Genomic DNA, 57,671 nt, shown 5'->3' on the forward strand with positions numbered 1-57,671 from the left:
AGGCATAAGATAGAGAAGGACCCCTCACGCCCACGGTATATCATCACAGAACCGGGTGTCGGCTACCGGTTGAAGATTCAATGAGTTTTACGCAGGTCGACCGGGGGCATGTTCAGCCCTGTCGCCCCTTCCGAAAGCTCTGCTTAGGATCTACTGTGCCAGAGTGGCTTCAAGGGTGCGGCCGGTGGATATGTCCGTATCCAGGACCTGAATGACCTGCTTCCTGCCGTTGCTGGCAATCTGGGGCGGCTCTATGGCCCCGGTTGTACCGGGGTCGTTCTTTCGGGGATATAACAGCCTGAATGTGGCCATGCCGTGTCGGTCAAAATATTTTTCGTTATTATAGACAAAGACACGTCCCTGATTGGTCTCAATGGGTTGCGAAAGGTTTACCATTGCGCCAGGAACCCCTCTTACGTTGACTCTGGCACCTTCTACCTTTTCAAATATCTTCAGGCGCTTGATTTCCCAGGGGAAGCCGCCAACCGATGCTGGTGAATCGGATTCGTAAACCAGCCTGACCCCTTCGACCGGCTGGAATTGTATGCCGGCTGCCTCGGCAAGGCTCCCGTCAGCAAAGAAAAGACGAGAAGAAATCAGGGAAAATGTTTCAGGTGCCGGTAGATACTCTGTCTTTTTAACCTGGGGATTCCACCTTTCCACAAAGAATTGCGAATTGTTACCGATCAGCTTCGCATACATGGGAAGATCACCAAGAATTTTATCAATAATGATATATCGAACCCTGTTTCGTTCCAGAACCTTGTGCAGCTCATCTTCATCCTTAGTCAAAAGGAATCTGGCCACTTCCTCCATGCCATAGGTTTCCGTGCCGTAATTGGTTGCAATGGAAGGACGTAGGGCAATGGATTCCACCCACCCCCCATAATCCCAGCGAGCCATTACACCGTAAGCCGGCTTTGTAGACGGACGGTAAGGATCGCCAGGTGAAGGCGTATTGTCTCTCAGCCAGAGCATGGTATCTTCAATATCCCCTTTTATATTGAAGACACCGCCGGTTCTATACAGGTTGCTGAAATATGCGAAGGTAGGAATCTGCAGACAGAGCAGAACTGCCACAGCACCGGAACTTCTCATGACGGCACGTCGGCTGTCTCCGATGGAGTGGCAATAGTAGATGATCATGCCGGCCAATATGGAGACATTTAAAGTCAGATATTCAGCATACCTGTTCCGGCCGATAGTTGAGACCACCATAACCAGCGTCCAAAGGATCAAGAAGCGTTTCCACTTCATCCCATTGAAAGAGGTGCTCGGCAAAAGGAAAAGGGCAAACGGAGCCAGAAGGGAAAGAATACCGAAAGATTTTAACCATTTTGAGATGTGGCTTGAGCGCTGGTATTGGGAGATGCTGTCAATCCATGCATTGCCGCCACCTATCACTTTCAGTCCTTCACCGATGTGTGTACCGAATAAAACAAGCATCAATCCAAAGAAAACCGCTGCGACACATACGTATTTTATAATCTTTTGCCTGTCCAGCTTGTTGCTCCCCGCACATTGGTAAAGCAGAAAGAACGGGACTCCGGCACAGACAAAAAGCGCCACATGGAACCAGGAAACAATATTCCAGCTGAACATTCCCCCTGTTCCCCACATATCAGTAATGCAGATCAAACCCAGGATGGCTGCCGCTGTTAAATACATCAATCCGGCACCCTTCCCCAAATCCTTTAGCCTGTCCACATCACCGCGGTGAAGAAATACCTGCAGGACCAGATCCACACCTATGATAGACAAGGGAAAGAGAGCACCACGCCAAGCCATCAGATAAACTGCGCTCAAGACACCCAAGCCTGACCAGTAACGAAGGTTTTTCCGGTTGTTGCAGGAGACGATGTAGAGCCAGAACGTCACCATCAGAAGTAAAGGTTCAATCATTTCGTTGTCGAAACGACCCAGAATGGTTGCTTCAACATGTTTGGGATGAAGAGCCAGGACCAAGCCGGAACATAAAGCGGCTGCCCTACCCCACCAACCTTTAACGAAAAAGTACATTACAACGGCAGTTACGGCACCGATAAGGGAAGGAGCCAGGGCAACGGCTCTCCCCAGCTGAGTAATGAAACCGGAAAAGTTGTGAAAGGGATAGCTGAAAACAGCAATGAGATACTCCATGGCCGGGGAGGAAATGACACCTGTCCCTTTGGGAAATCCCTGAAAATAGTCGTAAACATGAGTTTGAGGAAAGGAATGAATATAAATGAGGATTTTTCTCAAGCGGATATAACAATCCGGGTCGAAGAGGTAAACCTTCCCCGAAAAAAACACATGGTGCCAGGGGAGTATTCTGGCAACCAATGCCACCAAGAATACAATGAAGGTAAAGACAATGTCGGTACCAGTAAAGGTACCTGAGAAAATCCGTCTTCTCTGTGCATTAAATTCATTAAACATTTTCATATTCTTACCGCCAGACGCAAAAAACCCCTGAGTTCTTGACCTCCAGTGAGAGGTTTTTGAAAGTCAGGGGCCGTATGCGGACACTATATATTAGTTGAAATAGTTTTTAATGGAGCGGGAAACGGGATTCGAACCCGCGACTTCAACCTTGGCAAGGTTGCACTCTACCACTGAGTTATTCCCGCTCAACGAGTTCCAACTTATAGCAAATGCCCCATCGCGAGTCAATACTTTTTTTCTGGTCTTTCGATTTTTTTCCAGGCTGATACTTGAATGGCATTATTATACCCTTGACGATAACTGCTAATCTAGGCGAAAGCTCTTTCTATAACATCATGCTGGTGCAAAAGGAGAAGAAATGCGGGGGATATTCTCGGGTTTGAAATTCAATACCGCCCAATGGAGAATTTCCTGTTGTGGCGCTCCATTTAAAAACAATGGTGGTGCCTGGCCAAGAAAGCAAAGTGCCGCCAGGAGGAGAGCTCCACCATCTTTACGCAGATCGACATTTGCGGCAAGGGAAACGGCATTGTCCCGCTTGCTCAGCTTCGCTCCGTCCGGGCCGGTTACAAGCGGCAGATGGGCGTATGATGGGGTCGAGTAACCAAGAAGCCGTTGGAGATAGATCTGTCTCGGTGTGGAACTCAAAAGATCCGAGCCACGCACTACTTGATTGATGCCAGTTGCCGCATCGTCCACAACAACAGCCAGGTGATAGGCGAAAGGTCCATCGGCACGCCGAATGACAAAATCGCCGCAAGAAGCGGTCAACACCTGGCTGTAACGTCCCATGACCCCGTCTATAAAAGAAAGCACCTCATCATAGACCTTCACCCGGTAAGCACGCTCCACCTTGCCGGGTGCTATTCCTTCTCGGCAGAGGCCGGGATAGACAATGTCATCGGAACCTGGAGCAGGGGCTGACGAAATATTGGCAATTTCCGATCTTGTGCAGCCACACAGGTAGGCAACCCCTTTTTTGATCAAATCTTGCAGCGCAGCATCGTAAATCTCCGTCCTTTTGCTCTGGTAAAGCACTTCTCCATCCCACTGAAAACCGAGAATTTCCAGCGTAGCCAGCATATCATCTGCAATGCCCGGTACGACACGCGGCAGATCGATATCTTCCATACGCAGCAGCCATCGGCCTCCGGCGTGCCTGGCAAAGAGGTAGCTTCCCAATGCGGCAACAAGAGAACCCAGGTGCAACGGCCCCGTGGGCGATGGTGCAAAACGCCCGACAACAGAATCAGAGTTTGATCCGGCTGAGTCCATGGTGGATGACCTTTGTTCAGGCAAGAAACGAACAGCAATAATCGGTAACGGTTTTTACCTTCATCCTGAAACTGGAGCTGGCAGGAACTTCAAAGGATTCCCCGCCTTTTACGGGCTTCCACGAGTCGATACCCGCAATCTGCACTTCCAGGTCACCTGAAAGAATTTCCATTAACTCGGCGCCGGCTGTATTGAATACATATTCTCCCGGCATCATGATGCCCAGGGTTTTTTTGCTGCCCGAAGAAAAGATGATGGTGCGGCTTGTTACACCGCCATCGAAGAATATATTTGCCTCTTTTACAACGGTTACATTACTGAATTCTGACATGCAATACTCCTGTTTATGGGGGATTTCTACCGCGTTTGATACTTAAACGCATAGCACCGGGACTGTCAAGAAATTAAAAAAGGGCGGGAGAAATCCCCCGCCCTTGTCGTTCATCGGTGCAGTATGCTTAAATGTCGAAGTAAAGAGCGAATTCAAGGGGAACAGGACGCATGCGGACAGGGGTAACCTCTGCCTCAGTCTTGTACTCGATCCATTTCTCGATAACGTCAGGTGTGAAGACGTCACCTTTGAGGAGGAACTCGTGATCTTCCTTGAGTGCATTGAGAGCTTCTTCCAGGCTGCCCGGAGCTGAAGGTATATCAGCAAGTTCTTCCGGAGAAAGTCCGTAGATGTCCTTGTCCAGCGGCTGGCCCGGATCGATCTTGTTTTCGATACCGTCGAGACCGGCCATGAGCATGGCGGCGAAGGCAAGGTAGCCATTGCAGGAGGGGTCCGGTGTCCGATATTCGATACGCTTTGCTTTCGGATTGGAAGACAGCATCGGAATCCTGATGGAAGCGGAACGGTTACGGCTGGAGTATGCCATATTAACAGGGGCTTCATAACCGGGGACCAGGCGCTTGTAGGAGTTGGTGGTCGGGTTGGTGAAGGCGCAGAGGGCTTTCGCATGCTTGATGATGCCGCCGATGTAGTAAAGGGCCATTTTGGAGAGCCCACCATAGCCGTCGCCGGCAAACAGGTTTTGGCCGTCTTTCCAGATTGATTGGTGGCAGTGCATCCCGGAACCATTGTCGCCATAGAGCGGCTTCGGCATGAAGGTTACAGTTTTGCCATTTCTGTTGGCTACGTTCTTGATGACGTATTTGAACCACTGGAGCTGATCGGCCATGTCCACCAGCGAAGAGAAACGCATATCAATTTCGGCCTGGCCACCAGTGGCAACCTCGTGGTGCTGGCACTCAACCCTGATGCCGACCTTCTGCAGTTCTATGACCATTTCATTACGGAGGTCGTTCTGGGAATCGTTAGGAGAAACCGGGAAGTAGCCACCCTTGAAGCCGGGCTTGTAGCCGAGATTTGGAAACTCTTCACGGCCAGTATTCCAGGCGCCTTCGACGGAGTCAACAACATAGAAGGACTGGTTAGAGCTTGAATCATAGCGCACATCGTCAAAGATGAAGAATTCAGCTTCAGGTCCGAAAAAGGCAGTATCGCCGATGGCGGTGGACTTCAGATACGCTTCAGCCTTCCGTGCGATGTTACGAGGATCACGGGTGTAGTCTTCCTTGGTGATAGGATCGAAGACGTTGCAGATGAGCGAAAGAGTCGGAATCGCGACAAAGGGGTCCATTTTGGCGGTGGAAGGATCAGGGAGCAGGATCATGTCGGAAGCATGGATCGGTTGCCAGCCGCGGATGGAGGAACCATCAAATCCCTGACCTTCTTCAAAGGTATCTTCACTGAACTCGGTGATGGGAATCGAAATGTGCTGCCAGATTCCCACGAAGTCCATGAACTTAAAATCGACCATTAGTGCGCCATTTTCTTTGGCAAACTCAACCACTTGTTTTGGTGTCATCAACAAATCTCCTTTTCTAACTGTTTATTAATTTTGCACTGGTCTAAAGAGCGTCTTCGCCACGCTCACCAGTCCTGATCCTTACAACCTCTTCCACTGGCGTTACAAAAATTTTGCCGTCACCGATTCTGCCGGTTTTTGCTGCCTGCTCTATGGTATCAATGACCTTGGTGACAATGTCGTCACTGACAATAATCTCGATTTTTATTTTGGGAATAAAGTCAACGACGTATTCAGCGCCGCGATACAGTTCGGTATGGCCTTTCTGGCGACCAAACCCTTTGACTTCAGCTATGGTTATTCCCTGAATGCCGATTTCATTCAATGTTTCCTTGACTTCATCCAGTTTGAAAGGCTTGATGATGGCTTCGACTTTTTTCAATGATCTCACCCCCGAATCGTTTTGCTCAAAAGCGAGCGGATTATATTTGCCTTGTTTTTAAAATGCAAGGCTAATCAATTAAAACAAACGAATCACGATTTTATAGCTGTGGAAATTATAGCAATTTTTCTGCCAACGACCATCTCCAACATTTAGTTAATAAAATAAGTAACTTAGATTTTATGGTAATAAACCACCGATAATTACAGCCCATAAATTAGGCAAAGCCTGCCCCCTGTGCCCAATATATAACCACCATCAATATGATCAGGATCGGCTTGTGGATTCCTCAAGAAGTGCATGCAGTGCTTCCACCCGCGGCATGATAATCCCTTTTTGTCGGGCAGCATCCAGAGGCCTGGCAAAAATTGCCTCAAGCTCAAGTTCTCTGCCTTCTTCCCTGTCAATCTGCATTGATGGCTTATAATGCCCCATTGCGTCTGTGAAATCCAGCATCTCATCAGCATATGCCATCGGGATCGGGTTCGAAAGGCTCTGGCAATTTGCCGCTTGGATCAGTTCAAACATGATGTCCCGAAGCAAACACCGCGTCCTCTGGTTACTGAGAAGGACATTCACCGGCTTCTGCAGCAAGGCACATGTTCCATTGAAGGGAATGTTCCAGATCAGTTTTTCCCATCGTGCCTTTTTCAGGTCAGTAACGGCCTGGCATGGAACGCCTGCCATGCTGAACATTGCGGCGACTGATTCTGCCCTGTCCATATATGGTCGGGCATACTCCCCCAGGATTATTCTTCCCGCTCCCAAATGATGCACTACACCGGGTTCTCCCCGGTTGGAACAGAGAAATGCCACTCCTCCCATAATCCGTTCGCTGCCGAAAATTTCAGCAAGGGCCTCTTCGTTGCCAAGCCCGTTCTGCAAGGTGAGGATGATGCTGTTATCCTTCAAGAGCGGGGTTATAAGCTGCCGGTACGACTGGTTGGCAAAGGTCTTCAGCCCTACCAGCACAAGATCCACCATACCAATCTCTTCACTGCTCCCGTATCCTGCAACTGGGAAAAGCTTGAAATCGCCATTTATGGAAAAAACGCTGAGGCCATTCTTTGGGATGGTTTCAAGATCGCGCCGCAGAAGAAAACATACCTCATGCCCGCCCTTCTGCAGCATTGCTCCATAATACAGACCAAGGGCTCCTGCCCCGACAACGGCAATACGCACTTCCAACCTCCATAAGCTTGTAAATTAACAGGTAACACTGTATATTTACAGCGCTTCCCCCAAAACAGTAGATAAGGAAAGAGCCAGAATGCTGCTCTCCCCATGGAAAAGCCCCGTTTTCACCATATTGCTGCTCGTTGTCTCTGTCAACGCCCATGCCGATTTTTACCGGTTCGAAATGGAAGATGGGGTAGAAGTTTTTACCAATACTCCCACCAGATCGGGTGCGGTGAAGATCATGAAGGAAGATGCGCCCCAAAGGCCGTCTGAAAAGAAAAAGTTTGCCCTGAAAAAAACTCTCCATGAAAACAGGAAATCCTCTACGAATGATCAGGAAAGCCTGCAACTGCAAGTACCGGTAACAGGAAAAATTTCCTCCAACTATGGCTGGCGCCATGACCCCATCGACGGCAATCTCAGACATCACAGCGGTATAGACATAGCCGTAGGCTCAGGAACACCGGTAAAATCAATCGCACCGGGAAAAGTCACCTTCAGCGGCCCCCGTGGCGGGTACGGCAATCTGGTCATCATCGAGCATGACAGCGGTATGACCTCTCTGTACGGGCATAACTCCCTGCTGCTCGTTGTAACAGGCGAGCAGGTCGATGTCCAGACAACGATCGCCTTGTCCGGGTCCACCGGCCGCTCAACCGGTCCACATCTCCATTTTGAGCTATGGAAACACGGTACAAACCTGACTCAGGCCTATGTGGAAGACCGCCAAGGAAGTTTCAAAAACGCCACTATTGCGGCCAACCGCATTCAACATGCCGAGATCAGGCGGTTTGTGGAGAAAAACGGCACCATCGTCTTCACCAATTTGCCCCAATAAATCTTACTCTCAAGTCTTTATCCCCTTGGCTTGGCCTTTCGCGTCGGAGTCGCATTCCATGGATCATCAGGCCATGGATGCCTCGGATAACGCCCCTTCAACTCCTTTTTTACTTCAACATAGGTTGAATTCCAGAAGTTCCTCAGGTCCTGCGTCACCTGGATGGGGCGACGTGCCGGAGAAAGAAGATGCAGAGTGACGGCAATCCTCCCTCCCGCCACCCGGGGTGTATCGGCAAGGCCGAACAATTCCTGCAACTTGACAGCCAGTACGGGCGGCTTGTCCTCCGAGTATTCCAGTGGAATGGATGAACCGCTCGGCACCGTGATGTGCGTCGGCGCCCCCTCCTCCAGCAAACGGAGCTGAGTGTAATCCAGCATATTCTTCAGGGGTGTGTAGATATCCACGGCCTGAAGCTCTGCCATATTTTTAATGCCGCTCAGGTATGGGCCGAGCCATTGGGGCAATGTCCTCAGCAGATTATCCGCTGAAAAATCAGGCAAACCGGATTCGGGAAAGATACCTTCGAGAAATAATATCCTCAAGCGAAACTGCTCGGCACGGCTGGTCCAATTCAGAGCAGTGAGGCCGGCTCCACAGGCTATCCCCCCAAGGAATGCTGCAGTTACCTCTTCCGCCGATGGATTTATCTGCCTCGTTGCCAGAACCAGCGCCCCCAGGCGCTCTTCCTCACGGGCAAGCACCCTCTGCAGCCGATCATCCCAGCTGACTGACCTCAACCATTGGATATCTGCAGCGAACTCCTTTCGTAGCGTTGCCAAATCCAAGGCATTGGCTGAATGAATCTGCCCATCGCCCTTCTCCCCTCCCTCCATGACAACGGCGACAATGTAGGCAGCATTCCTGAGGGAACTCCTGCCGCTCAAGGTTCCGCCGCGTCCATTGGCAAGAAGATAACGGGGGGAATCCGGTTCCCGCTGCTGACCGATGCGATCCGGATACGCCAAGGCCGAGAGAAGACCAACGGCCTGGGCGGTTGCCGGTAATGTCGCCCTTCCAGTGCCGACCAGCTTCTTCAGCTGCCCGGCCATGCGATCGACAGCCGAAAAGCTATGTGAGTCCATGCCATCGGTCCCCTTACTGCAACTCTTTCCCTTACGCCAGTCGACCACAAGCTCAATCCTGTCAAGGATGTCACTGTCACTCACTTGAGTCACATGCGAAGAACTGCCGGAAATAATATCACGCTCAGTGAGCAGAGCGGCCATATCACAGGCCAGCTCTCCATATCCCCTTCTTTCCCCTTCGATAATGAGATGCCCAAGCCGGGGATGAACCGGAAGGAGAGCCATTTTGCGCCCAAGCTTGGTAATCAGGAAATTATGGTCAAGAGCATCAAGTTTTTTCAGGAGTTCGCGCGCCTCAGCCAAGGCTGCAGCCGGCGGCACATCAAGCCACGAAAGGGCAGACGGATCATTCACCCCCCACAGTGCCAGTTCGAGGGCAAGGGACGACAGGTCTGATGAACGTATCTCTGGCGCGGTAAAAGGGATCAGAGTGGACTGGGAATGCTCTGTCCAGAGGCGATAACAGGTTCCGGGGGCTGTGCGTCCGGCCCTTCCGGCCCGCTGGGAGGCTGAAGCCGCCGAAATGCGGGTGGTGACCAGCCGGTTGAGACCTGTGGCGGGATCGAAACGCTGCTGGCGGCATAAGCCGCTGTCAATGACCACCCTCACCCCCTCGATGGTCAAGCTTGTCTCGGCAATGTTGGTGGCCAAGACAATCTTGCGCTGGGGACCCGGCAGTATAGCCTTTTCCTGCCTGGCAAAAGGAAGATCACCGTAAAGGGGATGGATCGCTGCAGCCGTAGAACCATTGAGAAGAGCAGCACAACGTTTGATTTCACCGGCACCGGGCAAAAAAGCGAGTATATCCCCTTCGGTTTCGCCCAATGCTCTTTGGATGGCAGCAGACATGATTTCTGCTGTCCGGCCGACCGGCTCACCCGAAAGGTAACGGAGTTCCACAGGATAGGACCGTCCTTCACTGGTCAAGAGAGGAGCATCGCCAAGAAGCTTTGCAACTGGTGCAGCATCAAGGGTAGCGGACATGACGATCAGTTTCAGGTCGGGGCGCAACCCCAGTTGGGCGTCACGGCAGAGAGCCAGGGCCAGGTCGCTGTGCAGGTTTCGCTCGTGGAACTCGTCAAAAATGATCATTTCGATACCGGTGAGTTGTGGATCAGCCTGCAGCCTTCTGGTGAGAATACCTTCGGTCACGACCTCGATACGTGTCGCGGCTGAGACCTGGCGCTCGAAGCGAATGGTGTAGCCGACGGTATTGCCAACCTCCTCCCCCAGCTGGGCAGCCATCCAACGGGCGGCATTGGTGGCGGCGAGCCGCCTTGGCTCCAGCATGATTATTTTGCGGTCAGGAGGAAGGACCTGTAGCAGGGTTAACGGGATTTTGGTGGTTTTACCAGCCCCGGGAGGAGCCTGGATGACTAAGGCAGGATTATCTTTGATGCTCTTTAGTAATTGTGGAAGGATTTCATCGATGGGCAGCTGTTTCATGTGAGTGAGTGAAAATATGTCCCCAGACCCTGATAATCGATGCCGACCAGCGAATCAACCACCTTCAGGGCAGATCCCAGCTTCTCCTCAGGATAGCTGTTGGTCACGGCGAGGACCTTGAGACCGGCACCGTTGGCAGAGGCTATCCCGGCAGGGGTATCTTCAATGGCAAGACACCGTGAAGGAGTGATGGTCAGGGAAGGAAACTTCTGGGCAAGCCTTTTCACGGCAAGTTCATAGCTTTCGGGATGGGGTTTGCTGGCAGACACCTCATCAGCAGTTACCTTTACATCAAAAGCATCGGTAATGGAAAGCTGCTGAAGGATCGGCGCTATATCCGAAGCGAGAGCACCGCTGCAGAGAGCGACCGGACAGCTACCTTTCAGAGCTTTGATCAGTTCGACAACACCGGGAAAAGGGATAACCCCTGAAGCAATGATCTTGTTAAAGGCAGCGGCCTTTTTCCCGATGAGAGAGCAGAGTTCCTTGACATCTAGCGTCTTGCCGGCGACGGCATAGGCTTCCCGAAAGGCGTCGCGGTCATCGAAACCTATGTAATGGCTGATGTAATCTTCCCAGGAATAGCCCAGCCCCAGAGGTACGAGCACTTCCTGAAAGGCCTTGTAATGCAGTGGCTCTGTATCGACTATGATTCCGTCAAAATCGAAAATAACCGCAGCCAGCATGTTATCCCCCATACACTAGAATTTGCCGAGCAGCACCAGTGAAGCGCCATCAGTGGATGCAGCGGGCGCAATGGTCAGTCTGGAAGCCCCCTTGCCGGCATGATAATTGGTAACGACCCTGCCGCACAACTCACCTATGGCAGCCCCGAGCAAAACATCGCTGGCCCAGTGTTTGTCCTGATAGATGCGGGAAAAACCGACAAAGGCAGCGGCAGAATAGGACAACATTTTGACGCTGAAACTTTCGGAAGTTCTCGCCATGACGGAGGCCATGGCAAAGGAGCTGGCAGTGTGCATGGAAGGCAAGGAATCATAATCAGTATCGAAGGAAAGCGGCTTGAAATCGGCCTTGTCGCCGCTTTTAAATGGACGTCCCCTGCCAAAACCTTCCTTGAGAAGAAAGGTGGCGGCGTCGGCCAGAATTACCGATTCTCCGAGCATTTCTCCAAGGCTCCTGTATTTTTCGGAACCGGCAAGGATTCCACCGCCATAGACGGCAGCAGCCACGCCAAGATGAAGGTATGGATTGCCAACCAGATTGCCGGCGTCGGTCACCCGATCCAGATTTTTTCCCTTCAGCCCCAGAACCTTCGACCTGATATCGTCATCGAAATAATAGGTAAGTCCCACTGCACCAGCTGTGGCCAGTGTACCGAAAAGAGCGTCCCTGTCGAAAGGGGCCCCTGCAACCTGGACGGCTTCTTCTCCCAGACGCCCCAGCTCATCCTTTATTGCAGTCGTGCTGTTAAAGATATTATCTTCAGCCATAACCGGCGAAGAGATCAGTAAAAACATGACAAGGAAGTAAATCAGCCGTTGCACATCAACCCCTATTTGCGGCACCGAATTTTTTTTCTAGGACAATTGCCAGCAGAAGAATTATGCCTGCCCCTATGGCATCGGCCAGCAAATCGCCCCATTCTGCAGTTCTTGTTCGAGTGAAGGATCCCTGGAGGACCTCCAGAAGAGCACCAATCCCGACCGCGACAGATGCTGCCATTGACCAGCGGAGCTTTGCCGATAGCCGGAAGTTGCAGAAAGCCCAGCCGGCGAGAATTGTCAAAAGGGAATAGGCAGCACCATGCTCGAATTTGTCCCAACCCAACAGGTCATCGTCGATAGCCGGTGGATCAGACATGAGCGATAGCCATAAAACAAGAACTCCCCAGACGATAAACAGCAGCCACCTGAGGAGAAATAATCTTGACCTGAACCTTTCCAAGGAACCTCTGTTGTAGAAGTTTTGTCTAATTTTGCCGCCGGCGGAACATGAGGGAGGCCTTGATCTCATTCCAGCGGCCCCTGTCATCATCGGACATTTTATCAAAGTATTCCTGAATGAATACTATGAAAATCGAAGCGAAGAAGGCAGTTACTGCCGAAAGCAAAACTATCAGCGAGCGCTTGGGTTTGCTTTTCTTTGCCGGCACCACTGCATCATCCAGTACCTGAACGGAGGAAGAATCCTTCGCTTCATTGTACTTCGCCACCTCGTACTGCTTCTTCAGCTGCTCGAAAATAGCTTCCTGGGTCTTTAGTTCACGCAGTCTCCGTGCGTATTCAAGCCCCAGGTTCGGCACGTTGCCGACTGCTGGTATGACATCTCCAGCACCATTGCCGGAAAAAGAGCCCATCTGGTTGCGGAGTTTGGCAATGGAAGTCTTAAGCAACTGAACATCCGGGCTTTCATCGGTCTGGAAGGATTTGAGAGAAGCCAGTTGCACCTCCTTGGCGACTATCTCGGCCCTGATTTGTGCAATGCCCTCGATGGTGGCTGCAGCCTGTGAGTCCACCTTCAGCATCTTGTTTTTTTCCTGAAAATCCCTGAGGCTATTTTCTGCCTTGGCCAGATCATCCTTCACCAGATCAAGGCGTTTTTCCAGAAAGACCCGCTCTGACCCTGCCCTGGTCAAGTTCAGCTGCACGCTTCTGTTTCCCAGTTCGGCAACCATGGTATTGGCAAGAGTGGCGGCAAGTACAGCATCCTTGTTGTCTGCACTGATAGTGATAATCCCATCCTTGCCCGCCTGTGTTTTTACAATAGATGTCAGGGCCAGCCTGGTCTCATCGATGCTTTTGCATTCCAGCTTTTTCTGCAGGTCCAGCTTTTTAATGACTGCGTCGGCAACGGAGCGGCTTTTCAGTATGCCCAGATAGAGATCGGAACTCCCGCCAAGGGCACCGCCAGCCAATCCCGCAAGCCCACCCACCTGACCGAGCAGTGCGGAGATACCGCCACCGCCTTCCTTCTGTGGCGGAAGAACGCGGGCTGTAGCCGTGTAAATATTGGGAAGGGTCAGGCTATATGCAACCGACAAAACAACAGCTGTCACACATATCTTGATTATCAGCTTTTTACGCCGGACAATGACCCTGAGAAGATCAAGCAGGTTGATTTCCTCTTCCGACTGGAGTTCGTCCTTATTTGTATCCATCCCTGAATCCTCTATTTCAACCCGATGAAGACAGTGCCTGCAGTGAGGGCAATCTGTGAAATGATGGTCGTAATGTCCTTGATATCCCTGAGCCAGGCCGTGCGCTCAAGTTTCTGGGGCACAACCAGTGTGTCCCCCGGATTCATGGGCTTTGACATGAAGCTGCCGAAGCTCCAGCTTTTGTCGTCTTCATTCCAGCGGATGCCGAACCGTGATTGCTGGCGGCTGTCTACAGAACCGTCAGCTTTTATGATGTACATGTCGTCTTCCTCTGCATCATGGTTCGGCCCGCCAGCTTGCCTGAGATATGCCGAAACCGTATTGCCGGGAAGATGGACAAATGTGGTCGGGTTGTAAACTTGGCCCATGACATTGACGACGCTGGGTACAGGTGGGACTTCGAGTACATCTCCCCCGGACATCTCCAGATTGTAGGGAGTTTGTGGCAGCTCATTCAGGGCTACCAGGTGCACCACCACACGCCCCTCCGCCTTTTTCAGCTTTAACTGCTCAAGGTTCTTCTGCAGTCCTTCCAGGGAAGCCTTGGTTGCCTCCAGCTCTTCTTTCGATGCTGCCAGTGACGCCAATTCACCCTGTTTCTTGACAATGTCCTGCTCGCTACGGGAAATAACTTCTTCCATTCGCTTTTGCTGGCTCTCCTGGACCGATTTCCTGGTGAACTTTGCGCCTTTCAGATAGGCTTCATCCGTAAAGCCCCCAGCCCTCTTAATGACGGAATCGAGCTTTTCCCCTTTGGCTATGGAATAGATGCCCGGAAAGCGGAACTCACCTTTCAAGGTCACGAACCGGTCGTCGGTATCCAGCCATTCAGGAATGGATCTCACGCTGAGGACATCATCCGCCTCTAGCACTAAATTGTGCTCCGGATCGTCTGCCAAGGCGAATTTCAGGTTGACAATCTTCCGCTTCACCTGTGCCCGCCCCCCTTCGACCCTGACCCGGGTCAGCTCGGCGTTCTCAAGATGTGCGTTTCTCTTTGGACTACCGGCAGCAGTAACCAGGTCTCTGACAGTCATTCGCGGATAATAGTCATAGGTGCCGGGATTCAATACCTGCCCATTGATGGCGACGACCGGTTTTTCTTCCATCTCGGAACGGGGAAAGACCTTGATGGAGTCCTGCTCCAGGAGCAGGATGTTCTCTTTTTCTTCTCCTTGCAAAGCCAGGCGCAAGTTTATGGATGATGTCTCTTTGTGGAAATCGGGAGGCACCACTCGAAGGATCTCGATCGATTCCATATAGGAATCCGGCAGAACAGCAGCAAATGAGGGTATCAGATCGGTGATCCTCATTCCTTCCCGGTACTGATACTCCCCGGGGCGCACCACATTCCCCTTGAGAGTAACCACGCGGCGCAGCGCCTTGAACACAGGGAATACCTTGATCATATCCTGGTCGTGCATATGGATGCTATTCAAGTCAAGAACCTGCTGGCCAGGCTTGGCCTCGTAATCCTGCACTACCCTGGCATGGTTTCCCTCAAACCTTTCAACCTGTACCCTGGCAGTGTCTCCGGCGGCGGTGATCCCCCCGGCGAATTGCAGCACCTGGGACAGGCTTGTCTTGCCAAGGAGTTCATAAATGCCAGGGCGTTTTATTTCACCAGCAACGGCAGCTACAGGCCCGATCACCGGCACCAGCAAGGTATCCCCGTTTTCCAGCCGAAGATCCTTGCTGCGGTCTCCGCCAAGAAGCATGTCATACAGATCAACTTCTTGTATCAGCTTGCCCCCCCTTAGCAGACGCACAGTGCGCAGACTGCCGTTTTTCGAGGGGCCACCTGCCTGGGAAAGGGCATTTATTACCGTGGCCAGGGAACTGACGGAATAGGTGCCGGGGGACACGACTTCGCCAACTACGTATACCTGAATGGTCCTGAGTTTACCCAGAGTTACGTTGAGCTCGTAACCCTTGAAATAGCGTGAAACAGCCTTATTGATGACTTCCTTTGCCTGGGCATAGTCGATCCCCCAAACCTTTACAGTACCGATTTTAGGCAGGGTGATTTCACCGTTACGGTCGACAACCACATCGTACTTGCCCTGCAGTGTACCCCACAGATCGATCCGCAGGGAATCGCCAGGACCGATGATATAATCCCCACCCACGGGAAGGTTATCGCTCATGGTCAAAGTGGCAAGGCTGTTTTCGAAGAAATCATAGCCGAACTGCTTCAACTCTCTTTTGAAAGGATCAGCTTCAAGATTATCCTGGAAAGTACTTACTTTTTTGGCAAAAGATTTTTCCAGTTGGGATCCCTGTTCTCCGACAGGAAGCGGGATTGCCTTGACCTCGTTGGAAAAAACAACCTGCTCAGCCGGTTTTTCTTCCGCCTCCTCTGATTCCTGTCGAAGCTGGACGGTTCCCTGAACTTTGACATAATAAATATAATTGTTGATGAGTCCGCGAAGCGTGTATTCCCGAACACTGCCAATCTCGATTTTCTTTTCATAGCGACCCGGCTCAAGGCCATAAAACAGGGTAAACTTGACCGGTGCATCGCCAGGTTTCGCCTGCAAGCCCTTCACGTCCCAGTTGAGTCGAACCAATCCGTCGCCGGGTTCAACCTTGAGAAATACTTTTGGCTTTTTGGCTGCAAGCTCTTTGGCCTTATCTTTATCCTTAAGAAGATTTGCTTTCTCTGCAAGATTCCGCTGGTCACCAAAGGTGTCTTTGTTGAGCAGGCCTCTTTCAGCTTCGCTGGAGGATCCCGTGTTGGAAAATCCTTTGCTGGAGAATCCCGAGGTGGGCTCGTTAAGCTCCCCCAAGGGTGTACCTTTCTTTGTTTCGCCGATAAAAACGCCCTGATCCTCGTTCTGCTTCGCTTCATCCACAGACAGGGCGAACGCCGGCATGGAACAAATCGAAATCAGCAATGCCGCAATAAAACCTAAAATCTTCTTTTTCATCCTCTGATTCCTGAACTAAAAGTAGTAGCGACGCCAAAGCAAAAAAAAACAGCAATCCCCAATGGAGGTTACTGTTCAATAATTGGTGATCCCAAGGGGACTTGAACCCCTGTTACCGACGTGAAAGGCCGGTGTCCTAACCGCTAGACGATGGGACCTGAGAATAAGTGTCTGCTGAATTGTGAATGAAGAACGATTCTCAAAAACATTTATATCCCTCTCACACTTCACTTTTCACGCTTCACTCTTGTTTATCTTTAGATGGCTGGGGTGCAAGGATTCGAACCTTGGATGACGGAGTCAGAGTCCGTTGCCTTACCGCTTGGCGACACCCCAACATGAACGCCTTATATAGCAGATTCAGGTTGCGCCCGTCAACAATTTTCAGCATTTTTAAATTGGTCAGCAGAACAGCGCTATCTGGCTTTCCGGGCGCCAGCTTCAATGGCCTTGATGTTGGCTGGTATGAAGCGATGGTTCCTTTCCGGCAGTACTTCCTTGAGCCCGGCCTCAAGAGCGGAAAGGGATACGGCACCGGATTTTTCCACATAGGCGCCAAGTCCCACCATGTTCACCATTCTTGCATCGCCAAGTTCAATGGCAATGTCATTCATGGGAATTTCAATGATGTTGATATCGGAACGGTGAAAGTCTTCAGTGCTGACCAGGCTGGAATTGACGATGCAGACCCCGCCGGGTTTGACCTTGGCGCCATATTTATCCAGTGACGACTGGTTTAGAACGATCATAAAGGAAGGAGTACCTATGATAGGCGAGCCCACATCGCCGTCGGCGATGACAACGGTACACATGGCTGCACCACCACGCTTTTCTACACCATAGGAAGGGAAGAAAGAAACGTTCCTGCCTTCGATGATGGCAGCATAGGCAAGCAGATTGCCTGCTAGAAGGGCACCCTGTCCGCCAAATCCGGATATGAATACGTCCTGTCGCATGAAGATACTCCCTACAAGTTGGCGGTGTTCTTGTAAACACCCAGCTTGAAATATTCACTCATTTCAGTTCCGACCCGTTCATTGGCTGCAAGAGGATTCATCCCCCAATTGGTCGGGCAGGCGGAAAGAACCTCGACGAATGAGAAACCTTTTCCCTCCACCTGGTATTGGAAGGCCTTCTGTATCTGTTTTTTTGCATCCATCAGGTTCTTTGGGGAGTTAACCGCCACTCTGGCGGAAAAGGCGACCCCCTCCAATTGGGCCAGAAGTTCGGCCATTCTGATGGGGGCGCCATCCTTGGCCTTGTTTCTGCCATAGGGTGAAGTGGAGGTTTTCTGTCCTACAAGTGTCGTCGGAGCCATCTGTCCTCCGGTCATACCGTAGGTGGTATTGTTGACGAAAAAAACGGTGAGATCTTCACCGCGGTTGGCTGCGTGAATAATTTCTGCAGTGCCGATGGCTGCCAGGTCACCATCCCCCTGATAGGTAAAGACAAAGTTTTCCGGCTTGGCCCGCTTTACGCCTGTGGCAACGGCTGAAGCCCGGCCGTGGGGAGCTTCGACCACATCCACATCGAAATATCCGTAGAGAAAAACCGAGCAACCGACAGATGCAACGCCGATGGTCTTGTCCTGTACCGCAAACTTGTCAATCGCTTCGGCAACCAGGCGATGGATGGTCCCATGATGGCAGCCGGAGCAGAAATGGGTCTGTACATCCTTCAGACTTGCCGGTCTTTTGAAAACCTGCTGCATAATAATCCTCGTAAAAAGTTCGAAGTTAGAGGTTCAAGGTTCGGAGTTCGAGGTTTGCCCCTCACCAATCACCAATCACCAATCACCAATCACCGATCAATAATGTTTCTTGATCTGTTCCAGCAGCTCTTCCGGAGTAGGCAGCGACCCTGCACCTGGCGGTCTGCCATAAAAGCTGACTTCTGCATCTTTAGCCACGGAAAGCCTCACATCTTCAACCATCTGGCCGGTATTCAGCTCCATGACCAACACTTTCTTGCAGGTTCTGGTCTGCTCAAGAAGCGCCTTCTCCGGAAACGGGAAAAGGGTTATGGGACGCAACAGCCCCACGTTAAGCCCTTCCGCCCTTGCCATCATGATGGCTGTCTTGGCAATTCTCGCCGTGGAGCCGAATGCCGAAATCAGCAGATTGGCGCCGGCAGTTTCGTATTCCTCCCAGCGAGCCTCCTGTTCCTTCAGCACCTGGTATTTGGCGTGGAGCTTCCAGTTATGGGCCTCCAGCTCACCATCTCCAAGAAAAAGGGATTTGACGACACGCTGCTCTCCGCCCCCTTTGCCTCGCACAGCCCAATCTTTGGCTGGCAAATCCCGCACCGGCCTCTTGTTGGCCACAAGGCCTTCCTTCATCTGACCGATAACGGAGTCGGCAAGTATCATGGCCGGCATCCTGTACTGATCTGCCAGATCAAATGCGAGCATGGTAAGGTCATACATTTCCTGGACCGATGCCGGTGCGAGGACGACGACATGGTAGCCGCCATGACCTCCCCCTTTCACGCTCTGAAAGTAATCGGCCTGGGAAGCATCGATTCCCCCAAGGCCGGGGCCTGAACGGGAAATATTAACGATGACGCCGGGAAGTTCTGAACCTGCCATGTATGATATTCCCTCCTGCTTGAGGGAAATTCCCGGGCTTGATGAGGATGTCATGGCCCTAACCCCGGTAGCCGAGGCGCCAAGGAGCATGTTGATGGAAGCGATTTCGCTCTCTGCCTGGATAAACTCGCCATCCAGCTTTGGCAGTTCACGTGAAAGATATTCAGGAATGTCACTCTGTGGCGTAATGGGATAACCGAAGTAATAGCGGCAGCCGGCCTCTATGGCAGCCATGGCCACTGCTTCGTTTCCTTTCACAAAAAGACGCTTTGTCAAAACTACCTCCGTTGTTAAACACGGGTGAGCAATTTCTGCAGATGAGAAACTGTGTATGAAACAGCTTGAACCGGGACTGGAAAGTCTATGGATTATTTGAAGACGGCAATGGCAACATCGGGACAAATCTCACCACACAGTGCACAGCCTGTGCACTTGTCTGCTGAGGAAATGCGAGCAGGAGTATAGCCCTGATTGTTTATCTTGTCACATAAAGCGAGCAGCTTGTGCGGACATGCTATTGTGCACAGACCGCATCCTTTGCATCGTTGTTCGTCAATCTTTATCATTGCCATGTGAAGTGCTTCCCTTGTCACTCAACGCTATGCTATCAGGAAGGCCAAATTATCAGATATATCTCTGATCAGTCAACGCTTTTTATTTATAAAGACCACCTTTTTTCTTGATTTAGAGAAATAATATAGTTAAATATAAAAACCTTGAATAAATATTCTCTTGTCTTGACAAAGGAGGAAGTAAAATGGCCTCAACCTTATTGGAACTGACAGCAAGCATTGTTTCTTCACATGCATCAGTATCAGAGATGTCCAGTGAAGAACTGCTTGCAGAACTGCAGAAAGTTCACGCAGCACTGCAAAAATTGGAAGCACCGGCAGAAGCAGAATCGGAAAGCAAGGCTCCAGCCATCTCACTGAAAAAAGCATTCCAACCAGATCAAGTCTCCTGCATGATCTGCGGCAAAACCGGCATGAAGACCCTTGCCCGCCATCTGGCCCAGGTACATGACATGAAGCCGGGAGCATACAGAAAACAGTTTGGGATCCCATCCTCCCAGGCGCTTACTGCCAAAAACTTCTCTGAAGCCAGAAGGAAAATGGCTCAGGACCGCGGCCTCGCCGACAACCTGGCCAAGGCTAGAGCCGTAAGAGCTGCCAAGATAAAGGCAAAAGCCGCAACCGAGGAAAAGGCAGCCAAACCGGCAAAAGCTGCCGCCAAAGCCGCTCCCAAAGCAGCCACAAAAAAGAAAACAGCAAAGATATCGGCAAAGGCAAAAAAACCCTGAAAATTGCCCAAGCTCGGAACCCAGGCGTAATCGACGCCGGGGTTCCGACTGAAGCTGCCCAGCAGTAGTTTTTCAACAGTCAGTCACCCCCCATCTTGCCCATATAGATTCTCCCATTTCACCATCGTTCGGACACATTCCCAAACATCCACTTTCAACTGCCATGGTTTTACGTCCTGGCTTGTTGTCACTCGTCAACCATTTATCTAAAACCGGTTGACAAGACCAACCTGCTGTGATAAATCCGATTTACGGAGGGCAGCAGATGAAAATGAACCTGGAAAAATTAGGCGAACGCATCATTGAAGGTGGAGATATTCTTGTTGAAGAGGCATTGGAGCTGGCAAATCTTCGGGGTTCGGCTTTGTACCCGCTGTTTGGTGCAGCAAGCCGCATCAAGGAGCACTTTGTCGGAGACAAGGTCTTCCTCTGCTCCATTGTCAATGCCAAATCGGGCCGATGTCCGGAAAATTGCTCGTTTTGTGCCCAATCGGCCCACCACAAAACCGATGCCCCGGTCTATTCATTGATCGATGAGGAGCGAATGGTGGCCTGCGCCAGGGAAGCGGAAAAAAACGGCTCATCCTGTTACGGCATCATAACCAGCGGCACATCAATCAAGAAAGGGGAAGAGCTGGAACGGATCTGCAATGCCGTGCGACGCATCCGCCGGGAGACAGGCATCACCCCTTCGTGTTCACTGGGTATTATCAATCATGAAACGGCATCTGCCCTTGTGGAAGCCGGCGTGGAAACCTATCATCACAATCTTGAAACCTCCCGCAGCTTTTTCCCCAACGTCTGCACCACCCACGACTATGAAGAAGATGTGAATACCGTACGCGTCGCGAAAAAAGCTGGGCTGAAGGTTTGCTGCGGCGGCATCTTCGGCCTGGGAGAAAGTGTGGCCCAGAGAATCGAGATGGCTTACACCCTTCGGGAACTGGATGTGGACTCGGTTCCCCTTAATTTCCTCAATCCAATCGCAGGAACAAAACTGGAAAATGCAGAGAACATAACCCCCATGGAATGCCTGCAAACCATCGCCCTCTTCCGCCTGATCCTTCCCACAAAGCGGATTTCGATTTGTGGCGGCCGGGAGAAAAACCTGCGCGATCTGCAATCGTGGATATTTTTTGCCGGCGCCAGCGGCACCATGATCGGCAACTACCTGACCACCACCGGCAGGGCCGCCGAAGAAGACTGGCAGATGCTCAAGGACCTGAACCTGTCGGTGGCGAGCTGCTGCGAATAAATGGTCGGTGATTGGTGATTGGTGATTGGTGATTGGTGGTTGGTTAAATCGGAGGCGGTGAATGGCAAACTGTAAGGGGATATTCATTACCGGCACCGATACCGGTGTCGGCAAGACTATTGTCTCGGCTGTGTTAGCACGGCTCTTGGCGAATAAGGGATTGTCTGTCGGGGTCATGAAGCCGGTCACCAGCGGCTGCATAGAGGTCGGAAGTAAACTTCTTTCCGAAGATGCAGAGCTGTTGAAATGGGCTGTGCATACACGTGAAGACGATCCTGACATGACCCCTTATCTGCTCAGGGAACCGCTGGCCCCTTCAGTGGCGGCCGAACTTGACAAGGTCCGCATCGACTTTTCCATAATCAAGGCTGCTTACGAGCGGCTGGCAGCAAAGCATGACTTTGTCATCGTCGAAGGTGCAGGCGGACTGATGGTCCCCCTGGCCGGCGGGCTGTTGACTGCCGACCTGATCAATCACCTGAATCTTCCAGTCGCAGTCGTCGCCCGTCCCAATCTCGGCACCGTCAACCACACCCTGCTCACCACTTTTACCGCAAGACAGATGGGCATTCCTGTCAAGGGGATCATCGTCAACAATTATCCTTCAGCTCCGGACAAGGCCGAAGAATACGCGCCGCACATGCTGGGCTCCCTTTCCGGGGCAGCGCTGCTGGGGGTTTTCCCGCACAGCCCAAGGCTGGATCAGCATACCCTTGTGGAAGAGATTGTTTCGATCCTTGAGCAGGACCCGGCAACGGCGTTGATGCTGCGTGAATTAGGGGCTGGCGCAGCATCATCAACAAAGGAGAGCACAAGGTGAATAAATACGATACACAAACCCTTCAGGAATATGATCGCCGCTATGTCTGGCACCCCTTCACCCAGATGAAGGAGTGGGAGGAGGACGAGCCGATTGTCATTGAACGGGGTGAGGGATCATTCCTTATAGATACAGACGGCACCCGCTATCTGGACGGGGTTGCCGCAATCTGGACCAATGTTCACGGCCACTGCAAGAAAGAGATTAATGAGGCGATCAAGGCCCAGGTTGACAGGCTTGAGCACTCAACACTGCTGGGCCTGGCTGGCGAACAGCCCGCCCTGCTCGCCAAGCGGCTGGTGGATATTGCCCCGCCCGGCCTTTGCAAGGTTTTTTACTCCGACAATGGCTCAACCGCTGTGGAAATTGCCGTAAAAATGGCCTTCCAGTACCAGCAGCACAAAGGGCACACCGGCAAGACAAAATTCATCTCCTTCACCAACGCCTACCACGGTGACACAGTTGGAGCCATGAGCGTCGGCGGCATCGACATCTACCACGATGTCTATTCCCCACTTCTCTTTCCCACCATCAAGGCACCGGCGCCTTACTGCTACCGCTGCCCCATGGAAACCTCGGATAGCTCCAGCTGCGGAAAGGTATGTCTCAAGGAGCTGGAACGGTTGATGGCTGATCACGCCCACGAACTGGCGGCACTGGTTATCGAGCCCCGAGTGCAGGGTGCCGGTGGAATGATCACTCAGCCGGAAGGTTTCGTCCGGACGGTACGCGAGCTGTGCAACAAATATGATGTACTCATGATCGCCGACGAGGTGGCAGTGGGTTTCGGCCGGACCGGCGCCATGTTCGCCTGTGAGAAGGAAGGAGTTACTCCTGACCTTATGGCCTTATCCAAGGGAATTACCGCAGGTTATCTCCCCCTGGCAGCAACCCTAACCACCCAGCAGGTTTACAATGCCTTTCTCGGTGAATACCGTGAGCTGAAAACCTTTTTCCATGGCCACACATTTACCGGTAATCCAATTGCCTGTGCAGCCGCACTGGCTAGTCTGGACTTAATTGAGAAAGAACAGCTGCTGGCCAATCTGCAACCCAAGATCGAGTATCTGAAAGACCGGCTGAATTCTCTAAAATCGTTGGTTCACGTGGGTGATGTGCGTCAGGAAGGGCTCATCGGCGGCATTGAGCTGGTGAGAAACAGGGCAACAAAGGAAAGCTACCATTGGGAGGAGCGGATTGGGGTCCTGGTATGCAGAGCGGCGAGAAAGCACGGAATTTTCCTGCGACCCCTGGGGAATATCATCGTCGTCTTCCCTCCCCTGTCCATCTCGCTGGCAGAACTCAAGCAGCTCATGGACGGTATCGAAGCATCTATCCGTGAGGTTACGGAATAAGAGACAAAAAAAGGGGCCATTTAACCGGCCCCCTCAACAAAACTGCAATCCCTCCTGCAAGTCCTCAGAAAGTACCGCGAAGAAATTCAGCCATAACGACAATGGGCGTCTGCCCTTTTGAATTGGTTTCCTTGATGTCAGGCATGATGGTCGGCATGGCGAACTTCACCTTACCGTCTTCCACCTCCATCAGGGAGCGGGTCCCTTTGAAAACACCGTAACCGGCACCTAAAAGAGCTCCTGCCGCAGCACCATATGCCAGACGGTCCACATGGTCTGCCGGCCTTCTTGTAAAGGCAAGCATGGCGCCACCAACCAATGTGCCCGCCAGACCACCATAGATTGAATTGACGAAAATTTCCTTGAAAGGATTCCTCTCCACGGGGTTTTGGTCATCCGCAGCAAAGGAGGGAGCTGTAAAAGTTGTAAGAAAGACTGCTGCCAGTAAAAGGGTATATTTCCTCAGTCTGTTCATTTTCGCTCCTGGGATTCGTTCCAAACAGCCACATGGCAGCAATATCCGGACCAAATTTGGTAAATAAGCCATATTGGGCTAAGAGGACATCTCGGAGTTACTCTGGTTTGGGCTTCAATGAAAGGCTGGGCTTGATTCACTCTTGAATAAGCCTGACATGCTACAGTATTACCCGATGGAGCTTTATGTTTATGTGACTGGGGGCACCGGAAATGAAAGTAAGCCTTTTGGAGGAGGGATTGTTGCAAATTTGCTACAGTTTCTTCAATTTATGCCTCACCAGTTCCAGCTCGTCTTCGCGGCTGATGACCCTGCCATCCAGACGTGCCTTCAGCACAAGGTCGAGAAGATCCTTATAAAGAGGGCCCGGCGGCACTTGCAGGCGTTTAAGGTCATGACCGGTTACGAAGCAGCGAACATTCTGCAGCTGGGTAAAATAGAGGGACAGCCATTTTTTGACTTCTTCACTGCCGGTTTTTGCCATCAAATAGAGCAGGACTTCCACAGGAAGATCTTTCAGCAGAAAGTAGACCTCACTCTTTTCAATGGCTCCGGTCCTGGCAATTTTTTTCTCGATTGTGGCAAGCGCCTCCTCACCCTGCCTGCGCGTCTCGAACAGCTTCTCCCGGTAATGTTCGCTGACCGCCAGCCTGGTGCATGCTCCCCACAACTGATCATGGGTCAGGGATTCACACAAGACAAGAAAATAAACGGCCCAACGCTCGTAGGCCCGGTTAAGGAACAACAGGTCGAACCAGGAAATGATCCTGCGTGCTTCTTCCAGCATGTTTCTCGTCCCGGTAGTCAATTCCAGCTCCGGATGGATGAACCGGAGAAGGCCGAAAGAGGCCATCCGCTCGATGGCTTTCAATGGCTCATTCTCACGCAGGATATAAACCAGCTCGGTCAGAAGCCTTTTACCGCCCAGCTTTTCAAGAAAATCCATCTTGACCGCGTTCTTGATGAGGTTCTCCGTATGCTTGGCAATGGTAAAATCAAGACGCTGCTCGAAACGGATGGCGCGGAAGACACGGGTCGGATCTTCAACGAAGGACAGATTATGCAGAACCCGGATCAGATGATCCTGCAGGTCCCGTTGGGCTCCGAAAAAATCGAGCATCACCCCGAATTCTGATTCATTGAGCCTGATGGCCAGAGTATTGATGGTGAAATCACGGCGATAGAGATCCATTTTCAGTGAAGAGCGCTCGACGGTGGGAAGTGCTCCGGGTGAAACATAATATTCCAGGCGGGTACTGGCCACATCTATCTTGAAGCCGTCGGGAAAGACAATCACCGCCGTACCGAATTTATCATGGCTCTTGACCCGGCAACCGTACTGGCCGGCAAAGGTCTCGGCAAAGAGTATCCCGTCTCCTTCCACCGTCACATCCATATCCAGATTGGGTACGTTCATCAGCAGGTCCCTGACAAATCCCCCCACCGCAAAAACGGGCACGTCAAGGGAGTCCCCCACCCGGCCAAGCTCATGAAGAATCTGCTGAATCCGCGGCGCCAGGTTTTTGCCCATCAGCCCCCTGACCTCCTTGCTCTTCATGGGCACGGCATTACGTGCAAGATCATAAAGCCCTTCGCCGTTGTGCATGTAGCGAAGAATGTCGGTGCGCGTCACTACCCCTGCAAGCCGGCCCTTGTCCAGGACAGGGACCATGCGCCGGTCGCGCCCGATCATGTAGTCCTGGATTTCCTTTATGCTGGTATCGGGTGCAGCGTTCATAAATTCGGAATGCATGTAATCGGTGACAGGAACCTGACCAAGGTTGTGGTAGAGGGATTTTTCCACAATTCTTCTGGATATGATGCCGGCCAACCGCTTGTCCTTGATAACCGGCAAGGCATTGACGTTGTAGCGGGTCAACATGTCCCGGGCCTCTTCCATGGTTGCCGTGGCATCGATGGTTTTCACCGGTGAAGACATGATATCTCCGGCAACCCTTTTCGGATTGACCCTTGCCCGCAGGACCGTTTCAAGCTTCTCCAGGACCTGTATCACTGTCAGGCCCTTAATGGCTGCCGAAGCGGCAGAAGAATGACCGCCGCCGCCGAATTCATGAAGGATATCGCTGACATTCACCTCGGGAATCCTGCTTCTGGCAACGATATAAACCCGACTCGCCATGCCGACAACTACAAAAAGAGCCTCCAGGTTTTCCATATCCCGCATCATATGGGCAAGAACGGCAATATCCCCGATGTAGTAATCGACCGAAGCCTGGGCGATGGAGATCTCCACTCCGTGAAGCTCAGTGGTTTTAAGGGATTTCAGCAGGTCGTTCAAAAGAGAAACCTGTTCGGCAGTAAGTTCCTGGGTTATGAAGTCGGCAACTGTATTGAGACTGGCCCCATGCTCCAGCAGCCAGGCTGCAGCATGAAAATCTTCGGTTGTGGTCGAGGGAAAGATGAGGCTGCCGGTGTCTTCGTAGATGCCAAGCATCATCAGCGTCGCTTCGGTAGCGTTTACATTTATCCCCTTCTCCCGCAAAAGGGAGGTAAGGATGGTGGTAGAAGATCCGCTGGCGCGGATCACACCGCCGGTTGGGGAGATGTCGCCCGATGATTCGGGGTGGTGATCGTAGATGTGGATTTCCAAACCCGGCCGGTTAAGGATTTCCGAGAATCTTCCGATGCGTGAGGAGTGCTGACAATCGACGAGGATGAGGCGGGTGATGCTACCCAGGTCAAGATCCTTCAGCCTGGTGAAATTGAGGGCATAGCCGGTGGATTTGAGGAAAAAGTCGCGCATGCTTTTTTCCTGGGCTCCGGAAAAAACCATCAGCGCGTCCGGGTAGAGCTTTTTTGCCGCAACCATTGCCCCAAGGCAATCGAAGTCGGCATTCACATGGGTGGTAATGACATCCATCACTGTACCGTCAGTGCCGCATAGGCCACAACCTGGCGGTTGTCTCCCGTAACATCGCCGCTGGTGGCGTACTGCACCAGCCTGGCCTTTGTCGCTCCGAGGCCCTTGGCCGCGACAAGCATGACCGTGGCAGGAACCACACCGCACATGGTAATATCCTTCTGTGCACAGACCAGCAACAACCCTTCAGCATCAAGCGCAAGCACCATGTTAATGGCTTGTTCATCCTTCTGCTTTGCGCTGGCCGCAGTCTCATAATGGGTCATGTCGCTGCTTGCCACGATCAGAACCTCATCGCCATAGTCCCTGATGGCAGAGGCAATGCCCGAGCCCAGCAGGAGGCAGCTCTTGAAGTCGCGGAACCCCAGGCAAACAGGGACAATGCTGACGTCCGGCCTGAGAAACTGGAGAAAAGGGAGTTGAACCTCCAGGGAATGTTCAAAGATATGGGCTTTTTGATCTGCTTCAACGATAGAGGAGTGTTTTTTGATGAGGGTAGCAAGGGAGCTGTTTACCGGTGCAGTTCCCAGGGGGGTCTGCCAGCTTCCCTCGGGAAAGATGGCGGCACGGGCGCCAATTCCATGATGGTTGGGGCCAAGTATGACGACCGTCGATGGAACAGCCACCTCGCCGAACAGTTTGCCGGCAACGGCACCTGAATACATATATCCCGCATGGGGAGATATGACCCCAAGGGCCCTCTCTTTGAACGGTGCAGGGGCAATCATTGCCTTTAGCTGGGTTCGCAGTTTATCCGGATCATCGGTGTAGAATTGACCTGCCACTGCCGGCTGACGAATCATGGCGCCTCCCGTTAGCTATTAACAGACGCAGCAAGAGAATATTACCACAACTGCCGCACACCACCAGCACAGCCTGCTATTGGTCTGGCTGTTCCGGGTCATCAAGGGGCAGATCCTGCTGGGCTGAAAAGGCATCTGTCGGAGCCAGTTCCTGGATCTCCTTCAACGACGGCAGGCTGGACAGGTCTTTCAGGTTGAACAGTTCGAGAAATTCCCTGGAGGTGCCATAGATCAGCGGTTTGCCTGGAATTTCCTTTTTGCCGAGGATCTTCAGGAGCTTTTTTTCCAGCAAGCTCTTAACCACCCCCCCTGAATCGACACCGCGCAGATATTCTATCTCGGCACGGGTTATGGGTTGGCGGTAGGCGATGATGGCAAGGGTTTCCAGGGCCGACTGGCTGAACTTCGTGGTTTTGCTGCGGGTTAGCCGGCGAAGATAATCCGCATTCTCCGGTCGACTGCGAAACTGGTATCCACCGGCCACCTCTGCCAGAACAATACCCCTTGCGGAATCCCGGTACTCTTCGACCAATAATTCCAGCGCTTCGCGTATCTCCGGCCGTTCGTGCTCTTCGAGGACTCCGCAGAGCCTGTCCAGGGAGACCGGCTGCTCAGAGACGAATATGAGGCTCTCGATAACTGATTTAAGATTCGCCGACATGGGCATTCCCTTCTTCGACTTCCTCAGGCTCATCAGCGCCATCGGCCACTGCTGGCATGATCCAGATGGTACCCTTTTCTTTGACCTGAGTGATCCTGATCATCTTCAGTTTGCACAGCTCCAGAACGGCAAGAAAAGTGATGACAAGTGCATCCCGGGTAACATCGCCGATAAAAAGAGCCTCAAAGGTTATGGCTTCCTCCCCCTCCAGCAGGGCTAGAACCTCGGTTATCCGATCGGCGATGGAGAGGCCGTCGGCGCCAACCTCATGGAAGCTGTCCGGAGAGATCTTTGCCAGCACGCGCTGAAAGGCCTCAATCAGCTCGAACAGCTCCACATCCGCAGGTTCTTCTTCAGCTTCAAAGGAGGCAAGTTCAGGTGCAGGAAATTTGCGGGCAAACAGGTCCCGGCCCAGCAGCTCGCATTGGCCGAGGGTGGTGGCTGCTTCCTTGTATTTCTGGTATTCCAGAAGCCTGCGTACCAGCTCGGCCCTCGGGTCTTCCTCTGCCTCTTCGCTCTCTTCTTCCACAGTAACTGGAAGAAGCATCTTCGACTTGATCTGAAGAAGCGTTGCCGCCATGACGAGAAATTCGCCGGCAATATCCAGATTCAGATCCTTCAGCAGGTCGATGTAATCCAGATACTGCCGTGTTATGGCAGCAATGGGAATGTTGTAGATATCGACTTCATTCTTCTTGATCAGATGCAGGAGCAGGTCGAGGGGGCCTTCGAATTCCTCGATGTTCACCTGGTAGGAAACATCGGTGGGAAATAAGGAGTTTTCAGTCATCACTTCCATAAAATCGAGTGCTCCCTATACCTTAAGGGCAGCCCTCACATCGGTCATGGTCTTGCCGGCTTCCTCGGCAGCCTTGACTGCGCCGTTTGCAAGCACCTCATCGATCAGGTCCGGTTTCTCGGACAGCTCTTCACGTCGGCTGCGGAAAGGAGCCAGGGTGTCGATCATGCACTGGGCCAGGATCTTTTTGCAGTCCACGCAGCCGATCTGGGCACTGCGACAGGCGCTGACGATCTCCGACCGTTTCTCCTCGGGCACATACAGGCTATGCAGGGTGAAGGCCACGCACCGATCCGGTTCGCCCGGATCACTACGCAATGGGCGCTGGGCATCGGTCACCATGGACATGACCTTTTTCCGTGTCTCTTCAGCGGTGTCGGAGAGGAAGATGGCATTGCCGTAAGACTTGCTCATCTTGCGTCCGTCAAGCCCCACCACCTTCGGGGTCTCGGTAAGAAGGGCAGACGGCTCCGGGAAAACCTCGCCATAGAGGTAGTTGAAACGGCGGGCTATTTCCCGGGTAAGTTCCAGGTGCGGGATCTGGTCCTGGCCGACAGGCACGCGGGCCGCTTTATAGACAATGATGTCGGCAGCCATGAGCACCGGGTAACCTAGAAAACCGAAGGTGGAAAGATCCTTGGTCGTCAGGTTTTCCTGCATCTCCTTATAGGTTGGATTGCGCTCTAGCCAGGAAACGGGGGTGATCATGGAAAGAACCAGGTTAAGTTCCGCATGCTGCGGTACCTGGCTCTGGATGAAGACGGTACTTTTATCGGGATCGATGCCGAAAGCCAGCCAGTCGAGCACCATGTCGCGGATATTGTCCCGGATCCCTTCCGTATTGGCATATTCGGTGGTCAACGAATGCCAGTCGGCAGCAAAGAAGAAACATTCGAATTCCTGCTGAAGTTCGAGCCAATTGGAGAGTACCCCGTGGTAATGCCCCAGGTGCAGCTTTCCGGTCGGCCTCATGCCGCTGACGATACGTTTGTTTTTCATTTGGTACTGACTCCTTTTGGATATTTTTGGTGCAGGAAGCGCATGGGTGCCCTTTATCGCATGAGCAGCTTGGTGACACTGAAGACAAGGCTGCTTTGCGGGCCGGCCAGCAGGTGAATCCCCGCGCTTAAAATCGGCAGCAGGACATAACTGAAAATGTCGGTAAAAAAGACCAGAGCAATAATAATGATCATGCCATATGGCTCAAGCCTCGAAAAAGCCTCGGACTGGCGGTAGGGCAGTAATCCTGCGGTAACCCGTCCCCCGTCCAGCGGCGGCATGGGGATCAGATTGAAGATGGCCAGCAGCAGGTTGATATAAACTGAAAAGCCGAGCATCAACGCCACCGGCTCGACAACCGATTGAACCGCCGGCATGGAGGACCCATCATAGGTGAGAGTGGCCAGGACTCGCAAGGCCAGAGCGGAAACCGCTGCCAGGATGAAATTGGTGATGGGGCCAGCCGCGGCAACCCAGATCATATCCCGTTTGGGATGTCTCAGGTTGTTGAAGTTGACCGGCACCGGCTTCGCCCATCCGATGCCGACAATAAAAATCATCAACGTCCCGAAAATATCAAGGTGCTTCAGGGGATTAAGGGTCAGACGGCCCATATAGCGGGCGGTATTGTCACCGAACTTGTCGGCGACGAAGCCGTGGGAAACTTCGTGGCAGGTAATGGCCATCAGAGCGGGAACGAGCATGATTGAAAGCTTGAGGAAAAAATTCTCCATGAAACTCCTGGGATTCTCGATGATTGATCAGCCTGTTGTATCTAACAGATAAAGGGAGGAAAGTCAACGGCGGCGCTGCTTTCTGGCGGCTTTCCTCCAGCCGCTGCGGCTCAGATGAAATAATTTTTGCTTGCCCGTGTTTGGGAAAAAGTGTATCAATCTGAGCTTTTCCAATGGGAGCATTTGATGCCCAACGTAGACCGGAAGGAACAACAATGACTCTGACAGACCAGCAACTGACGCGTATTCTTGACGTAATCGTCGAAGAAACCGGACTCGCAGCCAAACAGGTGGCCAATACTGTCGCCCTCCTCCAGGAAGGGGCTACCGTCCCCTTCATTGCCCGTTACCGGAAAGAACTGACCTTCGAGCTGGACGAGGTGCAGATCCGCCAGATTGAAGATAATCTCGCTTACCATTCCGAGCTGGAAGAGCGGAAAGTAACGGTTCTCAAGACCATCGGCGAACAGGGAAAACTGACGCCTGAACTGCAAACCCGCATCGAACAAACCAGGACAAAAACAGAACTTGAGGATCTTTATCTCCCCTATAAACCAAAACGGCGAACCAAGGCGACCATTGCCAAAGAGCGTGGCCTGGAGCCGTTGGCTGACATCATCGCTGCCCAGGAACTGACTGCCGGCACCCCCGAGGAAGCAGCAGCGCCCTTTGTAAATCCGGACAAGGATGTAGCCGATGCGGCGGCGGCCCTGGAAGGGGCAGGACATATCCTGGCCGAACGCCTGAGCGAAGATGCCGATGCCCGGTCTTTTGTCCGCCGTGTTTCCGGTGAGCAGGGGATATTCTGTTCGCGGGTGGCGCCTGACAAAAAGGAGACGGTCAGCAAGTTCGAGATGTACTACGACTACCAGGAGCCGCTGAAGACCATACCGTCCCACCGGATGCTGGCCATGCGACGCGGCGAAAAGGAAGAGTTTCTCTTTCTCTCCATCATTGCCCCGGTGGATGAAATTCTGGCAGGGCTGAAATCCAGGCTGATCAAGGGGGACAGCATCTTCCGCCCGCTCCTGGAAGCCATTGCCGAAGATGCGTACCGCAGGCTTGTTGCACCTTCCATTGAAGTGGAGCTGCGACTGGAATCCAAGAATCGGGCCGATGAAGCGGCCATTGCCGTTTTTGCCGAAAATCTGAAGAACCTGCTGCTGCTGCCGCCGGCGGGAAACAAACGCGTGCTGGGCGTTGACCCGGGCTTGCGCACCGGCTCCAAACTGGCAGCAGTGGATGAAACCGGCCGTTTCCTCGGCCACTGCACCATCTATCCCCACACCGGGAGCGGCAATATCGAGCCGGCAAAAAGGGAGCTGCTGCGCATGATCCACAGCCACCAGAGCGAACTGGTGGCCATCGGCAACGGTACCGCCGGCCGTGAAATGGAGCTGTTCGTCCGCCAGACACTGACGGAAGCCGGTCTCCGGCTGCCGGTCGTTGTCGTCAACGAGGCGGGAGCCAGTGTCTACTCGGCATCGGATATCGCCCGTGAGGAATTTCCCGAGCTGGACCTGACGGTGCGTGGCGCCATATCCATCGCCAGGCGTCTCCAGGACCCCCTTGCCGAGTTGGTCAAGATCGATCCGAAAAGTATCGGCGTCGGCCAGTATCAGCATGATGTGAATCAGAACGCCCTGAAAAAGTCCCTGGACGCGGTGGTCGAGTCGTGCGTGAATTTCGTCGGTGTCGACCTGAATACCGCCTCGTGGGCGCTGCTTTCCTATGTTTCGGGCCTGAATGAAACACAGGCGCGGGCCATTACCAGTCATCGCGACCAGAATGGACCGTTTGCCTCCCGACAGACGCTGCTCAAGGTCAGCCGTTTCGGGCCGAAGACTTTCGAGCAGGCGGCAGGGTTCCTGCGCATCAGAAATGGCGAGAACCCCCTGGACAACACCGCCGTGCACCCGGAAAACTATTCGCTGGTGTCAGCCATGGCCCAGGACCTTTCCACTACCGTTGCAGACATGGTGAAGGAGCCTTCCATCGTCGGCCGGATCGATCTGAAACGCTACGTGACTGACATGGTCGGGTTGCCGACCCTGAGGGATATCATCGAAGAGTTGAAAAAGCCGGGGCGGGACCCCAGGGCCAAATTCGAGACCGCGACCCTGCGTGACGACGTAACAACTATCGGCGACCTCCAGGAAGGGATGATCCTCCAGGGGACTGTCACCAACGTGGCTGCGTTTGGCGCGTTTGTGGATATCGGCGTTCACCAGGACGGCCTTGTCCATGTGAGCCACCTGTCCCGGCGCTTTGTCAGGGAAGCAAGCGAAGCGGTAAAAGTTGGGGAAATCGTCAAGGTGAAGGTTCTTGCCGTGGACCTGCAGCGGAAGCGAATATCTCTGTCGATTAAAGAAGCTGAACCAGGCAGAGAGAAGGAAAAACCAGCATCACGCCCCGCAGCCGGGAAAAATACAGGGGCTGCAGATTTGAGTGGCTGGGAAAAGGCGGGATTCCGTGTAAAAAAATAGGATCGTGAAAAAAGATTGCCTGAGACAGAAAGGCGCCAATTATCAAGGACAACTGATGCTCCTGGATTATTGGCGCCTTTGCTTTTGCTGAACTGCTGTAATTATTTAGTTTCCATCCGGAAACTCCGGATGAGAAACTAGTGGTTTCCGATTCGGAAAGAGGGGATTTTTTGTTCTGGCAAGGAAATCAAGGGCTTGCGCGGAGACGTACATCGGTACGTCGCACAAGTAAGCCCGCAGATTGACGCCGCCAGGGCAGAAAAGAACCCTTTCCGGATGGAAACTATTTACAGCGGAGGAGTTTCCTGCCGATGTTGAAGAGGACCTCTATCTTGCCTTGCTGGCGGGAGCAGACCACGCCAAAGCCGAATACCGGGTGATCCAGGAGATCCTCTACTTTAAAGGAACCTTCCATATCGTAGGGAATTGCCCGCCCGGTATCTTTGGTGTGAAAAAGCCGTTCCCACTCTTCGCGCTCTGATTCTCCGGCGTCTTTTTTCACCTTCGGCCGCGGCGATGCAGTTGATCCTGAAGCGGCTCTGCGCGGTTTAGGGTCTTCTTTCGGCTTCTCAGCACGATGGTTATGTTCGCTGCCGCAGGTGTTGCATTTGACGCGGGCCACGCGTCCTCCCACCATGGCAATTATGGTATGGTTATACACAGCCTTGCATCGAGTACACATTGATTCTATTTCACTGCCTGCAGCCAATATTCTTCCTGTCATGACCTTCCTCTTGCGGTGTTTTCGCCCATGAAAAAAGGTTTAACCGTTTCGGTCAAACCTCAAAGATTGCTAAATGGTGCGAGATGGGAGACTTGAACTCCCACGAGTTACCCCGCCAGATCCTAAGTCTGGTGCGTCTGCCAATTCCGCCAATCTCGCTTATCTGTCACTAATAATAAGCCCCGTTTTTGGCGGGGCTTTGTGTCTAGTTGGGGTGGCTAGTGGGATTCGAACCCACGTATGAACGAGTCACAGTCGTTTGTGTTAACCGCTTCACCATAGCCACCATATGTGGGAAATGGCGCGCCTGAGAGGATTCGAACCTCTGACCTACGGATTAGAAGTCCGTTGCTCTATCCAACTGAGCCACAGGCGCACAAAAATGGTCGGGGTGAGAGGATTCGAACCTCCGACCCCCTGCTCCCAAGGCAGGTGCGCTAGCCAGGCTGCGCTACACCCCGATCGAAGACAAACTTTATAGCACAGGATTGGGTGACCTGCAAGCTTTTTTACTCAAATTTCAACTAAGTGTTTACCGTGGCAAGAAATTCCTTCAGGGCTTCAAGAGCTTTGCCCCGATGACTGATCCTGTTTTTTATGCTCATGGGCAGTTCGGCCAGGGTCAGGCTATACTCGGGAACCAGAAAAAGAGGGTCATAACCGAATCCCTCTGATCCCCTGGGGCTGTCCAGGATCAGGCCGCGCAGTTCCCCATCGAAAGTACGGCAGGACCCGTCCGGGTAACATAGGGCCACGACACAGTGAAACGCAGCCGAACGCTCCGTCTCCGGTAGTCGAGCCAGCTCTCCAAGCAGCTTGTCGTTATTGTCCGCGTCGCTGGCCCCTTCCCCGGCAAATCTGGCCGAGAATACGCCGGGATTGCCCTCCAGGGCGTCGACAACAAGCCCGGAATCATCTGCGAGAACGGGCTTACCTGTAGCCTCTGCAGCGGCTTTTGCCTTTTTCACTGCATTTTCCGTGAAAGTCAATCCGTCTTCAACTACAGCTGGAAATGAGGAAAAATCAGCTGGGGAAAGGAGCTTTTCGACGCATCCGCGCAACAGATCCTCAATTTCCAGCAGCTTGCCCCTGTTGCCCGTGGCGACCACAAGTTCTTTCATCGGGCGAGAACCGCCTGTTGAATCTGAAACAACTGCTTGATACCGTCAACGGCCAGGGTGCGCATGGCATCCATCTGCTCGATAGTGAAAGGTTCAGCCTCGGCAGTTCCCTGGACCTCGACGAAACGGTTGGAGGAGGTCATGACAAAGTTCATATCCACCTCGGCAGCAGAGTCCTCCACATAATTCAGATCGAGAACTGCAACTCCGCCAACGATGCCGACACTAACGGCTGCAACAGCCTCGCGGATCGGCAATGACGACAGTTCACCCTTTGCCACCAGCCCCTGCAATGCATCGCATAGCGCCACGTAGGCCCCTGTTATGGAGGCCGTACGTGTGCCCCCGTCAGCCTGAATGACATCACAGTCAATAATTATGCTTCTCTCGCCAAGGAGGGACATATCCACCACCGCCCGCAAGGAACGACCGATCAGCCGCTGTATTTCGTGGGTCCGCCCCCCCACCTTCCCTTTCGCTGCTTCCCTTGGCGACCGGCTATGGGTAGCCCTGGGCAACATCGAATATTCCGCTGTGACCCAACCTGTTCCCTTGCCGCGCAAAAAGGGCGGAACCGATGATTCTACGGAAGCGGTACAGATGACCTTGGTATCTCCGAATTCAACCAGTACCGATCCTTCCGCATGCTTTATGTAATTGCGGGTTATTCTAACTTCTCTGAGACTTCCTTCTCCACGTCCGTCAAAGCGCATAATTCTCCCTGATAATGATGGTTATTAAAAGCTGTGAAATCTACAAGTCGGATTGGGGTTTGGCCTGAAGAACTGGCAGGTAAAGAACCCTGCCGATGGAAGTGTTGCTCTTCTTGTCGAAGATACGCTTGCCGGTGGTCGGGGTGCCCTCTCCCCACCAATTACCCATTGCCTTGAAATCATCTGCTCCGGCATTGTATAGGTCGTAATCCCCGTTGCCGACAAAAGTGTTTCCCCAGGCAACCCCCTTGCCGTCTTCCACCCTGAGACCCACCTTGCTGTTATGGGAAATGTCGTTGGCAGTCACCTTCACCCTGGCTTTGGACAGAGTAACGCCATAGTCTTTGTTTTTCAGGATCCTGTTTCCTGATAGCGTGCCTTCACCCTGGATCAGGGTAACGCCGCTGCCGTTGACACTGAAGCTGTTGCCAATAATCCTGATCCGTCCTCCTTCGACTTTGACCGCCTCCAGGCTGTTGCTGTAGAATGTTGATCCACCCAGATAAAGGGAAGACTGGAAAGCAACTACCGCCTGTCCATTGCCTGAATAATTAACATCTCGCACATCAGCCTCGGTTTCCGTCAGTTCCAACCCGATATTGCAATTAGTGGCCCCGCCTCCGACGATAACAGCCATGCAGTCCTGAATCCTGGCACCTGTGCCACAAGCCGCAAAACCGACATTTTTAAGGGTTATTCTGGAAAAAAGAGCCTCGATCCCAGTTTCAGCACCTGTTATCCGGCAGTTTTCCAGGACATTTTTCTTGTCGCTGGACATGATGACGATCCCTTGCCAGTCTCCCTGTGTCGGCTCCGTATATAAAGAGGTGAAAACTACTGGTTTGTCTGCCCCCCCAAGTGCCTGGATTCTGCCATGTATCAAGAAAACCGGTTTGTCCCCACCAGGTGACTGCCTGAAGAAAACAGTGGTGCCTGGCTCTAGTGTAAGAGTTGCCTGAGGGGCAAGAATGAGTCCACCTTCGACAAGCACATTGCCCTTCCAGGTTACATCCTCGGCGATGGTCCTGTTTTTATAGGTCAGGTCGGCAACAGGAGACAGAACCGTACGATCCGGACTATCAGTTTTGTTATCCCGGTCTCCTGCGGTTGCCGGACCGGGATTTCCTGACAAAGCCAACCCCATGGCGACAGCAGCATAAACGCAGACTTTCTTGAAAATCAGATACATGATGGCACGACGTCAGTAATTAAACCGCCGTCTCCTCCTTGCTGTAATACACCTTGTTCTTGCCGAACACCTTGGCCTGGTAAAGCAGTGCATCGACCTTTTCGAATAATTGATCCTTCTTGTCGGCGTCGACCGGATAAGAGGCTACTCCCACACTGACAGTAACTCCATGTCCGGCAAGCTTGGTGAATTTTGTCGCCGTTTCCGTCTCGATTATCTGGCGAAGCCGCTCTGCAACCTGGAATGCCTGCTCAAGGCGAGTTTCAGGCAGAAGAACGATGAATTCCTCTCCTCCATAACGAAAGGCATAGTCAACCCCCCTGAGTGTTCCAGCTATGAGCTCGCCGATGGAGGTAAGGACCAGATCCCCTGTCGAATGACCATATCTGTCATTGAATTTTTTAAAGTCATCAACATCAAGCATGATAATGGACAGATCCTTGTGATAGCGTTTACATCTGCCCATTTCAATGCTGAAAATATGGTGAAAATGGCGGTGGTTGTACAGACCGGTAAGGGCATCGGTTATGGCAAGAAGCTTTGTCCTGTTGTGCAGCTTGGCATTATAAATGGCCATGGCGGCAAATGAGGAAAGTACCGATAGAAGATTCATCCGCTCCTTGTCGAAGACACGGGGAACAAAATCGTCCAGGTACAGGACCCCCATCACCCGATCGCCAAAGGTAAGGGGAACGCAGACCAGCGACTGGATCCCTTCCCTGACCATCATGGGATTCTGGGAAAAATTGGCTGTAGCAGTATTTTCAACAAAGAAGATCTCCCTGGCCTTAAGTACCTGTTCCGTAAGTCCGCCAGGAGAGACATCCCAACGTTCCTTCTTGATGAAGTCGGCAGTTAAACCCGAATGGGCATGCAGGGACAGCTCATGTTTGTTTTCGTCGTAAAGCCCCACGCTGCCGGCTGGCGTTTCAGCAAAATGCATGGCGCTTGTCAGGATGGCCTGGAGCACCGTATCAAGATCCAAGGTGGAGACAACGGCCTTGGCCACTTCAATCAGCTCTTTCAGCGCTTTGACCTGCGCCTCCAGCGCGTCTCTTTCCTTATCCCTTGTCGCCATACTTACCCCGTTTGAATTAATCGGTAACTGATAGCACAATTTGTTCACCTTGTAAATGAGAACACTGCCATGTTGGAAGAGTCTTCAGCACTTTTCACGTTGAATCAAACCCTTACGAAATATGCTTGACAGGCCATATATGTTGTGGTTTATTTCATGCCGTGCCACTAAATATAGTATAAATTTGAAATACTAATTTAATTTCCAAGGAGAAAAGAAACATGAAAAAAACAACCAAGGGAAACATTCCGGGTTTATCGAAAAATGCTGTCACTGTCCTGGAGAAGCGTTACCTGAAGCGGGACAAGGATGGAAAAGTACTCGAATCCCCCGTGGATATGTTTCGCCGGGTTGCCGAATCCATTGCCGCAGCAGATGCAAGATTCGATAAAAAAGCCGATATCGCTGCTCTTGCCGACAAATTTTTTGCCATGATGACCTCCTTCGAATTTCTTCCCAACTCCCCCACATTGATGAACGCAGGTCGTGAGCTGGGTCAACTCTCCGCCTGTTTCGTCCTCCCGGTGGGAGATTCCATGGAAGAAATTTTCGATGCGGTAAAACACACTGCCCTCATCCACAAGTCCGGAGGGGGTACAGGTTTTTCATTTTCACGTCTCCGCCCGGCCAACGACATGGTCATGTCGACTACCGGCATTTCCAGCGGCCCCCTCTCCTTCATGCGCGTTTTTGATGTGGCTACCGAAACCATAAAGCAGGGAGGAACGAGACGCGGCGCCAACATGGGCATTCTGCGGGTCGATCATCCCGATATCATGGATTTCATCATGTGCAAGGCAGATCAAAGACAGCTGAACAACTTTAACATCTCAGTCGGCCTTACCGAAGAATTCATGAAGGCTGTGGACGCAGATCGCGAGTATAACCTGATCAACCCACGCAGTGGTGAAAAAGCCGGTAGCCTCAACGCCCGCAAGGTCTTCAACCGGATCGTCAAGCAGGCCTGGGAAAATGGCGAGCCGGGCATCATCTTTATCGACCGCCTCAACAAGGACAACCCGACCCCCCACATCGGCCAGATCGAATCCACCAACCCCTGTGGAGAGCAACCGTTGCTACCCTACGAGTCGTGCAATCTGGGCTCAATAAATCTTGGCAAGATGGTGGAACATGGCGAAATCAACTGGCAGCGCCTCAAGGAGGTCATCCTGCTGGCAGTGAACTTCCTGGACAATGTCATCGAGGTCAACAACTATCCCCTCGAACAGATTGACGCCATGACCCGCGCCAACCGCAAGATCGGCCTGGGTGTCATGGGCTGGGCCGATTTGCTGATCCTGCTCGGCATCCCTTACAATTCCAAGGAAGCAATCGAGCTGGGCGAAAAAATCATGAAATTCATCAACGATGAAGGACATGCCGCCTCTGTGCAACTGGCAAAAGTTCGCGGGCCTTTCCCCAATTTCAAAGGCTCTATCTTTGACAAGCCGGGCATGGAGCCGATCAGAAACGCAACTGTCACCACCATTGCACCCACCGGCACCATATCCATTATCGCCAACGCCTCTTCGGGTGTGGAGCCGCTCTTTGCCGTCTCCTTCATCCGCCAGGTAATGGACAAAAATATTCTTCTCGAAGTTAATCCCATCTTTGAAGAAACGGCAAAAAAAGAGGGTTTTTATTCGGAAGAGCTGATGCAGAAAATTGCCGAGCATGGCACTGTCCATGATATCCCGGAAATACCCGAACAGATCAGGAATGTGTTTGTCACCGCCCACGACATCACTCCTGAAGTTCATATTTCCATGCAGGCAGCCTTCCAGAAACATACAGACAATGCCGTCAGCAAAACGGTCAACTTCCCCAATTCGGCCACCATCGAAGAGGTGGAAAAGGTCTACCGTCTTGCCTATGAGACAAACTGCAAGGGGGTAACCATCTACCGCGACGGTTCCAGGGACGAACAGGTTCTTTCCACCGGAAAGAAGGATGAAGCACCGAAAACCCTGCCGGTTGCCGATGAAAAACGGTCACACAAACGTGAGCGACCCAAGGCCCTCAAAGGGTGGACATATCAGATGCAGACCGGTTGCGGCCCCCTCTATGTGACGGTCAACGAAGACAAGAGCGGTCTCTTTGAACTTTTCACCACCATGGGAAAGGCCGGCGGCTGTGCCGCTTCACAGAGCGAAGCTATCGGTCGAATGGTATCACTGGCATGGCGCAGTGGCATTCAGGCGCGCCAGGTTATCAAGCAGCTGCTGGGCATTTCCTGCCACTGTCCGGCCGGCTTCGGTGAAAACAAGGTTCTTTCCTGCGCCGACGCTGTAGCCAAAGCAATTCAGGCACACATGCAGGAAAGCGGCATCGATATGGGCATAGAGCAGGCCGCCTTCGACCGTGGAGCATGCCCCGAATGCGGCGGCATCGTCGAACACGAGGGAGGATGCGCCGTCTGCCGGGTCTGCGGCTATAGTGAATGCGCGTAATCCATTGAAGAATCACCGAAAAAGGCCTGCTGCGAAGCAGGCCTTTTTACTGTGGAAGCACCATCCGATGCTGAAGAGGAGCTGCCTTGATTGCCAAGCTTATGTCATACCTGCTGATTGCCACGGCACTTTTCGCGGCCGTTCCAGCCCATGGGGCTCCAGACCCCCATGCTGTACATTTGGAACTGAATCTTGCCCGTACCAACCCGAAAGGCTATGCAGAATACCTTGAACAGTTTCGCCGGAAGTTCCGAGGAAAGGCCTATCGCCTTGAGGATAAGCGCACCAGGGTTGTCACGCAGGAAGGTGTTAAAGCAGTGGACGAGGCCATCCGGTTCCTCTCCCGCACCAAGCCGCTGCCACCGCTGAAATGGTCTGACGGCATGGCCTCTGCAGCATCGGAACTGGTAAAAGAACAAGGAGAAACCGGCAGAACCGGGCACAATGCAAAGAGCGGAAACATGACCGAAAGGATTGAACGCCAGGGTCGGTGGCTTGGGAAAATTGGCGAAAATATCGGTTATGGCCCGACAGAGGCCCGTCTGATGGTCATGCAGCTCATTATCGATGATGGGGTGCTCGACCGGGGGCACCGGAAAAACATTTTTGATCGCAAGTTCAATGTGGTAGGAGTCGCCTGTGGTGAGCATCCGGTCTTTAGATCCATGTGTGCCATGGACTTTGCCGGCAGTTTTGCAGAATAGCGCCAAGATTACTTCTTAAGACCGGCTTAAGGTTTTTCCTTTGGTGACGAAAAGTTTTGGGTGTATATAGGGGGCAGCCGAATCCTGACGGGTTCGGCAACATTTTCATCGGGAGGTAACGCAATGAAAAAGACCGTCGTAGCAACTCTCTTTCTTTTCGTCACAGGCATGGCTGCCGTGGCCCACGCAGGACTGGATGACTTCCTTTCCAGCCTCAACGTTCAGGCCAAAGCAGACCTGGGCGCCTTCAACGTCAAGCTTGGCGCACAGTTCGGCGTGCCGGTTCCCCAGGTGGAGCAGATCCTCAGGACGGTGGCCGCTCCCGCCGACGCCTTCATGGTCCTGCAACTGAGCCAAATGGCGCAGGCCAAACCGGATACGGTTCTCCAGACATACAAGACCAAAAAGAGCAAGGGATGGGGCGTAATGGCCAAGGAACTGGGCATAAAACCCGGTTCATCAGAGTTCCATGCCCTGAAGAGCGGCAATCTATCCTTTACCGGCACCCCCGGTGGTGGCGCTTCGGACCACAGCAAAGGCAAAGGCAAGGGTAAAGGACGAGGACACAACAAGTAGTACCGTCAACGTGGGACCGGGCGACGCGCCCGGTCCCACCGCATCATCTCACCTATGGATTTTTTTCCCATCCCAAGAGATTCCCAAAGGCAAAAAGAGGCTGCTGCCACGACCACTACCGTTGAATTCGGTCGCGGTTATGCTACAATGCAGCGAACTAATTACGAAGGAAAGGAAACCGATCATGACCATCAAGGGAACACAGACGGAAAAGAATATACTCACCGCTTTCTGCGGCGAGAGCCAGGCACGCAACCGCTATACCTACTTTGCTTCCAAAGCGAAGAATGAAGGCTTCGTTCAGATCTCCGATATTTTCGAAGAGACGGCAAACCAGGAGAAGGAGCATGCAAAGCGGCTGTTCAAGCTTTTGGAAGGTGGAGAGGTCCAGATCACTGCAGCATTTCCCGCCGGTGTCATCGGAACCACTTTGGAGAACCTGGAAGAGGCAGCTGGCGGCGAGAACTACGAGCACACCCAGATGTATCCCGGCTTTGCCAAAGTGGCCAGAGAGGAAGGATTCCCCAAGATCGCCGACATCTTCATGGCCATCGCCGTCGCGGAAAAACAACACGAGAAACGGTACCTGGCTCTGAAAGCCAACATTGCCAACAATCGGGTTTTCAAAAAAGGACAGCCGGTCGTCTGGCGATGCCGCAACTGTGGCTACATTCACGAAAACTCCACCGACGCCCCGGACAAATGCCCGGCATGCAATCACCCACAGGCCCATTTCGAGCTTTTAGGCGAAAACTGGTAGCCGCTGAAATAACGAAAATTATGCAGTGGCACGTTTACATAATTCAGTGCTTGGACAGTTCCCTCTACACCGGAATCACCACCGACATAACACGAAGGTTCAGGGACCATGCCGCAGGCCGGGGTGCAAAATATTTCCGCCTTCATCCCCCAAAGAAATTGGTTTACGTGGAGTCGGGACATTCCAGAAGCAGCGCCGGCAAAAGGGAGATAGAGATCAAACGCTTGAAGCGGGCCGAAAAAATCCGTTTAACCTTGCAGGCAATGTCACCGATTGACGGCGGGAGTTTGAACGTATAAGTTGAATAATCATTTGCCTGGTGTCCCGTGCGGTTAGTTCTCTGCAAGAATTTCGAGGGATTTTGGTTCCCGGCAAGGCGCGGCGACGCAGGCCTAGCAGGGCCTAAGCCGAAAGCCGCAACACAGCCGGGGGCCAAAAGACCCGAAATTATCAAGAAAGAATTAACCGCACGTGACCACTAGTCTTTCCTGAAGGAGATCCCATGGGCATTACACTTTTGGACATGTTGCTTAATGCCGGCCTTATCAACAAGGAGCAGTTCGAAGAAGCCTTGAAGAACCGCGTTCTTTATGGTGGAAAGATCGGCACCAGCCTTATAGAATTGGGATATTTAAAGGAAGAAGACCTGGCCCGCTTCCTGGGCAAGAAACTTGCCGTCCCCTTTGTCGGGGCCGATCGACTGCTTAACATCTCCCCTGAAATAATCGAGCTTATCCCGAAGGAACTGGCGCTGACCTATGGCGTTATTCCCATTCATCGTGATAAAAAACGACTGTATCTTGTCATGTCCGATCCTGCCGATCTGAAAGCCATCGATGAACTCTCCTTCACGACCGGTTTCATCATCAATCCGGTTGCTGCACCCGAGCTACGTCTGATGCAAGCACTGGGTAAATACTACGATTATGAAGTGGACCGGCGCTATCTGCAGATACTGCAACGCATAGAGCATGAAAAACCGGCTGAAAAACCCAAAGTCCTGCCTTCAGCTAAAAAGGCCACTGATGAAATACCGGCAGCAACGGAGTCAGCACCTGCCGCTGCCCCAGAGACTGCAAAAACGACAGCACCCGAGGCGGTCGAAGAAGATCATCTGCAAGAGGTTGAAATTGTCGATAACGAGGAATTGGTGCGGCGGGTCGGTCACTACTCCATTGATCTGGTTTCCCAGACACTGGCCAAGGTGGATGACCGGGAAGAAATTGCCGATACCCTTGTGGGTTACCTGAGCCAGGAGTTCAAGCGGGTTGCCTTGTTCGTCATCAGAGGTGACGCTGCCTTCGGTTGGAAAGGTGTCAACAGGGGTGAGGGAATTCGCGACTTCAGCAAGGTAGTAGTCCCTTTCATGGGTCAATCGGTGCTGAAGACGGTGACTGACGGTATGGCCTATTATCTGGGCTCGATTCCCGACACCTCTGAGAATATGGTCATGATTAGCGGCATGGGGGGAGAGAAACCTTCTGCCGCCCTGCTGCTCCCCCTGATCGTCTCCGGCCGGGTGGTGATGATCCTTTATGTTGACGGAGGAGAAAGGGAGCTTGGTGAACGGTTCATGGAGCTGCACAGGCTTCTGGCCAAGGCCGTGCTCGCTTTTGAAATCCTCATCTTCAGGGAAAAAATCCTCATGCTGTGACCTGGCAAATCTTCCCGGGGAATTCTGCTTAAGGGCCGGCTGGTGACGCCCGCCGGCCGATCATTCTTCACCCGGATCATCCCCGTAACCGCCTTACCCTTATTCACCCTGACAAAGCAAAAAGTGATAAACCGGCTCGCCTGGAAAGAGAGGCAGGAGCCTTCTTGACAGGCCACCCACCATAGACTACCATCCAATTGAACAGGATGAAACGTAATAGTACTCCTTTTCCATCTCATTTCCGGAGAAATCAATGGAACAAAAGAATCTGGACGCGCTCATATGGAAGACGCACACCCTCTACCCTGGCCCACAGTCGGCTGAGCTGGAAAATGATTTCCAAAAGGCGCCGGCTAAGGCGATGGACTTCCGAGAGCGTTATCGGGGTAAGGTTGCGAGCCTTGACGGGGCTGGTTTGCTGCAGGCCCTTAAGGAATACGAAGAACTGGAAGAATTAATCGTCAAACCGCAGCTTTATGCCCATTTGCTCTTTGCCGCCGATTCCGAGGATGAAGTCAATAAGCGTCTTTCGCAAAAGGCTGCTGAATTCGGCAATCAGATGAGCAGAGAGGTCCTCTTTTTCGATCTGGAGATCATTCAGCTGGAGGAGCCGGCTTTTTCTGTTCTGGCTGCCGATGAACGGCTGGCCAACTACCGCCATTACATGGAAAGCCAGCGCAAGTTCCGGCCGCACATGCTGCCGGAGCGGGAAGAAACCCTCCTGAAGCAGAAGAGCCTGACCGGTACAGAAGCCTTCTCCCGGCTTTTTGACGAAGTATCGGCATCTTTCCGTTACAAATTGGAGCTTGATGGGGAAGAACAGGAACTTACCGGCGAGGAACTGCTGGGACTACTGCATCATCCACAAGCTTCGGTCAGAGAACGGGCCTTTACGGTCTTTCTCAAACGTCATGAAGAGCAGGCCATTGTCTTTTCCACGGTTTTCAACACGGTGGCACTGGATCACGGCCAGGATCAGGAGCTCCGCAGCTATCGGCATCCCATGGAACCCACCAATCTGGGCAATGAAATTCCTGCTGAGGTTGTGAACCGGTTGATGTCGGTCTCGGAAGCAAACTACCCGCTGGCCCAGGAATACTTCCGCATCAAGGCAAAACTGCTGAAGATGGATAGGTTGAAAAACACCGACGTCTATGCCCCTCTGGGGGACACTACCAGAAGATATACCTTCGACGAGGCCCGCGATCTGGCATTGGCAGCATACGGGCGGTTTTCACCCGCTTTTCGGGATATGGCCGCAGCTTTTTTCCATGAGGGGCGAGTAGATGCCCTGCCGCGGCCGGGTAAAAGCGGTGGCGCCTTCTGTATGGGGATGACGCCCTCTCTTCCCCCCTATGTCTTGCTCAACTTCACCGGCAATTTGCGCGATGTGGCCACAATTGCCCATGAATTGGGGCACGGCATTCACTTCACACTGGCACAGCACCAGACCATGGTCAATTATCACGCTCCCCTTCCCCTGGCGGAAACAGCTTCAGTCTTCGGCGAAATGCTGCTCACACGCCACCTGCTGGAGGAAGAGAATGATCCACAGGTTAAGATTGCCCTGCTCTGTGCACAAATAGAGGATATAATAGCCACCACTTTCCGGCAGAACGTCCTTACCCGGTTCGAGGAACGGATGCATCTGGAACGGCAGAACGGGCTTCTGACAGCGACAAGGCTCTGCGAGCTGTGGTGGGAGGAAAATGCCCGGCTTTTTGGGGATGCGGTGGAGATGATCGATGCGTATCGCTGGGGGTGGAGCTATATTTCCCACTTCATCCACGCCCGCTTCTACTGCTATTCCTATACGTTTGCCGAGCTCCTCGTCCTCTCCCTCTACCAAAGATATCTGTCTGAAGGAGAGGCCTTCATTCCCGTTTACCGGGAGATCCTCGCCAGTGGCGGCTCCCGATCACCGGCAAATACGGTAAGATCGGCCGGTATAGACCTGTCAGCTCCCGATTTCTGGCAGAACGGCTACGATGTCCTTCGCGACCTCGTGGAAAATTTGAAACTCTTGATCAAACCCTGAGTTTCAACCTGCCCGACAGGTCGTCGATAACCTGTCGGGCAGAGCAGCCAGAACACTGCCCCTTCTCAATCACTGCTGCTGTACCTTTGCCTTGATTCTGGAAAATTCAGGGGATGCCTGCGAAGCTCCGAAAGACTTTGGAGGAAGTTTGCCGATCTCCGCCTTGACGTTCTGGATGCGCTCCGAAGTCAAGGGGTGCGAGGAGAGAAATTTGGTTAGTTTTCCAGGCTCCTGTTTGTTCTCGGCCTGGAGTTTCTGGAAGAACTTTTCCATCCCCGCAGGGTCGTACCCCGCATTGTACATGGTTTTGACTCCCAGGTAATCGGCCTGGCTCTCCATGCCTCGACTGTAGTATAATGACCCGGCTTTGCCGAAAAGCTGCGAAGCAAGCTGGGCCAGCAGGTTCGGGTCCTGGCCAAGCACCAGCTGGAGCAGAAGTGAGTAACCGTACTGCTGGGTCAGCTGTCTGGTGGAATGCCGGGCGACAACGTGATTGATCTCATGGGCCATGACGGCCGCCAGCTCGTCCTCACTTTCGGCAGCCTTGATAAGGCCGGTATTGACATAGGTGTGACCGCCCGGAATGGCAAAGGCATTAATGTTGTCATCCTTGACAACCTTGAAGGTATAGGGGAACTCCACTTTCTCCACGCCGGTCAGAAGTTTTTCGCCAATCCTGTTGATATAGGCCTGGACCTCCGGGTCTTTTACCACCTTTTGCTCCTTCTCTATCTCTGCGGCAAATTTTTCACCCAGCTGTTTCTCTTCTTCCACGGAAATGAGGTTGAAACCGCCGACTCTCTCCGGGTTGACAGCACAACCGTTACCGATAAACAGCAGAAGCAGAGACAGAAAAAAGAAGTGAAATCTCCCCATGGCTGTACCTCCTCTCAAGGCGAATTAGGTTGATCTTTCAGGGTACACTGGCGTTCCCATTCTCCGTAGCCGTCTCCCTGTATGTCCCAGAATGAATCTATGCGGCCTACATAGAAATCTCGGTCGTCACACTCCTTCTCGATGGTCTGCAGGTATTGAAATGAGATCAGTCCGTGTCCGTGCAGAAAACGGTAGAAAGAACGTATCCCCTGCAGATGACGATCTATTTCGGCGTCGCTGGGCTCAAGGGTGTTGACGATGTACCAATTCCCGGCAAATTGCCGGACCAGGCCTGGACGTTCGCTGAAGATGTTCAATTGTTTTATGGCCACGATGAAATCGCGGATGAAATAATCTGCGGCAGAGGCCAGTGTCGTTGCCTCTGCCGCATCAATGCCCTGGGCACAGGTTTCTTCATAAAAGCGAAGGAGAAGATCCTTGCATAGTCCGTCAACGCGCAGTTCGTCCTCCAACGTGTCCAGATTAAAAGAATTTTTATCCAGCTGCAAATTTTCAAAACATTCATCACATCGCTCAGCCATGGCAACCTCATTTTTAGTTAATCACCACTTGTTTCGCGGGTCAAGGGCATCTCTGATCCCCTCCCCCACCAGGTAATAGGATAGTGTGGTAATGGTGATGGCCAATCCGGGAAAGAGAAAAAGCCACCAGGCAAATTCGAGAAATTCCTTGCCGGAGGCAAGGATGTTACCCCAGCTAGGCTCGGGGGGCTGAACGCCAATCCCTAAAAAAGACAGGGAAGATTCGGTAAGAATGGCAGCTGCAATGCCCAGTGTGGCATAGACCAACACCGGACCTATGGCATTGGGCAAAATGTGTCGAAAAATGATGCGCAGGTCCGAGCAGCCAATGGCACGCGCAGCCAGGACGAAATCCCGCTCCCGGAGGGAAAGGACCTCTGCCCGCACCAGTCGGGAAACCCCCATCCATCCGGTAAAACCGATGATGAGCATGATGTTCAGTATGGAGGGTTCCCTAATGGTCACTATGGCCAATATGAGAAAGAAGGTGGGGAAACAGAGCATGATGTCGACGAAGCGCATGAGCAGACTGTCGACCCAGCCGCCATAGTAACCGGCAATAAGTCCGACGACGGTGCCGATTACCGTGGCAATGCCGATGGCGACAAAGCCGACCTTGAGGGAAACCCTGGCGCCAAAGACCATGCGGCTGAAGACATCACGCCCCAGATCATCGGTGCCGAACCAGTGGCTCGTGGAGGGGGGCAGAAGCACGTGGTAGGCATCGAGCGTGTTCGGCTGATAGGGGGTTATCGCCGGTGCCAAAAAGGAAATGAGGAACATGATGCAGACTACCAGGGCACCGGAAAGTGCCAAGGGATTTCCTCGGAAGCGCCTCCAGACGACATCCCGCAAGTAGCTGTCCCGCCTGGTCATAATCCCCCCCCTCGCCCGTGACGAATGCGCGGGTCGGCGAGTGCGTAGCCCACATCGGCCAGAAGATTGCCGAGCAGGGTCAGGACCGCACCAATGACGAGTATCCCCATGACCAGCGGATAGTCCCGGGCCATCACCCCCTGATAGAAGAGTTGTCCCATGCCGGGGATGGAAAAGATGCTCTCGAAAATGACACTGCCGCCGATCAGGCCAGGCACAGAAAGGCCCAGCAGGGTTATCACCGGCAGCAGGGCGTTACGCAGGGCGTGCTTATAAACCACCGTCCGCTCGGAAAGCCCTTTGGCCCTGGCGGTGGTGATGTAATCCTGGCCGAGGGTATCGATCATGCCGCTCCTCATGTACCTTGACAACCCGGCCAGACTGCCGAATGTGGCAACACTGACCGGCAGGACAAGATGTTTGGCCAGGTCCCACAACTGCCACCAGAAGCCGTGGGTTGCATAACCGAGGGAATGAAGACCTGAAATGGGCAGCCAGCCGAGCTTGATGCCGAACAGGTACATGAGGATCAGGCTGAGCCAAAACAGCGGCGTTGCAAAGCCGAGGAAGACGAAAACCGTCGTCCAGCGGTCGAGAGGCCCATTGCGGTGGGTCGCAGCCATGACACCGATGGGTATGGCCAGGGCAAATTCAAGGATCAGCGAGATGATGTTCAGATTGATGGTGATGGGGAGTCTTTCCCGGATCTTGGCCGCCACCGGTCGGCCATCGGGGGAGAAAGAGTTGCCGAAATCCAGGCGGGCCAGACGGGATACCCAGCGGTAATACTGGACATGGATCGGCTTGTCCAGCTCGTAGTATTTCCGCAAGCGGTCCCTGGTCTCAGCTGACACTTTGGGATTCATGGCCACCTGCATCTCCACCGGTTCACCAGGGGTAAGGTGGATGACGCCGAAGGTAATGACGGTAATACCGATAAGCAGCGGTATCATCAGCAACATACGCTTTGCAAGATAGTAGATCATCAGTAGAGCTGCTCCTCCCTTGGAACATACCACCTGATGAAATTATACATGATTCCCGCCGGCGCCGGTTCTATCCCGCGAAACCGGGCATTTACGGTGGGCAATGCATCGGGCACATAGAGGAAGGTATAGGGTTGCTCTTCGGCCAGGATATCCTGGATGCGGAAATAGCAGCGCTTGCGCTCCTTCAAATCGAATGTGGAGCGTCCTTTTTCAATGAGCTGATCGACCTCTCTGTTTTTGAAACCGATGAAATTGAGCTCTCTGGGGCCGGTCTTGCTGGAATGCCAGACATCGAAAAGGTCTGGGTCGGGAGGAATGGACCACCCCATGATAATCGCTTCGAAATCCCCCTTGTCGATGAAATTCTTCAGGAACGATGCCCACTCCACCACCCTGACCTTAACATTGATGCCGACGGCTTTCAGGCGCTGTTGGATGATCAGAGCGGTCTTCAGGCGCAGGTCGTTTCCCTGATTGGTAAGGATGGTAAAGGAAAAGGGCTTGCCGTCTTTTACCAGCATGCCGGCTGAATTCAATTTCCATCCGGCCTCGGCCAGAAGTTTTCGTGCCCGGTCTGGATTATAGTCAAAATCTCCGATATCTGTTTTATGGGGCCAGGTACCCGGCTTGTATGGGCCATGGGCCACTTGCCCCATGCCGAGCAGGACCCCTTGAATGATCTCGTCCTTGTTGATGGCCGAGGACATGGCTTGCCGCACCCTTTTGTCCCGAAACAGTGGATGGCGCAGATTATAGCCCAGATAAGTGTAAATCGAAGCGGGATACCGGTACTTGTTAAACCTGGAGAGAAATTCGGGTGTATCGGTCTGCCGCTGGTACTGCACCGGGTTCAGTCCCATGTAATCAAGCCCCCCTGCCTTCAGTTCCATATACATGGTTGAGCTGTCGGGAATGATGCGGTAGACGTAACGGTCGATCCGCGGCCGCCCCTCGAAGTAGTGGTGGTTGGATTCCAAAACCAGCTGCTGCCCGGCAGTCCACTCCTTGAACTTGTAGGGACCGGTTCCGACAGGATTGCGGCTCAACTCACTTTTGGTTATATCCTTCCCTTCCAGCAGGTGGGCAGGAAGAATTGATTGATCCCATGATTCCAAGGCAGGCGCGAAGGGCTTATCGTAGGTGACACGGAAGGTGTATGGATCTAGTGCCTCGGCCCGCTTCACCTGCTTGAAATTTTCGGCATAGGCGGTGGGCGTTTTCGGATCGATGGTCACTCGATAGGTATAAAGGACATCACGGGAGGTAAAGGGATGCCCGTCATGCCAGGTTACCCCTTTACGCAGATGAAAGGTAATGGTCAGACCGTCTCTGGAAACATCCCATGATTGGGCAAGTTCTCCCTCCAGTTTCAGGTTTTTGTCATACCTGACAAGGCCGTTGTAGATCAGTCCGGCAATATCACGGGAAGCGGAATCAGAAGCCAGGATGGGAACAAGTGTGGAAGGTTCGCCGATGGAGCCGATAATGATAGCGTCTCCGTATGCGGGGGTACCGGCGTCCCTTGTGGTGGTTTCTGGTAATTTTTTATCCGTGCAGGATACAAGGAGGGTGAAAAATAACAGCCAGAGAGAGACTATCAGGCCGATCCTCATTTTTCACCGGTCTCAGCCATTATTTTTTTTATTTTTTCGGCAATGCTTCTGTTGTCAGGTTCAAGTTTCAGGGCGCGACGGAATCCGGCCAGGGCCTTGCGGTACTCTTTTTTTGCATAGTAGACATCTGCCAGGTGACTGATAACAGTGGCATCATCATCCACCAGTTCCACTGCCCGCTCCAGTTGTCGCACCGCCTGATCGTAATGCTTCATCTTGAAGTAGACCCAGCCCAGACTGTCAATGATGAAGCCGTCGTCAGGCCTTAGCGAAGAAGCCTTTTTCAGGTACTGCAGTGCCTCATCAAGGTTGACACCCAGTTCCGCGTAGGTATAACCCAGGTAGTTCAATGCCTGCACATCGTTTGGCGTCAACTGTAAAACCTTCTTCATCCGGGCGATTGAAGCATCCTTGTTGCCAATCTTGTCATAGAGAACACCCATGCGGAAATTGAGACGCGGGTCGCTGGGAAATCTGTCATCAATCTCGGAAAGCACCTGCAGACCATCAACAAAACGATCCATGGACTCGTAGAGTCCAGCCAGATTCAGATAAAGCTCAATCTTGGTCGGTTGTTCAGCAATGGATTCCTTGAGAAGCTGTATTCCCTTTGCTTCCTGGCCCATTTCCTTGTACAGGTACGCCAGATGCCCAACTGCGTCATAATAATAAGTCGATGAAGTCGGGATTTTTTTAAACTCTTCTATGGCAGTTTCAAAATCTTCCATTTCCTCATAGGTGGATGCCAGATAGTACCTGACCTGGTAGGCCTCCGGATCTTGGCGCAGAATGTCGCAGAACTCGGTAATCGCATCCTCGTAACGCTCCATCTCAAGCAGGATCAGTCCCAGCTTGCGGTGAGATTCCTGCCCCCCGACATTATTCCTCGCCATATCCTGCAACAGTATCAGGGCTGACTCCATATCTTTATTCTGTATATAGAGCTGTACCAGATGCTGGACAACTGTGTAATTGACAGGATTTATCTTTAGCAGTTCCTTATAGGCATTGATGGCATCCTTTGTCAGACCTTGCATTTCCTGGGTAATAGCAAGATCAATAAATGCTTGGTCAAAGTCAGGTTTCAACTCAACTGCTTTTTTGTAATATTTGATCGCTTCGTTAGACAGTTTCATCTGGTCATATGTTTTTCCCAGATAGTAATAGCCCAACGCAGAATCGGGTGAAACTTTTATCAGTGCTTTCAGTGTATTGACAGCACCCTCATATTCAAATGTTTTCAAATAGGCAATGGCCAGATGAAGATAGATGTCTTCCTTGGCAGGTTCAAGCTCTATGGCTTTCTTGTAATAGGGTATGGCATCCTTGTCACGTTGCAGTGCCACCAGGATATTTCCGGCAAGAATCTGGGCCTCGGCAAACTCAGGATCGAGTTTTATGGCCTTTTCACAGGCTTGCAGAGCATCCTGGTAGCGGTTCATCTGCAGATAAATCTGGGCTTCGGCCTTATGAATATAAGCCGCCTGCGGGTCTGCCTCGGCAGCTGCCTGCAGAAGTGACAGAGCTCCATCCAGGTCACCCTCTAGGAGATGGAGACGGGACAGGGAGAAAATGTACCTGGCTCGTGATTCAATTATATTAATTGAAGGCTGGACAGCCTGTGGCTGAAGGGACGGTGGGGTCTGGGCATGATTGGCAGCGCATCCCGGGAAGATGATGCAGAGCAAGGGAAGGATGAGGTAAAACTTGTTTTTCATGTAATACTTTCCGGTTAAGAAACAGCCTCTGGATAAGGTCATATGGATGGCATTCGACTAGATGTTTTTATAAGCACCACCTGCCACGGTGGAGAATTAGCAGCACATGAAAAGCTAACATAAATAGGGAATAGCGTCAAACAAACTTTATCATTTTCCGCCGGTTGCCATGCAGGGTTAATGTGATACCATTTGCAAATGAAATCAAAAGCTTAAGGACTGCCAATGGCTCAAAAGTGGATAAGATCATTGCTGAATCTGCGAGCCTTCCCTGAAAAAACATCCTCAGTAAAACTCCTGCAGACCCATGTGTCATTTCTTCTTATAACCGACCATTATGTCTATAAGATCAAAAAACCTGTCAATTTCGGTTTTCTCGATTTTACCACCATGGATCGAAGGCGCTTTTACTGCCAGGAAGAGGTCCGTCTGAATCGTCGTCTTTGTCCAGATATTTATCTGGGTGTTGTAGAGATCAGGAAAACCCGGTCAGGAATTTTCATCGACGGAGAAGGCAGGATAGTCGACTATGCCGTAAAGATGAAAAGACTGCCGGAAGAGCGAATGCTGCATGTCCTACTCAGGGAAAATAATGTTTCGGAAATGGACATGCGTCGCATTGCAGCGACTATTGCCGATTTTCATAGGGCTGCAGAACGCAACCCTGAAACAGACAGCTATGGCAGCCTCGACAGCATAATTTACAACTGGGAAGAAAATTTTCACCAGTTGCAAGAGTTTGTCGGCATTTCGATTTCCGGGTGTCAGCTGCAGTTTCTCAAGTCATGGGTAAGCAGCTTCATTGATCAAAACCGGCACCTGTTTCTGGAAAGAACCGAAAAAGGTTTCATCAGGGAATGTGACGGTGACATACACTCAGAGAATATATGCCTCACTGATACAGTCTGCATTTTTGATTGCATTGAGTTCAATAAACGATTCCGTTGCTGTGACACAGCTGCAGATCTGGCTTTTCTGCTCATGGACCTGGACTACAACAGAAAGAGCTACCTGGGTGATGTTCTGCTGGATGAATACCTGTTGCAGACCGGGGATAAGGGACTGACGGCGTTGATTGATTTCTACAAGACCTATCGTGCCGTTGTCCGAGGCAAGGTGGAAAGCTTCAAACTGCAAGAGCCGGAGATTCCTGCGGGGGAAAAAGAGTTGGCCGGACAAAGGGCGAGCCTTTATTTCCATCTGGCACGGGGCTACCAGTTGCGGCAACGACTTAAGCCTACGCTTTTCATAACCTGTGGCCTGATGGGGAGCGGCAAAAGCTCATTGACCAAGGCACTGGCATTGGAATTGGGACTTGAAACCACTGTTTCGGATGCCATAAGAAAAGAAATTGCCGAATCGGCAAAGGACAGAAGTGACTACGGTGAAGGGATATATAGCCAAAGCTGGACAGATGCAACCTACAAAGAACTTCTTATTCGCAGTGAACATGCCCTGGCTGCAGGAAACAGCATCATCGTCGATGCCACATTCCGACGCAGGTCAGATCGTTTGGCGTTCAGACTTGTGGCAGAAAAACTGGGCGTTGATTTCGTTATTATCTCATTGTCTTGTCCCGATCAAATCACCAAAAAGCGCCTTATGCAGCGCGATAAGGACCCTCTGGCATTATCCGACGGCAGATGGGATCTGTTCCACCGGCAAAAGTCAGAGTTTCAGCCGTTGGAAGAAAATGAAGGGAAAACAATTCCCATTGATAGTTCCGCCCCTTTATTGGATAATATCGATCATCTTCTCGGTAAACTGGAGCTGATCCAATGCGCATGAAACTCAAACAGTTGCTTTTGCTGAGTCTGCGGACCAGAGAGTCATGGGTGATCTTTTTCATTCTGGGGATCATCATGATGAATTATCCCTTCATATCCATTTTCAACAAGCCGATTTACTTCTTTGACCTGCCTCTTCTTTACCTTTATTTGCAACTGGGCTGGCTCATCTCCATCTTTGTCATCTTCCTTTTCACCAAAGCAAATCATTTTGCCGACAAGAACAACAACCACAAGGGGCGCAGTTAATGGTCAGTGCCGAACTGGTCTGGGGGATATCAATCCTCTATATAGCTCTCCTCTTTCTGGTAGCTTACCTGGCTGACAAAAAGCAGAGAGAAGGCCAAAGCATTACCTCCAATGCAGTTGTCTATTCTCTTTCAATCGCCGTTTATGCCACATCCTGGACCTTTTACGGCAGCGTAGGCAAGGCAGCCACAACCGGTCTGGATTTCATACTCATCTATCTGGGGCCTTCACTGACAGCCTTTTCCTGGTGGTTTCTGCTACGCAAGATCATCCGGGTAACCAAAGAAAACAACACCACATCACTGGCCGACTTCGTCAGCTCTCGCTATGGCAAGTCCCAGTGGCTTGGCGCACTGGTTACCATCATCTCCATTACCGGTATAATGCCCTACATCGCACTGCAACTCAAAGCTGTTTCCAGCGCCTTTTCCATCCTGACTGGCCATCCGGATTTCCATCTGCGTTTCATGGACAGCATTTCCCTCCCCTCACCCCACCCAGGCTTTTTTTCCGCCCTGATACTGGCTGCTTTCAGCGTCATTTTCGGCGCCCGGCACCTCGTGTCATCGGAACGTCATGAGGGGATGGTTGCAGCCATTGCAGTTGAATCCATAGTCAAACTCGTGGCTTTTCTCACCGTCGGCATCTTTGTCACCTATTTCCTCTTTGACGGCATCGGCGACATTTTCCAACGCATGTACGTGAAAGATCCTGTCCTTACTGAACAACTGATAACCTTAGGTGATGAACAGGAAACCTCCTATACAACTTTGTTCACCATGCTGTATCTGTCAATGGGGGCTATCATGTTTCTCCCGAGACAGTTTCAGATAATGGCCATAGAGAACTCTTCAGAAAAACACATCACCAAAGCCATGTGGCTTTTCCCCTTCTACATGTTTCTGATCAACATCTTCGTCATGCCCATCGCAATGGGTGGCATTCTCATCACCGGCAGCAATCTCAATTCAGATTACTTCGTCCTGACTATCCCTTTACAGACAGGAAACCAGTGGATAGCGCTCATTGCCTATATTGGCGGTTTTTCCGCAGCCGCCGGCATGGTGATGGTTGAATCGGTCACCATTTCAACCATGCTGCTCAATCATGTCATCATGCCGATCGTAATAAGACTGAAACCGCGAACCTGGTTTCCTGAGCTGCTCATCAACACCAAGAGGGGCGGGATCTTCCTGGTGGTCTTTCTCGGCTACTTCTATCAGAATATCGTCGGCGAGACATATATGCTTGTGACCATGGGGCTCATTTCCTTTGCCGCCGCCGCCCAGTTCGCCCCTGCCGTGCTCGGCGGCCTCTACTGGCACCGTGGCAACAAAGTCGGCGCCATCACCGGTATGTTCCTCGGCTTTATCGTCTGGTTTTACACTTTGCTGGTCCCTTCATTTATAAGATCCGGATGGTGGAACAGCGACATCATGACCAACGGACCGTTCGGGCTCCGCTTTCTGAGGCCCACTGAACTCTTCGGCCTTACCGGGTTCGACATGTGGAGTCATGCCCTGTTCTGGAGCCTCTTTTTCAACTTGGGCACATATCTGATACTCTCCATCCTGACAGATCAGGACGAAAAAGAACAGGAGCAGGCAAGGAGATTCATTGATGTCTTATCCCCCGAAAGGGGCAAGGCTCGATGGGAAACCAAGCGTCTTTCCAAGCCGGTGACCATTCTGCAGTTCGTAAACCTGATGGCGAAATTTATCGGTGAAGCCCAGGCCCATGCGGCAATCAGCGACTACATAGGCAACAGGGAGATTGACAGCCGGGGTGGAGTTTCAGAGTTCGAGCTGCCCGACCTGAAGCGCTTCATTGAAAAGACTTTGGCCGGTTCCCTTGGCGCTGCAGCGGCGGGGGCCGTTGTCGAAAGCTATCTCACCGACGTCGGTTCGAAGATGGAGTCGGTCTACGACATATTCAGCACTGTCCGCACCTCCCTCGACCAGAGCAGAGAGGCGCTTTTCGTAAGGCTCAGGGCATCGGAGATCATGAACCGCTCCCTGGATCTGAAAATCATCATGAAAGACCTGCTGGAATTGTTGCAGAAGGAGTTCAAATTCGATCTTTGCATAATCAGGCTTGTGGACGAAAAAGGCATTTTGACCGTCACTGCCTATATCGGACCTGAAGATCAGCAGATAACGAAGAACAACTGGGTTCCTGAAATAGATACCCACATCGGGGAAGCATTTCTCAGCAACAGAACCGAATTTGTCAACGACACCCGATACCTGACCAAGCAGAAATCAAAGGAGATCATGGAACGTGAAGGGATAAAATCCTTCGCCCA

The 57,671-nt window shown here is 52.2% G+C and carries 51 protein-coding genes and 7 tRNA genes (2 of these 58 running past the window's edge); 17 read left to right on the plus strand and 41 right to left on the minus strand.

Annotation, left to right across the window (positions count from 1 at the left end):
- On the plus strand, positions 1-84 hold the final stretch of the coding sequence (locus GEOB_RS14820) for a response regulator (RefSeq protein WP_012648060.1). The gene continues 615 nt to the left of window position 1, outside the view; only the last 84 of its 699 coding nucleotides appear in the window; the start codon falls outside the window, past its left edge; its stop codon occupies positions 82-84.
- A 66-nt stretch (positions 85-150) separates the two neighbouring features.
- Here the strand turns inward: GEOB_RS14820 and GEOB_RS14825 are convergent, their stop codons facing one another.
- From GEOB_RS14825 to GEOB_RS14855, 7 genes are all read right to left on the minus strand, one after another.
- The gene (locus GEOB_RS14825) at positions 151-2,424 is read right to left on the minus strand and encodes an STT3 domain-containing protein (protein WP_012648061.1); all 2,274 of its coding nucleotides are present in this window, start codon (positions 2,422-2,424) and stop codon (positions 151-153) included.
- Between the two features lie 110 nt (positions 2,425-2,534).
- Positions 2,535-2,609, minus strand: a tRNA-Gly gene (locus GEOB_RS14830).
- A 148-nt stretch (positions 2,610-2,757) separates the two neighbouring features.
- Positions 2,758-3,699 (minus strand): tRNA glutamyl-Q(34) synthetase GluQRS, encoded by a 942-nt coding sequence (gluQRS, locus tag GEOB_RS14835; RefSeq protein WP_012648062.1) that lies wholly within the window; start codon positions 3,697-3,699, stop codon positions 2,758-2,760.
- A gap of 16 nt (positions 3,700-3,715) precedes the next feature.
- Complete coding sequence (gene ppnP / locus GEOB_RS14840; protein ID WP_012648063.1) at positions 3,716-4,030, minus strand: pyrimidine/purine nucleoside phosphorylase; 315 nt, start codon at positions 4,028-4,030, stop codon at positions 3,716-3,718.
- Between the two features lie 127 nt (positions 4,031-4,157).
- Positions 4,158-5,570 carry a type I glutamate--ammonia ligase gene (glnA, locus tag GEOB_RS14845; RefSeq protein ID WP_012648064.1) on the minus strand — a complete coding sequence of 471 codons (1,413 nt, stop codon included), beginning with the start codon at positions 5,568-5,570 and terminating at the stop codon, positions 4,158-4,160.
- A gap of 43 nt (positions 5,571-5,613) precedes the next feature.
- Positions 5,614-5,952, minus strand: a complete 339-nt coding sequence (locus GEOB_RS14850; RefSeq protein WP_012648065.1) for a P-II family nitrogen regulator — start codon at positions 5,950-5,952, stop codon at positions 5,614-5,616.
- A 267-nt stretch (positions 5,953-6,219) separates the two neighbouring features.
- On the minus strand, positions 6,220-7,134 hold the full coding sequence (locus GEOB_RS14855; RefSeq protein ID WP_012648066.1) for a putative 2-dehydropantoate 2-reductase: 915 nt from the start codon (positions 7,132-7,134) through the stop codon (positions 6,220-6,222).
- A gap of 88 nt (positions 7,135-7,222) precedes the next feature.
- Here GEOB_RS14855 and GEOB_RS14860 point away from each other — a divergent pair, with 88 nt between their 5' ends.
- Positions 7,223-7,969, plus strand: a complete 747-nt coding sequence (locus tag GEOB_RS14860) for a M23 family metallopeptidase (RefSeq protein ID WP_012648067.1) — start codon at positions 7,223-7,225, stop codon at positions 7,967-7,969.
- Between the two features lie 17 nt (positions 7,970-7,986).
- Here GEOB_RS14860 and hrpB read toward each other — a convergent pair whose 3' ends face one another.
- The 12 genes from hrpB to GEOB_RS19840 all read right to left on the minus strand — a co-directional run bounded on the left by hrpB (position 7,987) and on the right by GEOB_RS19840 (position 19,713).
- The gene (gene hrpB, locus GEOB_RS14865; protein ID WP_012648068.1) at positions 7,987-10,503 is read right to left on the minus strand and encodes an ATP-dependent helicase HrpB; all 2,517 of its coding nucleotides are present in this window, start codon (positions 10,501-10,503) and stop codon (positions 7,987-7,989) included.
- Positions 10,500-11,189, minus strand: a complete 690-nt coding sequence (locus GEOB_RS14870) for an HAD family hydrolase (protein WP_012648069.1) — start codon at positions 11,187-11,189, stop codon at positions 10,500-10,502. The genes hrpB and GEOB_RS14870 overlap by 4 nt, the downstream gene beginning before the upstream one ends.
- A gap of 15 nt (positions 11,190-11,204) precedes the next feature.
- On the minus strand, positions 11,205-12,011 hold the full coding sequence (locus GEOB_RS14875; protein WP_012648070.1) for a phosphatase PAP2 family protein: 807 nt from the start codon (positions 12,009-12,011) through the stop codon (positions 11,205-11,207).
- 1 nt (position 12,012) lies between these two features.
- Positions 12,013-12,411, minus strand: coding sequence for a VanZ family protein (locus GEOB_RS14880; RefSeq protein WP_012648071.1), 399 nt, complete (start codon positions 12,409-12,411; stop codon positions 12,013-12,015).
- Between the two features lie 25 nt (positions 12,412-12,436).
- On the minus strand, positions 12,437-13,624 hold the full coding sequence (locus GEOB_RS14885) for a GumC family protein (protein ID WP_012648072.1): 1,188 nt from the start codon (positions 13,622-13,624) through the stop codon (positions 12,437-12,439).
- An 11-nt stretch (positions 13,625-13,635) separates the two neighbouring features.
- A complete protein-coding gene (locus GEOB_RS14890; protein WP_012648073.1) occupies positions 13,636-16,554 on the minus strand; it encodes an SLBB domain-containing protein in 2,919 nt (972 codons plus the stop codon).
- Positions 16,555-16,637: 83 nt separating this feature from the next.
- Positions 16,638-16,712, minus strand: a tRNA-Glu gene (locus GEOB_RS14895).
- A 104-nt stretch (positions 16,713-16,816) separates the two neighbouring features.
- Positions 16,817-16,890, minus strand: a tRNA-Gln gene (locus GEOB_RS14900).
- 80 nt (positions 16,891-16,970) lie between these two features.
- A complete protein-coding gene (locus tag GEOB_RS14905; protein ID WP_012648074.1) occupies positions 16,971-17,510 on the minus strand; it encodes a 2-oxoacid:acceptor oxidoreductase family protein in 540 nt (179 codons plus the stop codon).
- An 11-nt stretch (positions 17,511-17,521) separates the two neighbouring features.
- Positions 17,522-18,265: a thiamine pyrophosphate-dependent enzyme gene (locus tag GEOB_RS14910; RefSeq protein ID WP_012648075.1), complete on the minus strand. Its 744-nt coding sequence runs from the start codon at positions 18,263-18,265 to the stop codon at positions 17,522-17,524.
- Positions 18,266-18,361: 96 nt separating this feature from the next.
- Positions 18,362-19,417, minus strand: a complete 1,056-nt coding sequence (locus tag GEOB_RS14915; RefSeq protein ID WP_012648076.1) for a 3-methyl-2-oxobutanoate dehydrogenase subunit VorB — start codon at positions 19,415-19,417, stop codon at positions 18,362-18,364.
- A 92-nt stretch (positions 19,418-19,509) separates the two neighbouring features.
- Complete coding sequence (locus tag GEOB_RS19840; protein ID WP_083767158.1) at positions 19,510-19,713, minus strand: 4Fe-4S dicluster domain-containing protein; 204 nt, start codon at positions 19,711-19,713, stop codon at positions 19,510-19,512.
- Positions 19,714-19,898: 185 nt separating this feature from the next.
- Here GEOB_RS19840 and GEOB_RS14920 point away from each other — a divergent pair, with 185 nt between their 5' ends.
- The 4 genes from GEOB_RS14920 (at position 19,899) to bioA (ending at position 23,871) form a co-directional block, all read left to right on the plus strand.
- Positions 19,899-20,441, plus strand: coding sequence for a MucR family transcriptional regulator (locus tag GEOB_RS14920; protein WP_012648078.1), 543 nt, complete (start codon positions 19,899-19,901; stop codon positions 20,439-20,441).
- A gap of 265 nt (positions 20,442-20,706) precedes the next feature.
- Positions 20,707-21,696 (plus strand): biotin synthase BioB, encoded by a 990-nt coding sequence (gene bioB / locus GEOB_RS14925; RefSeq protein ID WP_012648079.1) that lies wholly within the window; start codon positions 20,707-20,709, stop codon positions 21,694-21,696.
- A 61-nt stretch (positions 21,697-21,757) separates the two neighbouring features.
- Positions 21,758-22,516: a dethiobiotin synthase gene (gene bioD / locus GEOB_RS14930; protein ID WP_012648080.1), complete on the plus strand. Its 759-nt coding sequence runs from the start codon at positions 21,758-21,760 to the stop codon at positions 22,514-22,516.
- Positions 22,513-23,871 carry an adenosylmethionine--8-amino-7-oxononanoate transaminase gene (gene bioA, locus GEOB_RS14935; protein WP_012648081.1) on the plus strand — a complete coding sequence of 453 codons (1,359 nt, stop codon included), beginning with the start codon at positions 22,513-22,515 and terminating at the stop codon, positions 23,869-23,871. Before bioD ends, bioA begins: the two co-directional genes overlap by 4 nt.
- Before the next feature lie 64 nt (positions 23,872-23,935).
- On the opposite strand, the gene GEOB_RS14940 is transcribed toward bioA, so the two are convergent.
- The 7 genes from GEOB_RS14940 to GEOB_RS14970 all read right to left on the minus strand — a co-directional run bounded on the left by GEOB_RS14940 (position 23,936) and on the right by GEOB_RS14970 (position 31,223).
- Positions 23,936-24,346 (minus strand): hypothetical protein, encoded by a 411-nt coding sequence (locus GEOB_RS14940; RefSeq protein ID WP_012648082.1) that lies wholly within the window; start codon positions 24,344-24,346, stop codon positions 23,936-23,938.
- 253 nt (positions 24,347-24,599) lie between these two features.
- Complete coding sequence (locus GEOB_RS14945; protein ID WP_012648083.1) at positions 24,600-27,227, minus strand: A-adding tRNA nucleotidyltransferase; 2,628 nt, start codon at positions 27,225-27,227, stop codon at positions 24,600-24,602.
- Positions 27,227-28,030, minus strand: coding sequence for an AmmeMemoRadiSam system protein B (gene amrB / locus GEOB_RS14950; RefSeq protein WP_012648084.1), 804 nt, complete (start codon positions 28,028-28,030; stop codon positions 27,227-27,229). Before amrB ends, GEOB_RS14945 begins: the two co-directional genes overlap by 1 nt.
- A gap of 76 nt (positions 28,031-28,106) precedes the next feature.
- Positions 28,107-28,691: an SMC-Scp complex subunit ScpB gene (gene scpB / locus GEOB_RS14955; RefSeq protein ID WP_083767159.1), complete on the minus strand. Its 585-nt coding sequence runs from the start codon at positions 28,689-28,691 to the stop codon at positions 28,107-28,109.
- The gene (locus tag GEOB_RS14960) at positions 28,675-29,490 is read right to left on the minus strand and encodes a segregation and condensation protein A (protein ID WP_012648086.1); all 816 of its coding nucleotides are present in this window, start codon (positions 29,488-29,490) and stop codon (positions 28,675-28,677) included. The genes scpB and GEOB_RS14960 overlap by 17 nt, the downstream gene beginning before the upstream one ends.
- A gap of 15 nt (positions 29,491-29,505) precedes the next feature.
- A complete protein-coding gene (gene trpS / locus GEOB_RS14965; protein ID WP_012648087.1) occupies positions 29,506-30,489 on the minus strand; it encodes a tryptophan--tRNA ligase in 984 nt (327 codons plus the stop codon).
- Positions 30,490-30,542: 53 nt separating this feature from the next.
- Complete coding sequence (locus tag GEOB_RS14970) at positions 30,543-31,223, minus strand: site-2 protease family protein (RefSeq protein ID WP_012648088.1); 681 nt, start codon at positions 31,221-31,223, stop codon at positions 30,543-30,545.
- A 215-nt stretch (positions 31,224-31,438) separates the two neighbouring features.
- On the opposite strand from GEOB_RS14970, the gene GEOB_RS14975 reads away from it, so the two are divergent.
- Positions 31,439-33,709, plus strand: a complete 2,271-nt coding sequence (locus tag GEOB_RS14975; protein ID WP_012648089.1) for a Tex family protein — start codon at positions 31,439-31,441, stop codon at positions 33,707-33,709.
- 283 nt (positions 33,710-33,992) lie between these two features.
- Here GEOB_RS14975 and GEOB_RS14980 read toward each other — a convergent pair whose 3' ends face one another.
- From GEOB_RS14980 to GEOB_RS15020, 9 genes are all read right to left on the minus strand, one after another.
- Positions 33,993-34,433, minus strand: a complete 441-nt coding sequence (locus tag GEOB_RS14980) for a hypothetical protein (protein ID WP_012648090.1) — start codon at positions 34,431-34,433, stop codon at positions 33,993-33,995.
- 74 nt (positions 34,434-34,507) lie between these two features.
- Positions 34,508-34,592, minus strand: a tRNA-Leu gene (locus GEOB_RS14985).
- A gap of 51 nt (positions 34,593-34,643) precedes the next feature.
- Positions 34,644-34,719, minus strand: a tRNA-His gene (locus GEOB_RS14990).
- A gap of 13 nt (positions 34,720-34,732) precedes the next feature.
- Positions 34,733-34,809 (minus strand) — tRNA-Arg (locus GEOB_RS14995).
- Between the two features lie 7 nt (positions 34,810-34,816).
- Positions 34,817-34,894: transfer RNA gene (locus GEOB_RS15000), tRNA-Pro, on the minus strand.
- 63 nt (positions 34,895-34,957) lie between these two features.
- The gene (locus GEOB_RS15005; RefSeq protein WP_012648091.1) at positions 34,958-35,554 is read right to left on the minus strand and encodes an XTP/dITP diphosphatase; all 597 of its coding nucleotides are present in this window, start codon (positions 35,552-35,554) and stop codon (positions 34,958-34,960) included.
- Positions 35,551-36,267 (minus strand): ribonuclease PH, encoded by a 717-nt coding sequence (rph, locus tag GEOB_RS15010; RefSeq protein ID WP_012648092.1) that lies wholly within the window; start codon positions 36,265-36,267, stop codon positions 35,551-35,553. The genes GEOB_RS15005 and rph overlap by 4 nt, the downstream gene beginning before the upstream one ends.
- A 40-nt stretch (positions 36,268-36,307) precedes the next feature.
- Entirely contained in the window at positions 36,308-37,456 is a 1,149-nt protein-coding gene (locus tag GEOB_RS15015) for a right-handed parallel beta-helix repeat-containing protein (RefSeq protein WP_012648093.1), read from the minus strand.
- 19 nt (positions 37,457-37,475) lie between these two features.
- Positions 37,476-38,534, minus strand: coding sequence for a sensor domain-containing diguanylate cyclase (locus GEOB_RS15020; RefSeq protein WP_012648094.1), 1,059 nt, complete (start codon positions 38,532-38,534; stop codon positions 37,476-37,478).
- Positions 38,535-38,755: 221 nt separating this feature from the next.
- On the opposite strand from GEOB_RS15020, the gene GEOB_RS15025 reads away from it, so the two are divergent.
- The 7 genes from GEOB_RS15025 (at position 38,756) to GEOB_RS15055 (ending at position 46,716) form a co-directional block, all read left to right on the plus strand.
- Complete coding sequence (locus GEOB_RS15025) at positions 38,756-40,984, plus strand: vitamin B12-dependent ribonucleotide reductase (RefSeq protein ID WP_012648095.1); 2,229 nt, start codon at positions 38,756-38,758, stop codon at positions 40,982-40,984.
- Between the two features lie 86 nt (positions 40,985-41,070).
- On the plus strand, positions 41,071-41,688 hold the full coding sequence (locus tag GEOB_RS15030) for a CAP domain-containing protein (protein WP_012648096.1): 618 nt from the start codon (positions 41,071-41,073) through the stop codon (positions 41,686-41,688).
- 123 nt (positions 41,689-41,811) lie between these two features.
- Positions 41,812-42,264, plus strand: a complete 453-nt coding sequence (locus GEOB_RS15035) for a hypothetical protein (RefSeq protein ID WP_012648097.1) — start codon at positions 41,812-41,814, stop codon at positions 42,262-42,264.
- A gap of 184 nt (positions 42,265-42,448) precedes the next feature.
- Positions 42,449-43,024 (plus strand): rubrerythrin, encoded by a 576-nt coding sequence (gene rbr, locus GEOB_RS15040; protein WP_012648098.1) that lies wholly within the window; start codon positions 42,449-42,451, stop codon positions 43,022-43,024.
- Positions 43,025-43,044: 20 nt separating this feature from the next.
- Complete coding sequence (locus GEOB_RS15045; protein WP_012648099.1) at positions 43,045-43,323, plus strand: GIY-YIG nuclease family protein; 279 nt, start codon at positions 43,045-43,047, stop codon at positions 43,321-43,323.
- Between the two features lie 203 nt (positions 43,324-43,526).
- The gene (locus GEOB_RS15050; RefSeq protein WP_012648100.1) at positions 43,527-44,678 is read left to right on the plus strand and encodes a GspE/PulE/PilB domain-containing protein; all 1,152 of its coding nucleotides are present in this window, start codon (positions 43,527-43,529) and stop codon (positions 44,676-44,678) included.
- A 253-nt stretch (positions 44,679-44,931) separates the two neighbouring features.
- On the plus strand, positions 44,932-46,716 hold the full coding sequence (locus GEOB_RS15055) for a M3 family oligoendopeptidase (RefSeq protein ID WP_012648101.1): 1,785 nt from the start codon (positions 44,932-44,934) through the stop codon (positions 46,714-46,716).
- 69 nt (positions 46,717-46,785) lie between these two features.
- Here GEOB_RS15055 and GEOB_RS15060 read toward each other — a convergent pair whose 3' ends face one another.
- From GEOB_RS15060 to GEOB_RS15085, 6 genes are read right to left on the minus strand one after another with little or no spacing between them, the layout of a single operon-like run.
- The gene (locus GEOB_RS15060; RefSeq protein WP_012648102.1) at positions 46,786-47,592 is read right to left on the minus strand and encodes a M48 family metallopeptidase; all 807 of its coding nucleotides are present in this window, start codon (positions 47,590-47,592) and stop codon (positions 46,786-46,788) included.
- Positions 47,593-47,606: 14 nt separating this feature from the next.
- Positions 47,607-48,134, minus strand: coding sequence for a hypothetical protein (locus GEOB_RS15065; protein WP_012648103.1), 528 nt, complete (start codon positions 48,132-48,134; stop codon positions 47,607-47,609).
- A 21-nt stretch (positions 48,135-48,155) separates the two neighbouring features.
- Positions 48,156-49,010: an oligopeptide ABC transporter permease gene (opp4C, locus tag GEOB_RS15070; RefSeq protein WP_012648104.1), complete on the minus strand. Its 855-nt coding sequence runs from the start codon at positions 49,008-49,010 to the stop codon at positions 48,156-48,158.
- Entirely contained in the window at positions 49,007-49,996 is a 990-nt protein-coding gene (locus GEOB_RS15075) for an ABC transporter permease (protein ID WP_012648105.1), read from the minus strand. Before GEOB_RS15075 ends, opp4C begins: the two co-directional genes overlap by 4 nt.
- Complete coding sequence (locus tag GEOB_RS15080; RefSeq protein ID WP_012648106.1) at positions 49,996-51,612, minus strand: peptide-binding protein; 1,617 nt, start codon at positions 51,610-51,612, stop codon at positions 49,996-49,998. The genes GEOB_RS15075 and GEOB_RS15080 overlap by 1 nt, the downstream gene beginning before the upstream one ends.
- On the minus strand, positions 51,609-53,330 hold the full coding sequence (locus GEOB_RS15085) for a tetratricopeptide repeat protein (protein ID WP_012648107.1): 1,722 nt from the start codon (positions 53,328-53,330) through the stop codon (positions 51,609-51,611). Before GEOB_RS15085 ends, GEOB_RS15080 begins: the two co-directional genes overlap by 4 nt.
- Positions 53,331-53,639: 309 nt before the next feature.
- Here GEOB_RS15085 and GEOB_RS15090 point away from each other — a divergent pair, with 309 nt between their 5' ends.
- The 3 genes in view from GEOB_RS15090 to GEOB_RS15100 are tightly spaced (each overlapping or abutting the next) and all read left to right on the plus strand, a layout consistent with a single transcriptional unit that may run on beyond the window.
- Positions 53,640-55,118, plus strand: a complete 1,479-nt coding sequence (locus GEOB_RS15090; RefSeq protein ID WP_230198965.1) for a bifunctional aminoglycoside phosphotransferase/ATP-binding protein — start codon at positions 53,640-53,642, stop codon at positions 55,116-55,118.
- Positions 55,109-55,366 carry a hypothetical protein gene (locus GEOB_RS15095; RefSeq protein ID WP_012648109.1) on the plus strand — a complete coding sequence of 86 codons (258 nt, stop codon included), beginning with the start codon at positions 55,109-55,111 and terminating at the stop codon, positions 55,364-55,366. Before GEOB_RS15090 ends, GEOB_RS15095 begins: the two co-directional genes overlap by 10 nt.
- Positions 55,366-57,671, plus strand: partial view of a SpoIIE family protein phosphatase gene (locus GEOB_RS15100; protein WP_012648110.1) — the 5' portion only. Its footprint extends 937 nt past the window's final position; the window shows 2,306 of its 3,243 coding nt (coding positions 1-2,306); it begins with the start codon at positions 55,366-55,368; its stop codon lies off the right edge, out of view. Before GEOB_RS15095 ends, GEOB_RS15100 begins: the two co-directional genes overlap by 1 nt.

It is taken from the genome of Geotalea daltonii FRC-32, from assembly GCF_000022265.1.
GTDB classification, from domain to species: domain Bacteria; phylum Desulfobacterota; class Desulfuromonadia; order Geobacterales; family Geobacteraceae; genus Geotalea; species Geotalea daltonii.

Excerpts from the sequence above, each read along its gene's own strand:
- GEOB_RS14885 (WP_012648072.1), bottom strand. The coding sequence starts at position 13,624 with ATGGATACAAATAAGGACGAACTCCAGTCGGAAGAGGAAATCAACCTG.
- GEOB_RS14945 (WP_012648083.1), bottom strand. The coding sequence starts at position 27,227 with ATGGATGTCATTACCACCCATGTGAATGCCGACTTCGATTGCCTTGGG.
- GEOB_RS14890 (WP_012648073.1), bottom strand. The coding sequence starts at position 16,554 with ATGAAAAAGAAGATTTTAGGTTTTATTGCGGCATTGCTGATTTCGATT.
- GEOB_RS15080 (WP_012648106.1), bottom strand. The coding sequence starts at position 51,612 with ATGAGGATCGGCCTGATAGTCTCTCTCTGGCTGTTATTTTTCACCCTC.
- trpS (WP_012648087.1), bottom strand. The coding sequence starts at position 30,489 with ATGAAAAACAAACGTATCGTCAGCGGCATGAGGCCGACCGGAAAGCTG.
- GEOB_RS14970 (WP_012648088.1), bottom strand. The coding sequence starts at position 31,223 with ATGGAGAATTTTTTCCTCAAGCTTTCAATCATGCTCGTTCCCGCTCTG.
- GEOB_RS15005 (WP_012648091.1), bottom strand. The coding sequence starts at position 35,554 with ATGAAAGAACTTGTGGTCGCCACGGGCAACAGGGGCAAGCTGCTGGAA.
- GEOB_RS15095 (WP_012648109.1), top strand. The coding sequence starts at position 55,109 with ATGCGCATGAAACTCAAACAGTTGCTTTTGCTGAGTCTGCGGACCAGA.
- GEOB_RS15015 (WP_012648093.1), bottom strand. The coding sequence starts at position 37,456 with ATGTATCTGATTTTCAAGAAAGTCTGCGTTTATGCTGCTGTCGCCATG.
- GEOB_RS15025 (WP_012648095.1), top strand. The coding sequence starts at position 38,756 with ATGAAAAAAACAACCAAGGGAAACATTCCGGGTTTATCGAAAAATGCT.
- GEOB_RS15055 (WP_012648101.1), top strand. The coding sequence starts at position 44,932 with ATGGAACAAAAGAATCTGGACGCGCTCATATGGAAGACGCACACCCTC.
- GEOB_RS15075 (WP_012648105.1), bottom strand. The coding sequence starts at position 49,996 with ATGATCTACTATCTTGCAAAGCGTATGTTGCTGATGATACCGCTGCTT.
- GEOB_RS14905 (WP_012648074.1), bottom strand. The coding sequence starts at position 17,510 with ATGCGACAGGACGTATTCATATCCGGATTTGGCGGACAGGGTGCCCTT.
- GEOB_RS14980 (WP_012648090.1), bottom strand. The coding sequence starts at position 34,433 with ATGACAGGAAGAATATTGGCTGCAGGCAGTGAAATAGAATCAATGTGT.
- GEOB_RS15065 (WP_012648103.1), bottom strand. The coding sequence starts at position 48,134 with ATGGCTGAGCGATGTGATGAATGTTTTGAAAATTTGCAGCTGGATAAA.
- GEOB_RS14870 (WP_012648069.1), bottom strand. The coding sequence starts at position 11,189 with ATGCTGGCTGCGGTTATTTTCGATTTTGACGGAATCATAGTCGATACA.
- gluQRS (WP_012648062.1), bottom strand. The coding sequence starts at position 3,699 with ATGGACTCAGCCGGATCAAACTCTGATTCTGTTGTCGGGCGTTTTGCA.
- rbr (WP_012648098.1), top strand. The coding sequence starts at position 42,449 with ATGACCATCAAGGGAACACAGACGGAAAAGAATATACTCACCGCTTTC.
- GEOB_RS15060 (WP_012648102.1), bottom strand. The coding sequence starts at position 47,592 with ATGGGGAGATTTCACTTCTTTTTTCTGTCTCTGCTTCTGCTGTTTATC.
- amrB (WP_012648084.1), bottom strand. The coding sequence starts at position 28,030 with ATGATTCGTCAGCCGGCAGTGGCAGGTCAATTCTACACCGATGATCCG.
- rph (WP_012648092.1), bottom strand. The coding sequence starts at position 36,267 with ATGCGCTTTGACGGACGTGGAGAAGGAAGTCTCAGAGAAGTTAGAATA.
- GEOB_RS15050 (WP_012648100.1), top strand. The coding sequence starts at position 43,527 with ATGGGCATTACACTTTTGGACATGTTGCTTAATGCCGGCCTTATCAAC.
- GEOB_RS15020 (WP_012648094.1), bottom strand. The coding sequence starts at position 38,534 with ATGGCGACAAGGGATAAGGAAAGAGACGCGCTGGAGGCGCAGGTCAAA.
- GEOB_RS19840 (WP_083767158.1), bottom strand. The coding sequence starts at position 19,713 with ATGGCAATGATAAAGATTGACGAACAACGATGCAAAGGATGCGGTCTG.
- GEOB_RS15085 (WP_012648107.1), bottom strand. The coding sequence starts at position 53,330 with ATGAAAAACAAGTTTTACCTCATCCTTCCCTTGCTCTGCATCATCTTC.
- GEOB_RS14975 (WP_012648089.1), top strand. The coding sequence starts at position 31,439 with ATGACTCTGACAGACCAGCAACTGACGCGTATTCTTGACGTAATCGTC.
- glnA (WP_012648064.1), bottom strand. The coding sequence starts at position 5,570 with ATGACACCAAAACAAGTGGTTGAGTTTGCCAAAGAAAATGGCGCACTA.
- GEOB_RS15035 (WP_012648097.1), top strand. The coding sequence starts at position 41,812 with ATGAAAAAGACCGTCGTAGCAACTCTCTTTCTTTTCGTCACAGGCATG.
- ppnP (WP_012648063.1), bottom strand. The coding sequence starts at position 4,030 with ATGTCAGAATTCAGTAATGTAACCGTTGTAAAAGAGGCAAATATATTC.
- bioB (WP_012648079.1), top strand. The coding sequence starts at position 20,707 with ATGAAAATGAACCTGGAAAAATTAGGCGAACGCATCATTGAAGGTGGA.
- GEOB_RS14825 (WP_012648061.1), bottom strand. The coding sequence starts at position 2,424 with ATGAAAATGTTTAATGAATTTAATGCACAGAGAAGACGGATTTTCTCA.
- GEOB_RS15045 (WP_012648099.1), top strand. The coding sequence starts at position 43,045 with ATGCAGTGGCACGTTTACATAATTCAGTGCTTGGACAGTTCCCTCTAC.
- hrpB (WP_012648068.1), bottom strand. The coding sequence starts at position 10,503 with ATGAAACAGCTGCCCATCGATGAAATCCTTCCACAATTACTAAAGAGC.
- GEOB_RS14940 (WP_012648082.1), bottom strand. The coding sequence starts at position 24,346 with ATGAACAGACTGAGGAAATATACCCTTTTACTGGCAGCAGTCTTTCTT.
- GEOB_RS14860 (WP_012648067.1), top strand. The coding sequence starts at position 7,223 with ATGCTGCTCTCCCCATGGAAAAGCCCCGTTTTCACCATATTGCTGCTC.
- GEOB_RS14920 (WP_012648078.1), top strand. The coding sequence starts at position 19,899 with ATGGCCTCAACCTTATTGGAACTGACAGCAAGCATTGTTTCTTCACAT.
- scpB (WP_083767159.1), bottom strand. The coding sequence starts at position 28,691 with ATGTCGGCGAATCTTAAATCAGTTATCGAGAGCCTCATATTCGTCTCT.
- opp4C (WP_012648104.1), bottom strand. The coding sequence starts at position 49,010 with ATGACCAGGCGGGACAGCTACTTGCGGGATGTCGTCTGGAGGCGCTTC.
- GEOB_RS14910 (WP_012648075.1), bottom strand. The coding sequence starts at position 18,265 with ATGCAGCAGGTTTTCAAAAGACCGGCAAGTCTGAAGGATGTACAGACC.
- bioD (WP_012648080.1), top strand. The coding sequence starts at position 21,758 with ATGGCAAACTGTAAGGGGATATTCATTACCGGCACCGATACCGGTGTC.
- GEOB_RS14960 (WP_012648086.1), bottom strand. The coding sequence starts at position 29,490 with ATGGAAGTGATGACTGAAAACTCCTTATTTCCCACCGATGTTTCCTAC.